This window comes from Pantanalinema rosaneae CENA516 (genome assembly GCF_050753385.1).
GTDB lineage: Bacteria > Cyanobacteriota > Cyanobacteriia > Leptolyngbyales > Leptolyngbyaceae > Pantanalinema > Pantanalinema rosaneae.
Genome location: NZ_JBLZFZ010000002.1, coordinates 57,672 through 115,342, shown reverse-complemented (window position 1 = coordinate 115,342; position 57,671 = coordinate 57,672). Strand labels below are relative to the sequence as shown.

The window sequence follows — 57,671 nt, the reverse complement described above, 5'->3', positions numbered from 1 at the left end:
AGCAAGCATTAGCCGCCTTAGAACAACCAACCTTACGCCAGAGTGGCTTGGCAAAAGTGACCAAACCCGTTGGGAGTAAGGTGCAACTCACCAACACTCGTCAACTGTTGGAGATTATGATTCCGCCACGCGGCTTTCACGCGGGACTGATCCCCATGATTGGCTTTGCCATTGCCTGGAATTCCTTTCTAGTCATGTGGTATGGCATCGCTTTTTCGACTTGGAGTTCTGGCGGCTGGTTTGCTGCCCTGTTTGCCATTTGTCATTTGGGGGTTGGTCTGGGTTTAATTTGGGGGATTTTCTTTACGCTGTTCGGCAAAACCAGATTGCGGATTACACCATTTGAGATTGTGCTAGCCTCTGAGGTCTTAGGCAGGCGGTGTTTCCCTTTTATTAAAGCCGATCGCAAAAATATTACGAAAATCGAACTGACCCGTCTGGTGTATAAACGAGACTCTGAGGGCAGTAGTGTTGCGGTGCCGCCACAGATTCATATTTGGGCAGGAACCAAGAAATTGTCGTTAGGCGGCAGCGATCGATTAACGCCTCCGGAACTAGACTGGTTGGCACAGGAGTTGAGCGGTTGGTTAAGGTTGCCAGTGACCAGTGATTAGTCATGACGATGGCTGTACCGTTTAGTCCATTTGGTACAGCCATTGCCTGCTCTACTCCGGTGGAGGATCTTCTAGACTGTTATCCTCCAAGTCAGGAAAGCTGGATAGAAACAGTGGCGGTGCTTGTTTTACCTTTGCTATCGCTAATGGTATAGGTAAAGCGATCGATGGATGAAGGTCTGGCAAGGCTCATCCGGTGCTGGTAGGTGAAGCTACCGTCAGCATTCAGAATCAGGCTACCACTTTGCGGATTACTGTAGCCGACGATCGTGAAGGTGTCACCATCGATCGCGGAATCATTCACCAACACGGGAATTGTGACTCTACCACCGAACCGACTCCAGGCACTATCATTGCGAGCAGTCGGCGCAATCTCCTCGTAGGCTCCGATATCAGGTCGGGCTGAACGAAACATACCCCGTTGATCAATCACAAGTCTATCATTGGGATTACCGGCATTCAACGCCGGACTGCCCGCCAGGAGGGCATGAGTCCAGGTTGAGCCACCATTGTTCTGTAAAACTCCCAGGCGCGGATCGATCGGGGAGTCTGTTGTACCGACCTGATCGCCATTCTGCCCATGACTGAATCCACGGGCATAGCTATTTTGACCAATTAAGTTATATCCTTCGCTGATAAACTGACCCATTAAGTCTGAGAATACTGCGTTACCGGCAACGATCGTGTTCTTGAGCCGGACAACTCCATTTTCGCCATACATATTGTAGATAGCACTATATAGAGGACTGCCGCTGATTCCAGATGTGCCAGTGATGGTGCTGGAGTCGATGCTTAAGGTGCCAGCATTAACGACACTGCCAAAAGTAGAAGGAGCCGTTTGGTTCTGGCTCACGGTCACGTTCTGCATCAGCATGGTACCGAGGTTGCCAATGACACCAAGTGCGCCATACCCAGAATTGTTGTAAATGGTGCTGTGCTTGAGAGTGAGATTAGCGTTGGCACTATTATGGATGACACCACCGATATAGGTCACTGATTGACTATCTCGAACCACACTATTAGAAACGGTTAAATTACCGTCGTTATGAATGCCAGATCCACCAATATCGCCACCATAATGCCAATAAGCATTGGCGATCGTCAGTCCATCGATTTCTACCGTAGTATCTCTAGCAATGGAGAAAACACGGAATCGATTGTTGCCACTGATGGTTAAAACATTTGCCCCAGAACCATTGATTGTCAGTGATTTGTTGATGGCTAGTTCACCTGAATTCAGTGTAATCGTGCCACTCAAATCGTTGGCAAAGTTGATGATGCCACCCTCGTTGATATAGCGAATGGCTTCTCGGAGCGATGCGTTCCCGGCACTGAAATTGCCATCATCTGCATCCAACAAGGTATCGACGGTGAATTGAGCAAAGGCGGCTTCATAAGCACCAATATCAGCCGGGGTACTGCGCTGAACACCACGCTGATCGGTTAAGAAAACTCCATAGCGATCGCCCGCATCAATGGCAAGACTATCGGCTTGAAGGGCATGAGTCCAGGTATAGCCACCGTTATCTCTTAAGGCACTGAGTCGGGGATTAATCCGATTGGTGCTAGTGCCCACTAACGGACTGGCGGTAAACCCTATACTGCCGGTGCGATCGCCAATCAAATTATCACCAGAGTCAGAGAAATTACCCGCAACATCTGGATGAATGCTGCCAACTCCAGAATTGTTTGGCGTGTCAACGTTACCTGCAATAATACTGCTCTTAACACTGACTGTACCTGCCGTGTTGAGGATACCGCCACCGTTCCCCAAACCATCATTGTCGCTGTCAGCAACGTTGAGGGTAATGGTACTGTTTTGCACAATCACAGAACCAGTGTTATTCCAGATTGCCCCACCATCTAAACCAGCCCGATTACCACTCAGGGTGCTACTAATCACCCATAAACGCCCGTGGTTATCAATTCCTCCCCCACTGGTAGCGGCGGTGTTGTTATGCAGGGTGCTGTTATTCAGGTTTAAGAACCCTTCATTAGTAATCGCCCCACCTACGGCTGCATTGCTCTGGCGAATGGTGCTATTAGTCAGAGTCAGATGACCTGTCGCTGTATTCAGAATGCTACCTGCCCGAAATGCCGAGCCATTGGCGATCGTCAGTCCCAAAAGTCTCACACTACTACTGGTTTCAAAAATGCGAGAGCGATTGTTACCGCTAATCGTGATTTGCCCTCCTCCGTCAATGATGGCTGGATTGGTAATGGCTAATTGTCTACCGCTCAGCGTAATCGTATGGGCTCCTGCCCCTAACGCGAAGTTGATCACATTCGGATCCCCGGCGGCGTTGGCAAGGGCGATCGCTTCCCGTAAGGTCAGGACACCATCATTGGGGTCTTCAGTGTCGGCGGTACTGGTGACTGTAAATGTAATTGGCGGAGGTGCTTGAGTAGAAATGGCCACATTGCTAATAACTGGATCTGAACTGCCAACCAGTCCCAGTGGTTGAGTCTGAAGTGCAGCTTGCAGATCACTGTTGACCAATGGTTGTAAGCCGGTACTCAGTCCTGTGGAGGCAGAAGTGAGGTAAGCAGTCTGAGCCAATAGACTAGAGGAGTGAATACAATTCATGGAAGTGAAATCCTTAGATATAGAAAGCAACGATATGGGGCAATGCCGATGCATCCTCTAACCCTTTCTGCGGGTCTAATGGTTGGTTTATGCAGTGATGGCTGCAACTTGCGCTTGTGTTTGTGCGATCCAGGCTTCCACGTTCCTAGCGTCAACGATTAGCTGAGTTCAGCAGCGCCTGTCCTCGTAGAAAGGTTTTCTTATTAGGAACTTTTCTAAGTTGCTCGTTAAACTAGCATCAGAGTTAATTTTGTTTCAGGCTATGAGCGATCGCGATAACAAATCATTCGAGTAGCCCTGGAACTTCTGGATCCTAGGATGTATGCCTCGCACAACCCTGCCCTGAGGTGTTGATAGTGTCGCATAGCCACTCAATATTTGCTTAATAATACTTAATATTAGCTTATTGAGAACTATTCTAAACTAATTTCGTTGCAGCTTATTGCTCTTATTTCTCAATAAGCTGTACCGTTCTTTAACCGATGAATCTATGCAGACTTACGACAACCCAACTGTGAAGTATGACTGGTGGGCGGGGAATGCCCGTTTCGCCAACTTATCTGGCTTATTTATCGCGGCCCATGTGGCTCAGGCAGCCCTGATTACCTTTTGGGCAGGGGCGTTTACGTTGTATGAAATTTCCTGGTTTGACCCGACACGATCGATGGGTGAACAAGGGTTGATCCTGTTGCCCCATCTAGCGACCTTAGGGTTTGGGATTGGTCAAGGTGGGCAAGTTGTTAGTACCTATCCCTTCTTTGTGATTGGTGCAATTCACCTAATTGCTTCGGCAGTATTTGCGGCAGGGGCATTATTCCACACCTTTAGAGCCCCAGAAGATTTAAAAGCGGCATCCGGGCAAGCCAAGAAATTCCATTTTGCCTGGAGTGACTCCAAGCAGCTTGGGTTAATTCTGGGACATCATTTGCTATTTTTAGGAATTGGAGCCTTCTTACTGGTTGCGAAAGCGATGTACTGGGGTGGGCTCTATGATGCTGCCAGTCAAACCGTTCGGGTGGTTACAGAGCCAACGCTGAATCCAGCCATTATTTACGGCTATCAAACTCACTTTGCCAGTATTGATAACCTGGAAGATTTAGTCGGTGGTCACATCTATGTAGGAGTCATGCTGATTGCTGGCGGCATCTGGCATATTCTTGTACCTCCATTGAACTGGACTAAAAAGGTCTTGATCTTTTCGGGCGAAGCAATTCTGTCCTACTCGTTAGCTGGAATTGCTCTAGCAGGATTTGTTGCTGCCTACTTCTGTGCCGTCAATCCGTTGGCATATCCCATTGAATTCTATGGAGCCCCGCTAGAAATCAAGCTGGGAATTACCCCCTATTTTACGGATACGGTTCAGTTACCGTTAGGAGCGCATACTCCTCGTGCCTGGTTAGCGAATACTCACTTCTTCCTGGCGTTCTTTTTCCTGCAAGGGCATCTGTGGCATGCGTTACGGGCGATCGGGGTTGATTTCCGTCGTGCCGAGCGGGCACTCAGTTCAGCAGAAGTTTAATTGTAGTGTTGTGGAGTGAAGCGGTAATGGGGGGATGGGATAGTCAGTGAGGTGGTGGGGCAGAAACCAGGAAAAGCGCTGATTCCAGGTTGACCGCGTGGCTTCTTCACGGATTGCTCTCGTCCACTCTCCTCCCCATCTATTGCTTTACTTCCACATTGCAGTGAGAAAAAACAATTGTAATGCCTATAGCTGCAAACGGATAATCAGTCGTAAATTAGGAAATTAGAAAATTAGGAAATATTGAATGTCTCATTCTATCGATGCCCTTTGGTTGAATGTTAGTCTTCCTTTACAAGGATTCGATCGCCCATTACTCAAGCACTTAGCACAACACACGGCGATCGCTCAGTGGGAATATACTCAAACTCTGGATGAACCAACATCATTAGATACAGCGTTAGAGTTATTACATGATTATTTAAATCGCTACGATCGCCCAATTCATCTACTGGGACATAGCACCGGCGGCTTGTTGGGGCTACTCTATGCCCGCCAATATCCGGAGCGAGTGCGATCGCTGACCTTACTTTCCGTAGGAGTGCATCCGGCAGTTGATTGGCAAACGCTGTACTATGCTCAACGCCGCTTACTTCCTCTGGATCAGCAGACTATTTTACGACAAATAGTGTATGGCTTATTGAGTTACCCACCCAAGGATATCACCGAAAAAGTGATCAAGCTATTAGAGCAAGACCTCTATCAATCACTTTCGCCCCACAGTTTGCTGCGATCGGTGAGTCTGCTACCTGTGCCTGTTGATGTGCCACTGCTGGTCTGTGGGAGTGTGGATGATGTCGTGATTGATCCGAATCAACTGAAAGGGTGGCAGGCGTATTTCAACCATGCCGCCTCTCGACTGTGGGTTTGTCCGGGCGGTCGCTACTTCTTTCACTATTTCTACCCCCAACCGGTGAGTGAGCAGATCGGACAGTTTTGGCAAACGATCGCCACTGATCGCCAACTGTTGACAAGTATTCTCAGCTAAGGTATTGTCCATGTCAATACAGTCAGTTTATTGGTTAAACCGCTTGGAATATGGCGATCGTGCTCTCTGACACAACGTGGACAAATTTGTGGCAAGAAAGTCGGCTACAAGCACGACAAATTGACCCCAAGGATGACACTGATTGCCTGTTTGAATGCCCTTCCCTGTTCGGGCGAGGCTATAAGCGGGATATTTTCTTGCGGAACGGGATTCAGTTAACCTTCCATCGCTATCAATTTCAGGACGATCTGGTGTTTTCGGGGATTCGTCCGGAAGAAACGGAGTGTCTGGAATGGGTATTTAACCTCTCGTCTACCTTTCGCTACTTGAATGACACCTACATTACAAACGGGCAGCATTACGTTGCGGGGCTATTTTTGCCCGGTGGTGTCAGTGAGGAATTGGCACGAGATGCGCGAGTGGAAGTAGATATTCATCTAGAACCAGAACAATTCTGTCGGTTAATTGATCATCATCTCGATATCCTGCCGACGGAGTTACTCAGAATGTTAGAGGGGGATGTCACGATTCCTCTATCCCCTGTCCGAACGATTACGCCAACGATGCAATTAGCGTTGCAGCAGATGCTGGATTGCCCGTATCAGGGGGTGATGAAGCAGATGTATTTGGAGAGTAAATCAATTGAAGTGTTGACCCTGTGGTTAGACCAGGCGCTGGCTAACGATGTCTCAATCAGGGCACTAAGCGATCGTCGGGCAGATCAATCAAGCCCAGCTTTACGGACAACCGATGTTGACCGCATTCATCAGGCGAAGGAAATTCTGTTACAGCAGTTTGAAAATCCTCCATCCTTGATGGCGTTAGCCCGACAGGTTGGACTGAATGACTGTACGCTCAAGCGAGGATTTAAACAGGTATTTGGCACAACGGTATTTGGCTATTTGCACCAGTACCGCATGGAACAGGCACGATCGCTGTTACTCAATAAGCAATGCTCAGTGACAGAGGTTGCGCGTCGGGTGGGTTACAACAATGCTTGTGCCTTCAGTACCGCATTCCGCAAAAAATTTGGGGTAAGTCCAAGATCCGTCCGCCAACAGTTGCTTTAGTGCCACGTCCGGCGATCGCGGATGGCGAAAGTTCCGTTTCACCAAACAAAAATTCCGTTTCACCAAAGTTTGGTAGCCCAACTCAGCTTACTATCGGATTCAGAGCAATTGAGAATTATTTTTAATTGTCTGGCTCAAGAGTTGGTGTGAAGGATAGGCTGATGAATTGGAAACTGATGCTTTGGTGGTTAGGTTTAACCTCGGTACTGGTGGCTCCAACCAGTTGGGCGACTGAATTTCAGGAACAGCGAGTAGCCGATTTTTGGAATGGCGATCGTCCGGCAACCAGTGTTAAAGAGTGGATTGCCCAAATTGAGGCAGAGACGATCAAGGTTACAGGGGTAAGGATTGAGCAAACTGCCACTGGGTTAGACATCATTCTGACCACGGCAGATAACACCCGATTGCCAATAGATACGACTAAGTTTCGGACAGCAGGAGATCGCTTCATTGCTGATATTCCCAATGTTGTTTTAGCTCTGCCAGCTACCGAGGAATTTAGCGCTGAAAATCCGACGGATGATATTGCCAGTGTGCAGGTGGTGCAGCAGGATGCTAGTACCATTCAGGTGATTGTGAGTGGAATGAATGCTCTACCGCAGTCTGAGGTGACGTTGAGAGCAGGAGAATTTGCCTACAGCCTCAACCCAGAACCAGAGGATGACCTGGAAGAAGAAATTTTCGCTACGGGAGAAGCCCCCGGTGGTTATCGGGTACCCAATACCAGCACTGGCAGCAGAACCGATACGCCAATTCGGGATCTACCCTTTTCCGTTCAAGTGGTACCCCAGGACTTGCTACAAGATCGGCAAGTAGAAAGCGTTAATGAAGCTCTGCGTACTGTGGCTGGAGTCACCCCTGATAACCCGTCTTCCTCCGCCTTTGAAGGTGTGACAATTCGGGGGTTTACCGGACGAAATATCATTCGGAATGGCTTACGGGATGACACCAACATTACCACCAGAATTGCCGTTCCCAACATTGAACAGATTGAAGTGCTAAAGGGTCCGGCAGGGGCACTGTTTAGCCAGGGTGGACCGGGGGGAACGGTCAACATCGTGACGAAAAAGCCCTTAGCCGAACCCCGTTATACGATCGAGGGGACGATCGGGAATTTTGATACCTATGATGGTTTTATCGACTTGACAGGACCGCTCAATTCATCTAAAACCTTGCTCTATCGCTTCATTGCTGGAGCATCTACCACAGGAACCTTTATTGACTTTTTCGATCGCCGCAATTATTTGATTGCCCCTACCCTGGCATGGCAAATTAGCCCTAACACCAGACTCACCTTTGAGGGCGAATATACAATTGGTCAACAACCAAATGCCCGTGGTTTACCCGCTCAGGGCACTGTTTTATCTAATGTTAATGGTCGATTGCCCCGCAACCGCTTTATTGGAGAGCCAGATGATGGTCTGGATAAGAACGATCGCTATGCGTTGCGATTAGGCTATACCCTGGAACATAACTTTAGCTCCAATTGGCAGTTACGCAATGCGTTTCGGGCAACCCTTAGTCGCACCCCACAAAACTCCTTGTTTCCGTCAGCACTTTTGGATGATGAACGAACCCTAGAACGGGGATTATTCAGTACCAAAGACCAGTCTCAGGATAACTATATGCTGGATACCAGCGTGGTTGGCACGTTTAAGACGGGCAGTGTTGGACATAAATTACTGTTTGGGATTGACCTCAACCGGGATGTGTATGCTGCCAGTAGCCGGGAATTTGTCCTAGACCCGATCGATCTGTTTGATCCGCAGTATCGGCGCTCTAACAAATTATTTGTGGCTGAGTATCCTAGAGAACCTTATATCACCAATTCTCTCGGCATTTATCTCCAAGATCAAATCGATTTTTCGCCTAACTGGAAACTCCTGCTGGGAGGTCGGTTTGACATTGTTAACCAAAAGATTGACTTTGATGATGGCTCTGAGTCATCGCAGCAAGATGAGGTTTTTAGCCCTCGCGTGGGTTTAGTCTATCAGCCCACCGATTTCCTCTCACTGTATGCCAGTTATAGCCGCTCTTTTCTGCAAAATCTTGGTACTGCGTTTGATAATCGATTGTTCAAACCTGAGCGCGGCACTCAATATGAAGTGGGTCTGAAAGCAGACTGGCTCGATCGTCGGCTTTCTACGACACTGGCGTTCTACCAAATTACCCGTTCTAACGTGCTGACGGCTGACCCTGCCAACCCGAACTTCTCGGTGCAGACCGGGGAACAAAGAAGTCGCGGCATTGAACTGGATATTGCGGGTGAAATTTTGCCGGGATGGAAAATTGCGGCGGGATATGCTTACACTAACACTAAAATCACCGAGGATAATGTTTTTGCTGTTGGTAATCAGATTAATAATGTACCCGAAAGTGCCGTGAGTTTGTGGACAACCTATGAAATTCAAACGGGTTCTTTAAGGGGATTAGGTTTTGGTCTGGGAATTTTTTATGTTGGGAAGCGTCAGGGGGATTTAGATAATTCGTTTGAAGTGCCAAGTTACACTCGCACTGATGCGACTCTGTTCTATCGTCGGGATAACTTGCGGATTGGCTTAAATGTAGAGAATCTATTTGATGTGCGCTACTTTGAGACGGCTGAAAGCTCTCTCCGGGTCTACTATGGTGCGCCCTTTACCATCAGAGGCACAATCTCATGGACATTTTAGTAGCGTAGTAGAAAACCATAACGATAATGATGTGGCATGACAATGATCCGTAAATCCTGGTGGCAACGCCTGCAACTATTTCTGGTCGGCACTCTAGTAGTTGGGTTGATCCAGAGTGGCTATGGAATCGCGAACCACCGATCGCAGGCTGTCACCCCGGAGATAGCACCATCGGCATGTCGAACGGTTCAGCATGAGTTGGGAGAAAGTTGCATTCCCCATCATCCTCAACGGATAGTCGTTATGGATCAAGAGAGTTTGGAACTGCTAGCGGCATTGGGAAGTAAACCGATCGCCGCCGCAACTTCCAATCGAGTAGCCAATAAAACAGCGATCTTGCAGGACAAGATTGGGGCGATCGCGGATTTAGGTAAGGAAGGGCAGCCCAATTTGGAAAGGATTGTGCAGTTAAAACCAGATTTAATTCTGGGGATGTTCATCGGTGCCCATAACTATGCACTCCTCTCGCAAATTGCCCCTACGGTTTCATTGGAATATTCGCAAACAGGCTGGAAAAAGACCTTACAGCAAATGGCAGACATCGTTGATCAACGCCAGAAAGCCGAAAAGCTGCTAACTGCATACCAACAGCGTGTCGAAGCGTTGCGTTCGCTGTTAGCTGCAAGGATGGGCGATCGCCAAATTTGTGTGATGCGGTTCTATACGGATGTTCACCTGACGCAATTTCTGAATCAAAATTCATTTGCCGTAAGTGTGCTGGAAGAGGTAGCTGGGTTAGCAATTCCCCCGATTCAACGGCAGCAACAGCAAGTGCCAAACTCAGATTGGGGGTATGTCAATATCAGTTTAGAGCGAATTGATTGGTTAGAAGCTGATGCCATGTTTATTGCCTTAGATCCAGGGGCAGAATCGAGTTTTCAACACTATGCCAGTAATCCGTTATGGCAAACGCTGAAGGTAGTGCAACAGGATCGGGTCTATATGGTGGATTCCGGGTATTGGATCTTTGGCAATATTCTATCTGCAAACGCTATTTTAGATGATTTATCCAAATATCTAAGTCAGAAACAGGATCACTCACAAACTAATAGCTTTACTTAATTCCATGCTATGAATTAACTACATTCAATCGTATCCTTAAACGTATGTCGAAATCAATTCTGTTTGTCTGTCAATCCTGTCATACAAGTGAGGCAAAAGCCCCCGATCGCCCCTCTGATGGGACAATTTTGCTGGAACAATTGCTGAATTTGCATCAAGCCTGGTCGCGGCGATCGGAGTTAGAGATTCAGCCAGTGGGCTGTTTATGGACCTGTGACCATCCCTGTGCAGTTGCCCTATCAGCGTCAAATAAATCGACCTATCTATTGGCAAAAGTTCCTGTGGCAGAAAACTCGCTCAGTGAAGTGGCTGTGGCAGTGCTGCATTTCAGCCAACTTTATCTGGATAGCCCGGACGGGACTATTCCCTGGAAGCAATTTCCTGAGGTACTACAAACTGAAATCGTAGCGCGGATTCCACCGATTCAGTCGAATCTCACTAACGAACCATAAATTAATCATCTGTGCGTATATTTCTGATCATCTGGTTTGGTCAACTCGTATCCACCATTGGTAGCTACATGACCGGCTTTGCCCTAACGTTGTGGGCATGGGAAGTCACAGGCTCCGCGACAGCGTTGGCACTCGTTGGCTTCTTTGGACAACTCCCTCGGATTCCCATGACTGTTATTGCTGGTCTGGTGGTCGATCGCTGGAATCGCAAACAATTGATGATGCTAGGCGATGGCATGACGGCTCTTACTACCCTGGGTATTGGTATCCTGTATGTCACCGATCATCTGCAAATTGGGCATCTTTATGCGGCGGCGGCGATCGCGGGTGGCTGTAGCCGAATTCAAAGTTTAGCCTATCAAACCTCGATCGCCCTGATGGTTCCCAAGCAGCAGTATACGCGGGCAAATAGTCTGGATGCGGCGGTTCATTACAGTTCTGTGATTTTAGGGCCTGCCCTGGCGGGAGTCTTGTTTCCTGTCATTGGTCTGTCCGGCATCCTGGTGATTGATATTCTGACCTTCGGAATTGCGATCGCAACGCTACTGACTGTTGCGATTCCCCAACCGCGATCGCAACCTCACCCCACGCTGATGATTGCCCCCACCTCTTGGATGGCGCAACTGAGCTATGGATTTCGGCAGGTATGGCAGCAACCGGGACTTAGAGGACTATTGGGAATTACTGCCCTGTTTTGGTTTGCCCATGACCTGGGTGAAGCGATTTATGATCCGATGATTTTGGCTCGCACTCAGGGTAGCGCTCAAGTATTAGCAACAACCGCCGCCGCTGCCGGAGTTGGGGGAGTAATTGGAGCTATCCTGCTCAGCGTTTGGGGCGGCCCCAAGTCTCGACTGAACGGTATGCTAGGGGGCTTCATTGGTGCGGGTTGCAGTAAAGCTGTCTTTGGCTGGGGGCGATCGCCATCGATTTGGGTGCCATCCCAATTCTGCTCATCGCTGAGCTTTCCCTTATTAGGGAGTTCAGAAACAGCGATCTGGATGGAGAAGATTCCACCCGAACAGCAGGGGCGAGTGTTTGCAGCAAATGCCTTCGTCATTCAAATGGTCAGCGCGATCGCGGCTCTGATGGCTGGTTTTTTAGCCGATCGGATATTTGAACCCCTGATGCAGGTTTACCCAGGCATTGCAACTCTGCTCAGTCCCCTGGTTGGCACAGGGGCAGGGGCAGGAATGGCGCTGCTTTATATCATCACCTCATTCAGCCTGGTGACGATCGGGGTGAGTGGCTATCTGCTCCCAGGGCTGCGGACGCTTGAAACTACGTCGTCTGCGACTAATGACTCCAGGGGCATTTCCTAAACGCCACCATCGGGGGTACAATCAGGACTAATTCTCATTAAGCTCTTCAAGCCAGCCCATGATTGCATGATGACCTCCATTCCATCCAGTCCCCTGAAATCGCTGAGGCAGTCCCGGTGGTTGGGTTTAATAGTAGTGACTATCGCCCTCCTGATTTGCCTGATCTATAGTATTACCCTTGGTGCCAGAGATATTCCACTGCGAATAATTCTCGAATCATTTACCACATTTGACGCGTCTTTTGATCACTTAGTCATTCAAACGGTGCGATTGCCACGATCGCTGATGGCAGTGGCAGTAGGAGCCGCCCTGGCGGTATCGGGCGCAGTGATGCAAGGGTTAACCCGGAATCCGTTGGCGGAAACTGGCATTTTAGGGATTGAAGCGGGGGGATCATTAGCGGTTGTTGTGACGTTGTTTTTGCTGGGTAGTTCGTCGCTCGGGGTCTATGCTGGGGCAGCGTTTCTAGGAGCCGCGATCGCGGCGGTGTCGGTGTATGCACTGGGCAGTTTAGGACGAGGAGGCGCTACACCCCTCAATCTGACGGTGGCTGGAGCCGCCATGACTGCATTTATTTCCTCGATCGTCACCTCAATTCTGATTGTGAGTCAACGTACCCTGGACGAAATTCGCTTCTGGCTAGCGGGTTCACTGTCGGGTCGAGATTTTGATTTGTTTCTCCAAGTTCTCCCGTTCCTGATCAGTGGGTTGCTATTAGCGTTTCTCTTGGGTCGGCAAATCACGACCTTGAGCTTAGGCGAAGATATTGCCAAGAGCTTAGGTCAACAAACCGCCTGGATTAAGATCCTGGCAGCCGCCAGTGTGGTGTTGTTGGCAGGTAGTTCAGTCGCGATCGCGGGGCCAATCGGCTTTATTGGACTGGTCGTTCCTCACATGGTGCGATTCTTCATTAAAACGGACTATCGCTGGATTTTACCCTACTCGGCAGTGCTGGGAGCCATCCTGCTCTTGGTTGCCGATATAGCGGCACGCGTGGTACTGAAACCCCAGGAATTGCCAGTGGGTGTGATGACGGCACTGGTAGGTGCGCCCGTCTTTGTCTACCTGACAAAATCGAAGGTGAAGCGATGAAACATGACTTATTTATTCGGTCTTCTATGCTTTCCTTCCAGGTGGATCGGCGCTTACCAACCCTATTGTTTGGGCTGATAGCCCTAAGTTTTTTTGCAATCGTTTTGAATGTGCAACAGGGGGAATACCCGATCGCGATCGGAGACATTATTAAGACCTTATTGGGGATTGATACCGGAAATCCTGACCATGCTTTTATCATTTACACCCTGCGCTTACCCAGAACTTTAGTTGCCTTTATGGTGGGGATGGCATTGGCGCTGTCGGGCACGATTTTCCAGGGACTCACCCGTAACCCCCTAGCCGATCCTAGCATCATCGGGATTAACGCCGGAGCGGGACTGGTGGCAGTTGCCGTGATTGTGCTATTTCCTGCTGCTCCCGTTTATATTTTACCGATAGCTGCCTTTAGTGGTGCTTTATTAATGTCAGCGTTAATTTATAGCTTGGCATGGAAAGGAGGAAGTTCACCCACATTACTGATTTTGTTAGGCATTGGCTTAGCTGCGATCGCAACCGCCTTTACCAGTTTAATGATTACCTTTGGCTCCATTTATGATGTCAGTCAAGCCTTAGTATGGTTAGCTGGCAGTGTTTATGGTCGTACCTGGGAGCAGTTCTTGGCGTTGCTACCCTGGATTGTCTTAGGGATTCCAATCGCATTGTTATCGTCTCGTCAAATTAATGTGCTGAACTTAGGCGATGATGTGGCAAAGGGATTAGGTAGTCGGGTGGAATGGCAACGGGCACTCCTGATTCTAGTAGCGGTGGCGCTTTCTGGATCCGCGATCGCAACCGCCGGAACGATCGCCTTTGTCGGATTAATTGCTCCCCATGCCGGACGACAGTTGATTGGCGCTAATCATCATAATTTGCTGCCTGTGACCACTCTGCTAGGCGGCTTACTGGTCACGCTGGCGGATCTGATTGGCAGAACGGTGTTTGCTCCGATTGAGCTACCCTGTGGCGTAGTGACAGCCGCGATCGGCGCTCCCTTTTTTCTCTACCTGCTCATTCGCAATCGCTCTAAATAAGCTGCAATATGGTCGCCCATCGAGTTTCTATCTGGCATCTTCTCTGGCAACTGATCCGGTATGCTCAACCCCTGTACTGGACAGATACCTTGCTCTGGTTGTTGATTGCCGGATTACCCGCTTTACCGGGATTGGTGATTCGCGAGTTTTTCAACACCTTGACCGATCAATCTGGGTTAACCCTGTCCTCCGGGGGGTGGATTGCCTTGTTTCTGGCGATCGGAGTAGCTCGAATCGTCGCCATTTTTACGGGTCGCATTACCAAAACCCAACATCGCTTTACCATGAGCGCATTAATTCGGCGCAATTTGTTAGCGACATTACTAGATCGCCCTGGCGCTGAACCCTTTGTGGTAGCGGGTCAGCCGGAACATACTTTGTCCCCCGGTGAAGTCATTAGTTTCTTTCGTGAGGATGCCACTCAGATTGAAGATAACGTAGTCGGAACCAATGAAATTTTAGGTGAAGGAATATTTGCCATTGGCTCACTACTACTGCTGTTCAGCGTGAATGCATCCATTACTCTATTTGTATTTCTCCCACTAGCCATTATTGCTACGCTGATTCATCGCATCGCCGATCGCATTAAACGCTACCGTCGTGCCAGTCGGCAGGCAACCCAACGTCTGACTGGTCTGATTGGCGAAATATTTACGGCAGTCCAGGCGATTCAAGTAGCTGGAGCGGAACCTAGCGTTTTGAAGCACTTTCGGCATTTATGCGATCGGCGGCGGCAATCGATCGTCCAGGATCAACTTTTAACTACTTTATTAGAATCAAGTTTTGAAAATTTAGTCAGTTTGGGTACAGGAGCCATTCTGTTTTTTGCGGCCCAATCAATGCGATCGCAGGTTGGCAACTTGACGGTGGGAGACTTTGCTCTATTTGTTTATTACCTGTCCTACGTCACCTATTTCCTCAGCTTTTTAGGCGGCTTTCTGGCGCTCTCCAAGCAAAGTGAAGTCTCTTTTGAGCGTATGCAAGGGCTATTGGGTTGCGATGCGCCTGCGATCGTGGCACACCATCCGTTGCATTTGCCAACCCTGACCGGACGAACACCTCCATTGCCGCCACTACCTCAGGCTCAACCAGTTGAACCACTGGAGGAACTCGTTGCCCTCAACCTAACCTATCACTATCCTGGCAGCGATCGCGGGATTACCGATGTCTCACTGCGGCTGAAGCGGGGTAGCGTAACCGTGATTACAGGTGCCATCGGTGCAGGTAAAACGACCCTATTGCAAGGATTGATGGGACTTTTACCCTTACAAAGCGGTGAAATTTACTGGAACGGGCAACGCATTGAGCATCCGGCACAATTTTTCATCCCGCCCCGTAGTGCTTATACACCGCAAGTTCCCCAACTTTTTAGTCACACCCTGCGTGAAAATATTTTGCTTGGCATAGACAGGGATGAGCCGGAGTTGCAACACGCGATCGCCCTTGCCACTTTTGATCAAGACCTGGCAGCTATGCCGGATGGTCTAGAAACCCTGATTGGTTCTAAAGGCATGCGGCTGTCCGGTGGGCAACTCCAGCGGGTTGCGGCAGCGCGGATGTTCATTCGCCAACCCGAACTCCTGATCTTTGATGATCTTTCCAGTGCTCTCGACACCACGACTGAACAAACCCTGTGGTCACGCCTGTTTGCCCTCTCTACTTCTCGCACCTGGAATCCTACGTTCCTGGTTGTCTCTCACCGTCCTACCGTATTGCAACAGGCCGATCGCATCATCCTACTTAACCACGGCAAAGTGGAACTGGAGGGTACTTTTGCTGACCTCCCTGCCGCTTATAAACGATGAGTAAGGTGCAGATCCCCTGGCTTGACAGATTTTTCCTGTAGATGAGAAGCTTTTGCAATATTGTACATGACTTATTTGAGATAGCGACAATTTAGGTAATGCGATCGCCATGACCATCATTCTTTCAGCACAAGACTGCGATGACCTGTGGGAGGAGAGTAAACAAACTGGTACTGTACTCCAATCCTTTGATGGGTTAATCACAACCTGGCAGGGAACTGTTCCGCTTATGGGTGCCGTACAGGATTGGTCAATTTGCTTAAATGATGGTTTGATGATGCGGATGTATGACTATCATCTGGTGAATGACCTGCGATTGACTGAACACTACGGCGAAGGCAATTGGTCAACATTGAGCTTTTTTGTGTCTGGAAATGTGCGAACCACGATTAAGGGATTGACGGATGGGGTCGATGAATTGGCAGGACGCACGTACTTAAGCAGTTGCCCTGATACATTTGAGGCTGAAGACTGGGCGGGCGGTCAGCATCTCCAGCGGTTACATATCAGTTTTCAGCCCAGCTACTTTCTCAGCCACTTTCCTCCCGATCAGATAGAAACACTACCTCGGGTTGTTCGGGATGCGATCGCTAAAACCATTCAGCCTTACTACCATCAGGGCAGCATGACACCTGCCATGCAAACAATTGTGCATCAAATTTTGCAGTGTCCCTATCAAGGAGCGATGAAACGGCTCTACCTTGAAGGCAAAGCTCTAGAATTGATGACGCTTCAGTTTTGCCAATTTCAAGATCAACAACCGAGGGCATCGGTCAGCATTTTATTAAAATCAGATGATATCGATCGCATTCATCAAGCAAAGAACATTTTGATTGCAAACTTGACCAATCCACCCTCATTGCTAGAGCTAGCCCGTCGAGTTGCCATTAATGATCATAAGTTGAAGCAAGGATTTCATCAGGTCTTTGGAACTACGGTCTTCGGTTATCTCCATGACTACCGCATGGAACAAGCTCGGCACTTGCTAGAGACTAGTGAGTTGAGTATTGCTGAGGTGACGCAGCAAATTGGGTTTATCGATCGTAGCCACTTCGCGGCAGCATTTCGTAAGAAATTTGGCTTAAATCCTAGTGAATATATGCGCCGACATCGTAGAAGTGTTAGAGCAGTTTAAGAATAAGAACTCCGTCTAACCATCTAAAAACTCCATCTAGCCACCAAAGGTAGGCTTTAGCAGGCTAAGTTTACCAGTATATTCTTAAGAAGAATTCTCAATTAGGAGTTGAGAATTACTGAAGAACGCTTGACTAAAATTGGTGTGGAGTGGCAATGAATATTCGGGATCTTCCAGCGTCGGTACAACTGGTTCTGATGGCAATATGCATAGGCAATCTCAGTGCTGGCTGGGCATTACCGGGAGGGGCGCAGGAGCGTCCTGCTACTACGGTCAAAGAGTGGATTGCCCAAATTGAATCGGCAGCTATCCAGGTGACAGGCGTGAAGTTGAACCGTACCAGTAATGGGCTAGAAATTGAGCTAGAAACCGCCGAGGGTAGACCTTTACAAGTTGATACCACCCAATTTCGGGCAGAAGAAGATAGCTTGATTGCCGATATTCCTAATGCGGTATTGGCACTCCCAGATGCAACGGAGTTTAATGCTGACAATCCCACAGCCAACATTGAGACGGTTCGTGTCGTTCAACAGGACGTTAGCAGCATTCGGATTCAGGTGACTGGGAATAACGCGTTGCCCACAGAAGAGGTCACTCTCAGAGCCGGAGAGCTTACCTATAGCTTGAACCCAGAACCGGATGACGATTTAGAAGAGGAGGTTGTCGCAACCGGTCAGCGAGATGGTTATCGTTTTCCCAACACCTCTACTGCAACCCGTACCAACACACCACTGCGTGATATTCCCCAATCGATCCAAATTGTGCCGCAAGAGGTGCTTCAGGATCAGCAGGTGAATACTTTAAGTGAAGCTGTCCGAAATGTCAGTAGTGTTACTTCCGGAGGTTCTGCCTTTGGTACCTATGATCAGCTCGTCTTACGGGGCTTTCTGGGGAGTAACGCAGGTAACTATCGCCGTAATGGTCTAGAAATTCCTAACATTATTGGGTTTGCTTTAAATGCCAACACCGATCGAGTCGAAGTGTTGAAGGGCCCAGCTTCCGTATTATTTGGGGATCTAACTCCCGGTGGTATTGTCAATTTGGTGACCAAGCAACCACTATCCGAACCCTATGCTCAAGTAGAGGCAAATATTGGTAGCTATAATTTTTATCGAGGGGCGATCGATCTATCTGGTCCATTAAACTCTGATCAATCGATTTTGTACCGCTTAAATATTGCCTATGAAGATGCCAACAGTTTTCGAGATTTTATCAATAACCGTACCTTTTTTATTGCACCAGTCATTAGCTGGGAAATTTCCGATCGCACTCGCTGGACGGTGGAACTGGAGTATCGCCGAGACGATCGCATTACTGACGTTGGTTTATCAATTCCAAATGTTCCGTTTAATCGAATTCGGCGCTTTCCCCTAGATCGATTACTGAATGAACCAGGGGATGAGTTTGAATCCCGTTATCTCTCACTCCTCTCTACATTGGCACACCAGTTTAGTAATGACTGGCAAATTCGCAAAATTTTTAATTTCGTCAGTGCAAGTCGTAATTTCGTTCAGTACACCAACCCAGACTTTTTAAGACCAGATGGACGGACGTTAGAGCGATCGCAGACAGCCCAAGAGCAGGATGTCACTTACTACTTTGGTCAAGTAGATGTCGTCGGTAAATTTGCCACGGGTTCTGTCGGGCATGAATTAGTGTTTGGCGTTGATTATTTTTATCGACAGTCACCGTTTGTTAACTTGAATGGACAAGCTAGCACACTGCTCGATGTCATTGATCCAGTTTATGGTGACAACACAGATGCTTTCACCGTGAGTGGTTCTTTTATTAATCCAGAACGCCGTCTAGGCATCTTTCTACAGGACACGATCGCCTTAACCAGTAATCTCAAACTTCTGTTAGGAGGTCGTTATAACAATGCCCTATTGCAACAAACAAATCGCCTGACGGATCAGTTGGTGCGAGATCAGACAGTAGAAAATTTCAGCCCACGCCTGGGAATTGTTTACCAACCGGCGGATTGGTTATCACTCTATGCTAGCTATAGCCGCTCATTTGAAATTAATTCTGGGGCTGACATTAACGGTAATCCCTTTGACCCAACCTTTGGGACTCAGTATGAAATTGGAGCAAAAACTGAATTCCTAGATGGGGCACTAGGAGCAACGCTAGCTCTCTTTAAAATCAAACGCAGCAATGTTCTCACGGCTGACCCAGCCAATCCCCGCTTTAGTGTGCAAACTGGAGAACAAGAGAGCCAGGGGATTGAGTTAGATATCACCGGAAGAATTACACCCAATTGGAGTATCATTGCTTCCTACAGTTACTTGGATGCTGAAATTACCGAAGATAATCGCTTCCCAGTGGGCAATCGCTTGCCGACGGCATCTCCTCACCGCTTGAGCCTCTGGACAAAGTATGAATTTGATGGCAGTTTGAATGGATTAAGTTTGGGAGCCGGGATCTTTTATGTGGGTAAACGCTGGGATAGTTTGAACAATACCTATCAGTTACCCAGTTATCTGACCGTTGATCTATTTACAGCTTACCGATTTAACTCCAATCTCACAGTCCAACTGAATGTCAAAAATTTGTTCAACGAGAAATACTATGATGGGGTATTTGGCTCGGTTCATCCAGGTGCTCCTCGGACTGTAACAGGGAGTATTTTTTATCGGTTTTAAGATATGCACTGCGATCGCTGGGTCAAATTCTGTCTTTGTTTGCTCTGTAGTCTCTGTGTAATGGTGGCTTGTCAGTTTCATCCATTGGATGACAGCTTCTTACCTGAGCCGGTGACGACTCAATCAGGGCAGTGTCAGGTTGTGCAGCACAGCATGGGCGAAACCTGTGTGCCTCTGCATCCCCAGCGAATCGTAACTCTGGATGGATTTGGGCTGGATACGGTGTTGGCTTTAGGCATACAACCTGTAGGGGCAGCGAATCCCTTCTCACCCTATCTCGACGATCGCCTGGTGGGGGTATCCCTCCTGGGTAGACCGCAACAGCCCTCGATCGAAAAGATTCTGTTGCTCAAACCTGACCTAATTTTGGCATTCTCCTGGTATCACCAGGCCCTCTATTCCCAACTCTCCCAGATTGCTCCCACCGTTGTTTACGACTTCAATCATGGACGAGACGTGCGAGAGATTGTCCGGTTGATTGGGCAGACATTAGGTAAATCGGCAATAGCTACTACAATTCTGGCGAACTATGACCAGCGCTTGGCAGCCTTTAGAGCCAAAATTGGCGATCGTCTACAACAAACCACCGTTTCTTTAATCCGACTACATCAACTCGGGATTGGCATGATGCAGCGGGGTTCCTTCCCTGGCAATATTCTAGAAGAAGCGGGCATTGCTCGGCCTGCCAACCAGCAATATTATGATATTCATAAGGAAGACGGTGTATGGCGACATGTGCAAATCAATATCAGCCATGAACATCTTCCTGATGTGGATGCTGATGTACTACTAGTATTTGGTGATAGTGGGAATGCCAATGCTCAGCAGCGGCTGACAGCACTGAAAAAGGATCCATTATGGTCTCAGTTAAATGTCGTGCAGCAGAATCGAGTTTATGAAGTACCAGCATACTGGGGCTGTTGTGGGCTGATTGCGGCAAATCGGGTTGTGGATGACCTGTTTAAGTATCTCCTTGGAGAATGATTTATGATGTCAAAGCATTGTTTGTTTATCTGCAAATCCTGCAACTCAACTCACTCTGAAGATGTCGATTACGAAAAATCCGATGGGGTTTCTCTCCTCAATCAAGTGAAGACCCTGCATCAGGAACAGTCAGGCTCCAACGAGTTAAATGTGCAAGCTGTCGGTTGTTTATGGACGTGTGACCATCCTTGCGCGATCGCTTTTTCCGCTCCCCACAAAGCCACCTATCTCTTTACCAAGGTTCCCACCACTGCCGCCAGCGCCCTACTCCAATTTGGCGAACTCTACCGCACCAGCAAAACCGGTGATATTCCCTGGAAGCAATTTCCTGAACTACTGCAATCGCTCCAGGTTGCCAAAATTCCCTCCCTGCCTCAAGCTGAAACAGAACCGACTGAACAGCCAGAACAATAAGGGTGTGATCAGGGTGACAGAAGGAAGAAAGTACAGCTGTGAACTAGCTTGAATCAAAAAAGCGGTATGATAGCTAAGAATTATTTTCAATAGCTGGAGATTCAGCAATCATGGCGATCGCCCTCTCTCAAGCGGAATACTGGGCACTATTCAGTGAAGAAACTAATAAAGCCAATACAATTGACCTGAAACCAGACTCATTTGAGATCGTTCAACAATTCCCACGCATATTAGGGAATGGCTCTTTGTGCGAAATTTCTTTACGGGAAGGATTGGACTTAGCGATCGCTGACTACTCTCCCCGTGATCATCTGATTTTGCATTGTCCAGAACGCGAGCATTCTTTGGAATACAGCTTTTTTCTATCAGGTAAATTTAAAGATCAATTGCGGCAGGTGGCAGCCGGTCAATATGTCCTATATGGCAGTGGCATTGCTCCGGTTGAGTGGTCGGAATGGTTGGCGACCGAACGGGTTTTGGAAGTCAATGTCCATATTGATCCAGCCCTATTTATTGGCTTATGGAACCAGGCATCAACTGGATTACACCCAGAGTTACAACATCTTTTGCAACCCGATACGTACCCATATTGTTGCCGCCTTGGTACAACTACTACAGCAATGCAAAATATTCTACAACAAATCTTGAAATGTCCATTTGTTGGAATTACAAAACGCATCTATCTTGAAAGTAAGGTGTGGGAGCTGATGGCGTTGTTAATTGACCAGGAGTTTGAACAAGGTCTGAAGCCTGCTGGAGTGCCTGCGTTAAAGCGAGATGATGTCGATCGCATTTATTTTGCCAGAGACATTCTGTTGCGACAGTTTGATAATCCTCCTTCATTGTTAGAGTTAGCGCGGCAGGTCGGACTGAATGACTGTACCCTTAAACGAGGTTTCCGTCAGGTATTTGGTAATACTGCCTTTGGCTATCTGCATGAGTATCGGCTGGAACAGGCTCGGAAATTACTAGAAGAAGGTCGGTTAAATGTGTCTGAGGTTGCCCGCCGGATTGGTTTTGTCAATCGCAGCTATTTTGCCTCAGCCTTTCGCAAAAAGTTTGGGGTAACGCCGAAGGAGTATCTGGTTCGGCATAGAAATTCCGCCTAGCGTTCAAAAAATTCCGTTCAGGAGTCGGAACGATCGCCCATTTGACACCATTTCTCTGTATCTTCTTGAGAGTAATTCTTAATTGAGTTCTCTATTTCTATTGGTGTGGGGAAGATGATCGGAAGCAAGTCGCGGCAGATGGGAAACGTCCAGTGTTACGCCTGGATGATGATTCTAGCGGGAAGTATAGTAGGCGGCTTGGCATTGCCGGGGTGGGCAGAGTCTGGGGAAGTAGAGCATGGAGCCGCTAAAGGCATAGCTCGACTGAACGATCGCAACCGCCCTGTCACTACAGTGAAAGAATGGTTGGCGCAAATCGAAGCCGAAACTGTTCAGGTGACAGAAGTGAATGTGAATCGGGTTGAAACTGGACTCGAAATTGTTCTTCAGACGGCGGCAGGAAGATCTCTACAAATTGATGCCAACCAGTTTCGGGTTGAAGGAACTTCGCTGATCGCGGATATTCCCAATGCGGTGTTGGCATTGCCGGATGGGCAGGAGTTCAGTGCTGAGAACCCGACAGAGGACATTGCGGCGGTACGCGTTACCCAGGAAGCTAGTAGTATTCGGGTCAGCGTCACAGGCAACAATGCCCTACCCACCTCAGAAGTGATCCTGAGAACTGGAGAGTTTGCCTACACCTTGAACCCGGAAGCGCCAGATACAGACGTACCGGAAGAAGAGGTTGTGGCGACCGGCGATCGCGATCAGGGCTATAATCCGTCGAACGCTAGCACCGCCACCGGGACAGATACCCCAATCCGAGATATTCCGCTTTCGATTCAAACCGTGCCTCAGCAGGTAATTGAAGATCGGAATGTTACAACTTTAGAAAATGCTTTAGAAACCGTTGGCGGGGTTGCACCTTCCGGGGGCAGAGGCACAAGCGCATTTGGGCCTGGGCTACTGATTCGGGGATTTGATGCCAGTCCGAGTGTGTTTCGAGATGGTATTAGTTACTTTTCGCTCTCGCCGCTCAGCACCAACGATGTTGAACGCATTGATGTGTTGAAAGGACCAGCATCGGTGTTATTTGGTCAGGGAGAACCCGGCGGGATCATCAACCTGGTGACGAAGAAACCCCTACGGGATCCTTTATACTCCGTTTCATTTAGCGCTGGAAACTTTAACACCTATCGTGGGGCGATCGATTTCTCGGGGCCCTTAAATGATGACAAAACGGTGCGCTATCGCTTAAATGTTTCCTATGAAAACTATGGGGGTTTCCGCGATTTTGTCAATGGAGAACGATTAATCGTCTCACCGATCCTGACCTGGGATATGAGTCCAAATACCTCCCTCAGTTTCTATGGTCAATATTCGCGTAACCGGGAAACAATCGATGAAGGAATTGTGGCAATTGGCGATCGCGTAGCCAATCTACCCCGCGATCGCTTTTTGAACGAAAAATTTGGTGAGTTTGAGCAGGATCAGTTTAATTTTGGCTATCGGCTTGACCATCGATTTAGTGACAATTGGGCACTTCGCCATGCCCTGCAATATACCCAATACAAACCGGAACGGTTGGTGCCATCTCTAGGTGGTTTAGATGAGGAAACAGGGGACGCGGAACGGTATGAATACTATGCGGCGGGAACCTATAAACGGTTTTTCACCAATGCCGAAGTGCTGGGTAAATTTAATACTGGTTCTATCAAACATCAACTATTGTTTGGCACAGAATATCGTCGTGGTGTGGAAGAGCCGCGCTTTCAGTTCACGAACTCTTACCCATCAATTAACATCTTTAACCCGGTTTATACACGGGAGCGCTTCAGAATTGAACCGGAGTTTTTCCGGGATGATAATATTGATACGATCGGGGTCTACATCCAAGATCAAATTGAGCTATTGCCTAACCTGAAGGTATTGGCAGGGGTGCGTTATGATTACGTCGATCAATTTCGTACCACTCGGTTTGTCGGTGAATCCCGCGAAGAATATGAGTTGAGGGATAGTAAGTTCACACCCCGATTTGGCATTGTCTATCAACCGATCGCACCCATTTCACTCTATGCCTCTTACACCACCTCGTTTAAACCGTCGTTTGGAGCCAGTCGCAATGATGATGGTTCTACATTTAAACCAGAAACAGGACGGCAGTTTGAGGTGGGGGTGAAAGCCGATCTCTCCGATCGTCTGAGCCTGACTTTAGCGGCATTCGACATTCGCAAACAGAATGTGACAACCCCCGATCCAGAGAATCCAGCTTTTTCGCTACAAACTGGAGAAGTGACCAGTCGCGGCTTTGAGGTGAATCTTGGCGGGGAAATCCTCCCAGGTTGGAACATGGTCGCTGGTTATACCTATCTAGATGCCTTTGTCAGCGAAGATACGACGGATATTGTGGGCAACAAGTTAGCCAATGTTCCTGCCAATCAATTCAGCCTGTGGACAACCTATGAAATTCAACGGGGTAGCCTGCGGGGCTTGGGCTTTGGACTAGGATTTTTCTATGTCGATCAACGGGAGGGCGATTTAGACAATACCTTTACCCTACCCAGCTATTTTCGTACCGATGCCGCTTTATACTATCGCCGCGATAATTGGCGGGCACAGTTGAATATTCAAAATCTATTTGGCATTGAATACTTCACCTCTGCTTCCTATGGCTATCGGTTGAATGTCAATCCAGGTGCGCCTTTCTCGATCGTGGGAACTATTTCCGTCGATTTCTAGGCATAGTTGCCAGATTCCCCCTTACCCCCTTAATATTTTTGATCTGCCACTCGCTCCCCGATCGCATGATGAGACACTGCTGGCGCTGGTTAATATTGACGACACTGATGGTATTTACCTGCTGGCAGACGATCGCCTGCCGTCCAGTGCCTCATGCAGTCACGCCAGCCAGTTCAGCCGATTGTCGTTTAGTCGAACATGCGGCGGGTACAACCTGTGTGCCTCTTAGCATTCAGCGCTTGGTCACGTTAGATTCAATGTCGTTTGAATATGCGCTCTCCCTGGGATTACAACCTATTGCTGCGCCTTTATCTCAGCAAATTCCCGCATATCTGCGCGATCGCGTGGTTGGAGTGGAAAATATTGGCGATGGGGGAGTTCCCAATTTAGAACGCGTTCTGGCACTCAAACCCGATCTAATTATTGGGCTGGACTTTAATCAGAATATCTATGCCCAAGCATCCCAGATTGCCCCAACATTGTTGCTTCAGTTTGACCATAGCGGGTTGTGGAAAGAGTTCTTACACCGCTTTAGTCTGGCTCTCGATCGGAAAGCGATCGGGCAACAGGTAATGGAGCATTACAACCGGCGTTTGCAAACCTTACAACGCACTTTGAAGGCAGCAGTTGCATCAGATCAACGCTTACCCTTTCCCCCTCAGGTATCGGTGGTGCGGATCTATCCAGACACCATTAATCTCTATTTCCGTGAATCATTCTGCGGCACGATCTTAGAAGATGCTGGGTTAGCTCGCCCTGAAGCCCAACGGCTCTCGGGTGCAGAAGCGAAACGTCAATTTGGTAACGAAATTCAAGCCTCCATTAGTATGGAACAGGTGGATCAAGCCGATGGGGATGTCATGTTTGTCTGGACATCGGAGGATACGGCGGCGGCGAACGCATCGGCGCAGGAGAAATTAGCTAAGTTACAGTCAGCGCCTTTGTGGCAACAGTTAAATGCCATCAAACGCGATCGAATCTATTTTGTACCTCGTCACTGGCTTGGTGCGGGGCCACTTGCCGCCGATGCGGTCATTGACGATTTGTTTAAATACCTGGGGAAACAAGCCTGAATCTGTCCCCATGCTCCGACTCAGTCTACCCGTCACTTCCGCGATCGCCCATCGGCTCCACCAGCAAAAATTCCGTTTAGGAGCCAAAAAACTCCCGCTAGGAGCCAAAATCAGCTTTCGTAACCGATAAAGTTTACGATAATCTGCTGAACGGCTTTAGTGGTCTGCATCAATGCCAATTCCCTTACAGCAGTATCGATCGCTTCTGGCAAACTATCTGCAACCGCAACGGGGGCGTGTCATTGGATTGGCGATCGCGCTATTGAGTAGCATTGCCTTACAAATCATCAATCCCCAAATCCTGGGTTACTTCATCGACACCGCCGTTGCCGGGGGGGCGCAACATACCCTCCTGCTATCCGCACTCACATTTACCGCGATCGCACTGTTAACTCAAGTGTTTGCGGTTGCTGCCACCTATCTGGGAGAAACGGTCGCCTGGACTGCCACGAATGCGCTACGGATTGATCTAGCTGCCCATTGTTTACAGCTTGATTTATCTTTTCATAAAGCCCATACACCGGGGGAATTGCTAGAGCGAGTTGATGGCGATGTGAATGCGCTCTCTCGATTTTTCTCTCAACTTGTGATTCATGTTTTAGGGAATAGCCTTCTTTTAGTCGGCATTCTCGTTGTGCTCTGGTTTGAGAACCAATTCGCTGGGCTGTGTCTAACGGTGTTTGCTGTAGTAGCGTTGGCACTCTTGCTAGGTCTGCGATCGCTCGCGATCTCGCCCTGGGCGAAATACCGTCAGATTAGTGCTGAATTTTATGGCACATTAGGCGAACATATTGTTGGACGCGAGGATATTCGCGCCAATGGGGCTGTGGGGTATGTGATGCACCGCTTCTTTGCCCTGTTACAGCAGTGGTTGCCAGTTTACCAACAGGCGAGATTTGCCAGTACCGTATTATGGTTTAGCAGTGTGGGGTTATTTACCATTGGCAATGCGATCGCCCTTGCCCTCTCTGCCTATCTCTGGAATCAAAAGACCATTACGATCGGCGCGGCCTACCTGATCTTTCACTACACCAATCTACTCTCGCAACCGATCGAGCGCATTCGGGAAGAGTTGGAACAACTGCAACAGGTGGAAGCCAGTATTCAGCGGATTCGTGATCTATTGGCTGTTCAGTCTACGGTAGATGATCGGGGGGATTGCTCCTTGCCGACAGGGGCATTATCGGTCTGTTTTAACCAGGTGAGGTTTAGTTATGAGAGCAACGCCAGTTCCCCTGCGGTTCTCCCTTTATCCACGCTTCAGGACATTTCCTTCCACCTGCCGGCTGGCCGTGTCTTAGGTCTACTAGGGCGGACAGGAAGTGGCAAAAGTACGATCGCTCGCTTGCTCCTGCGGCTATACGACGTGCAATCGGGCGAAATTCAGTTAGGGAACTGTACGATCGCTCAGACGCGCCTAGCGGAACTACGACAACGGGTTGGCTTAGTCACCCAGGATGTCCAGTTATTTCAAGCTAGTGTGCGGGATAACCTGACCTTTTTTAATCCACACATCTCTGATCCTGTCATTCTGGCAACCCTGGAGGATTTGGGCTTAGGGCAATGGTTGAAATCGCTGCCTGACGGGCTTCATACCCAATTAGGAGCTGATAGTAGTGGGCTTTCTGCCGGACAGGCACAGTTACTGGCATTAGTGCGTGTATTTCTCAAAAACCCAGGTCTGGTTATTCTGGATGAAGCCTCCTCCCGACTCGACCCCCAAACGGAAGCTCTTCTTGATCGGGCGATTGATAAGTTACTGACGCATCGCACCGGTATCATCATTGCCCATCGCTTACAAAGTGTGCAACGTGCCGATCAAATCTTGATCTTAGAGCAGGGAAAGGTGGTGGAATATGGCGATCGCTTGAATTTAATGCATCAACCTGATTCGCGCTTTGCCCAAATGCTTCACAAAGCAGCAGAAATCTGATTAAGATGAGAACTTAACCTACTATTGACAAATTCTCTCATGTCTATTTCTCCCGCGCTCACGACCCGCCATTTAACCCTGGCTTACGAAAACACGACGATCGTCCGGGATCTGACATTAGCCATTCCGGCAGGGCAGATTACGGTGTTAGTTGGTGCGAATGGTTGTGGGAAATCGACATTGTTGCGAGGCTTGGCGAGGCTGCTGAAACCTACCCAGGGAGCGGTTTATTTAGATGGAAAATCGATCGCGCAACACTCGACAAAAGCGGTAGCTCAACAACTGGGACTTTTACCACAAAGCCCGGTTGCCCCGGAAGGATTAACGGTTAAGGATCTCGTTTCTCAAGGTCGCTATCCGTATCAAAATTGGCTCCAGCAGTGGTCATCTCAGGACGAACGCTATGTTCAGCAGGCATTAGAAATTACTGATTTAGTAGAACTGGGCGATCGACCGCTTGATACCCTGTCCGGTGGACAACGTCAACGAGCCTGGATTGCCATGACCCTCGCCCAAAACACCCAAATTTTGTTATTAGATGAACCAACTACCTTTTTAGATCTGGCGCATCAAATTGAGGTATTGGACTTACTGTATGACTTGAATCAGCAACAGGGTCGCACGATCGTCATGGTATTGCACGATTTAAACCATGCCTGCCGCTATGCGGATTATTTAGTCGCTATCCACCGAGGGCAGGTGTTTGCCGCCGGTGAACCCAGATCTGTAATTACAGAGGACACCGTACAGGCTGTATTTAACCTACAATGTCAAATCTATCCTGACCCCATATCAGGTACACCGATGTGCATTCCAATTAGCACAAAAACTAAACTCAAGTTGAACCAATGTCAGTAATCGTGTCAGAGGTTTGAAGCAACATCTAATACCTGAAAGATGCCAGCCACCCTGAACTCCTTCTAGCAGGTCAATCTGTTCCCCAGGCAGTTCAACGAAACCCTTTACCCCAAAGAAAATCTCATGTGCTAGGCTGCAATCCTGTGCTTAAGTGATAGGATAATGAGCCGTTTTTTCTCTCGATTCTCTCAGGCAACAAAATTCTCTACGATCGCTATCATTAGCTTGGCAACGTTACTCCTGCTTTGGTTAAATTTGCCTGGTTTGACGCAGGAAACCCTGGAAGAAAAAGTGTTTAACCAGGTGTGGCAAACAGTCAATGAAAATTTCTATGATCCCAATTTTAATGGGGTTAACTGGGTAGCGATGCGAGAGCAGTATAGACCTCAAGCGATCGCCGTTCGTGGTTCGCAACAGTTGGCAACCGTAGTGAACCAAATGCTAGCTGAATTGCAGACCTCCCATACTCACTTTTATACTCCCAATGAGACAGCCTATTATCAACTATTGGGAATTTTTCAACCTGCGATCAAAGATTTACCCGCCGCCGCGAAAGCCCTATTTCCCAATGGCAAATATGAGTACACTGGGATTGGCATTTTCACTCAACTCAGAAATAGCAAAACCTTTGTCAGTGCTATTTTAGAGGGCAGTCCAGCCGCGATCGCGGGTTTAAGGGTCGGTGACGAATTGCTGGGAGTCGATGGTCAACCCTATCAAGCAATTGCATCCTTTACCGGCAAAGCTGGACAGAAGGTGACCCTATCCATTCAACGCACGTCTGATCCCAATAGCCGTCAAGCGATTACGGTCACTCCTGAAAAATTGGATGCGACAACGTTGTTTAAGGATGCTCAACGAGCCAGCACTCAGGTAATTCAGCAGCAAGGTAAGCGCCTGGGCTATATTCACATTTGGTCGAATGCGGCTGACTTGCACCAGCAGCAAATGATCGAAGATTTGACCTTCGGCAAACTCGCGAATACCGATGGTTTAGTGTTGGATCTGCGAGATGGTTGGGGTGGTGGTTCGATCGCGTATCTCAACTTCTTTACGGGTGAGAGTCCCAGTGTTACCAGCATTCGTCGAGATGGTCGTTCATTCTTGACCCACTATCGCTGGAACAAACCCGTTGTGCTATTGATGAATCAGGGTAGTCGCAGCAGTAAGGAGATCATTGCCTTCGGGTTTCGCCAGGCTAACCTTGGGGCATTAGTAGGCACGACGACGGCGGGTGCAGTGGTGGCAGGACGGGGATTTGTCATGCAGGATGGGAGTTTGCTGTATGTGGCTGTCGCCGATGTCTTGGTGAATGGCAATCAACGATTGGAAGGCAAGGGAGTGGCTCCTGATGTGCCTGTGACGTTGCCGTTGGAATATGCTGCCGGAGTTGATCCGCAAAAGCAACAGGCGATCGCGACCTTGATTACAGCGATTGAACAACAACATCAGTCATCATCGACTGGCAAGTAGTTCGTTGTAATATTGCGATCGTTGATTGGGTAAATACATCGTTGGTTGAACCATTTGTTGCTGCAACTGGAACGATCGCGTAATGTTAATCCGACTGAGAAAATCGAGATCATGGGAAATGACCCACAGGGCTCCCTCGTATTCATTCAATGCCTCCACCAGTTGATCGACGGTAGCCATATCTAGATTGTTGGTAGGTTCATCCAGAATCACTAAATCGAGTTCTGAAATGCTGATTATGGCGATCGCTAACCTCGCCAATTCACCCCCACTCAACCCGGACGCTGGTTTATAGACATCATCACGAAAAAACAGAAAGTGACCTAACTGTTGTCGTAAGAGTTGATAGTTCAGAGTTGGATTGGCTTGACGCAGGTTCTCCAACACTGTTTGGCTGCGATCGATCAAGTCATAACTCTGATCCAGATAAACTGTCCGCATCCCTGCCCGTTGGACTTCCCCACCTTGCAAATCGGCTGAGGTTGATGTTAGCCCTAGTATGGCTTTCACCAGGCAGGATTTCCCTGAACCATTGATGCCTGCTACAGCTATCCGATCGCCACTGGCAATGTGCAGATGAATGTCTTTCAGGAGTAAGCGATCGCCCACCCAAAGCTGAGCGTGGTTGATTTCAATTAAGTTTCGATGCTTTTTACTTTTTTCCTCCAAGCGAATCCTCGTAGCTTTATGAGTTCTGAGTTTCGTTTCAGTGACCTTTTGCGTTGCTGCCGCGATCGCCTGGTCATGTTTGAGCTTCTGAGATCCGGCTGTGGCTTCTGCTTGTCGCTGTAGACCACCTGCCACAATCCGTGGCATCCCTCCATTCAATCCTTTTTGCCGACCATTGCGACGAGATTGGGCTGCCCGTTCCTGCTCCTGCAATGCCGAGGCTTTTGCCCGTTTGAGATCTTTCTGAGCCGTGGTATGCGATCGCACTTGTGCCGCCTGTTCAAGCTGCTTTTGCTCACGATAGAGTGAAAAGTTGCCACCATATATCCGTAGTCCTGTTGGAGTCAGTTCCCAGGTAGTCTGTGCCACCTGATCCAAAAAGAATGGTTTATGTGAAACGATGACAAATGCCCCCTCAAACTGACAGAGACAGTGACGCAGTTGTTCTAACGATCGATAGTCCAGGTGATTTGTGGGCTCATCGAGCAATAGGAGATCGGGCGATCGCGATAAACCAAGGGCGAGGAATAACTTGGTCAATTCTCCCCCGCTCACTGTTTGCATGGGTAAGGATAGGTCTAAGGTGGTACTGAACTGGGCTTCAAGGATTTGCTCAACTTCCCACCACTCGTGAGAATGGGCACTCAGAAAGTCGAGGATGGACTCAGCTTTAATCGAATTCCGAATGGTACTAATTTGTGGCAAATAGTAGATTGACCCGCTATGGGTCACTGATCCTTGAGTAGGTTGGAGCTGACCGGCCAGAAGCTTAAGTAATGTGGATTTGCCAACCCCATTGTCACCAACTAAAGCAATGCGATCGTTGGCTGAGAGACTGATCTGAATGCCTGGAAATAGGGTACGGGTAGCATTCAACTCATAGCTCAAGTTCTCAGCAATTAAGTAGGGCTGTCGCGGGTATAACACCTGCTACCTCCTTGCAGATAGGATGACACCATTAGGCTGATCAAACAACAATGGCGATGATATAAATTCGATCGTGAAAAACTTTGAAATGCCAGAATAACGCCATCTGCTAGTTTGTCGCTAGCACTCAGCACAAATCTATTGTGTCTGAAACCAGGTTAATCGCTGGGCTGACTGGCTAGAAAATGCTACTTCATTGTTTTGGCGATTGAAGAGTTCTGATTACAATAGCGCAAATTCAGCTACAGTGTCTAGCGATCGCGTTCCGGAATCATCAAAACTAATTTGTTCCTGACTGGCATGGGATCAAACTGTTGAAGAGAGCCGCTTTTTAAGCCTACCAATCTTCAAATCAACGGCGACCAAACAGCGTAACCGGCGATGGATTAAGCTAAGAATATCGGTGCATCCTGTCTCTGGCTGCGATCGGCGATCGTCAATTTTTGCCTGCAATAAATCATGTACCTGACGCTGACGGCGTTTCATCTGTGCCCAGGGAGACCAGCCGCCCCAGTTGATCGCCATCCATTAACATCAGCGAATTTTTGCCGATCAACGGGGCAGCTAAATGATGACCGCAACCCACATCAAACTTAGAGTCTTGCGTAAAGATTTCTTGAATCGCCTGGGGATTGCCTACAATCACATACGACCCTAGACCGCTCAGGGTGATTGGAAGAGATTAATCACGCCTACCCCCTCTAATCTCCCAGCAACTTTCACCCACTCCCCACTCCCTACTCCCTCTCTCCCCCACAGCCAGAACACCTGTATTTTCAAACCACCTTTGCACTGATTAAATCCATAATTTGTTCAATCAACTCTTCTGGAGTCACTGGTTTGGCAAGGTGGCGTTGGAATCCGGCAGCTAGAGCCTGTTGTTGATCCATTTCACTGGCATAGGCAGTCAACGCGATCGCCAGAATCGATTTTTGGGTTTCAGCTTCTAAAGCTCGTACCTGGCGTAATAACGTGTAGCCATCCATCTCTGGCATACCAATATCACTCAGCAGCAGATCAAATTTAGATTGTGTGATCTGTTGCAGGGCCGCTTGCGCCGAATCAACCGCCGTGACGATCGCTCCATATTGTTCCAACGCATAGGCAAAAAAGTTGCGACTGTCCGGGTCATCATCAACGACTAAAATTTGTAATTCTGACAACGGTAAAATGGGAGCCGCATCAGCCGTTGCGATCGCAATTGATTCCAGGGGCGACTTGGGTAGTTCCTCAATCAGTGGCAATCTCACAGTAAAGGTAGCACCCCGTTCTTCGCCTAAGCTCTCTGCCCAAACCGTTCCACCATGCAGTTCGACTAAATACCGCACGATCGCTAAGCCTAATCCCAAGCCACCAAACTTGCGAGTCGTGGTGCTGTCTGCCTGCCGAAAATAATCAAACACATGGGGCAAAAAATCTGGGTTAATGCCTTTGCCATTGTCGCTAACGATCAGTTGCACATGGGCATCAACTCGTTCTAACTGCACATCCACCCGCCGTCCTTCTGGGGTAAATTTGACAGCATTTGAGAGCAGATTCCAAACAATTTGCTGCAACCGAGCCGCATCCCCTAAGACCCGCCCGATCGTGGAATCAAGCTTTGTATGAATTTGAATCGATTTGGCTTCAGCCGCCAGCCGCACTGTTTCTAATGCTGCCATCGTGGTTGTCGCTAAATCAACCGGAACCATTGTCAAACTCAGTTTGCCCCGCATAATCCGCGAGACATCGAGTAAATCCTCAATCAATTGCGCTTGCAGACTGGCGTTGCGTTCGATCGTTTCCAACGCTTTTTTCAGAGCAGTTTCATCAAAATGGCGACTTTGTAAAAGCTTTGCCCACCCCAGAATCGGATTCAGTGGCGATCGCAATTCATGGGACAATACCGCTAAAAATTCATCTTTAATCCGATTGGCGGCTTCTGCCTGTTCACGGGCAGCTTGCTCTAACGCCAATAGCTTTTCTCGTTCTGCCTCGGCATGCTTACGCTCGGTAATGTCGCGCACCGTCGCCGAAATCCCGACCAATCGCTCATCTCGACTTTTGATCGGAGACACAGTAATCGAAACATCGATCGACTGCCCATCTTGGCGAAAACAAACCGTCTCTAAATTGGTAATACTGTCACCATTGCGAATCGTATCGAGGATTTGGAGTGATTCGCCGGGTCGGTTGGGAGAGGTCAGGAAGGAGATCGACTGCCCTCGAATTTCAGCCGCCGTATACCCAAAAATCTTTTCGGCTCCGGTATTCCAACTGACGATCGTGCCGTATAAGGTAAAGCCAATAATCGCATCCTGAGACGACTCTACGATCGCGGACAAAAGTAAGCGGTTTTCTTCTGCCCGTCGCCGATCGGTAATGTCGTTAAGAATATAAACTGCACCTACGAAAATATTATGTTCATTCAATACTGGCTCGATCGTCAGATTATACCAGCGATCACGAGTTTGAATTTCTAAACTCTCCCGCCTTTGGGTAGCTCGTACCTGCTCAAATGGGGTATTGTTTGTGCCTAAATGAGTTGCCATCACCTGCTGATGGGGTTCTCCCAGGATCACATCCATCGATCGATCAAACAACTTCAGTAACGCCTGATTACAGCGTAAAAAGCACCCATTTTGATCTAAAAATCCCATGCCATCACTGATGGAATCGAAGGTGGTTTGCCATTGTCTAGCTGCCGCTAACGCCGCGTCCTCAGCTTGACGAATTCGCAGCAGCGATCGAATCGTCGCCAATAACTCGATCGCCGCCACCGGTTGGGCTAAATAGGCATCCGCCCCACTATCCAAACCGTGAGCTTTATCCTGGCTCTCGACAAACGACGCAGATAACATTAACACTGGAACTGACGTTGTGGCAGGATTGGCTTTGATTTGCCGACAAACTTCAAACCCGTTCGTATCGGATAATTGAACATCTAAGATGACTAAATCGGGTAATTGTTCCGCAATTAACTGTAATCCAGCGGTGCCAGTCGCGGCTCCGATCACGTCAAATCCCACATTTTGCAGCATTCTCTGGACAACGTAGCGGTTCGTATCATTGTCATCAACATGCAGGATTTTGACTGAAGGTGCGTCAGCCATGCCCATCTCCTTCAGTTTTCAATGCCAAGCCTGCTTTCACCAAAGCCTCTTGCAGTTTTATCATTGTCGTATTGTCAGGAGAACTATCTTTAGAGATAATTGCTACCACTTGCTGAGCTAAAACCTGACGATCGTGGGTATTGAGGGAATGCGATGTATGAATAATGACGGGAATATGCTGCGTCTCTGGATGACTTCTCAGCCGTTCTAGCACCTCGATGCCGTTCAAATCGGGCATGACTAAATCTAAAATAATCGCCTGGGGTTGCGCTTGCTGGGCTAACATTAAGCCCTCGTTGCCATTCCCTGCTTCTAAAATTTTCAGGGATGTTGTGAAGAACTGTTGCTTTACCAGATAGCGAGCGACTAAATCATCGTCAATCAGAAGCAGCGTTTGTTGCTGGTGCGGGTTGATCAGGGTATTCAGTTGATTCAACAACGTCAATCGATCGACGGGCTTGACCAGAAAGGCATCGGCTCCCAAGGCTTTGGCTTGCTTCTCGTTATCAATCACAGTTACCACCAGAATCGGAATCGATCGCGTGGCGGCATTTTCTTTCATTTGCGCCAGAAATGACCAGGTATTTTCCCCTTCCAGGAGTACATCTAGCACGATCGCTAGCGGCTGAATTTGTTCCAGGGTTTGCCGCGCCTGTTCCAGGGTTCGAGCCGCAATCAGTTGATAGTTCGATCCAGCCAGATATTTCTCATAGGTAAACACGGTTTCGGACTGATCTTCAATCACTAAGATCGGCGATCGCTGCGGATCAAGATTGAGGGGTAGGGGCGCGATCGGCAGTTGCTCGCCCACTCCGGCATACACGATCGGAATCACGACTGAAAACGTAGACCCCGCTCCCGGTGTACTGGTGAGGTGGATCGTTCCCCCCAATAATTCAGCCAATTTGCGAGAGAGTGGCAATCCTAACCCCGTCCCTTTGACCCGCTTTTGTAAGTGGGATTCCACCTGCACAAAGTCCTCAAAAATCCGCTCTTGATGTTCGGGAGCAATGCCAATTCCTGTATCCGCCACGGACAACACAATCCGATCCTCACTTTGAGCGGCTGAAACTCGCACCTCTCCCTGTTCCGTATATTTCAAGGCATTGGAAATGAAGTTTCGGAGGATTTGCGCTACCTTCCCTTCATCGGTGCAGAGTTGAGGTAGATTGGGGGGTTCTTCAATCAGCAGGTTAACCGCCGTATTATGCATTAACAGGGGACGCAACATGCCCCGCAGGGTGGCAAACAGTTCGCTAACTTCAAACGTGGTGGGATAAACTACAATTTTCCCAGCTTCTACTTTGGCTAAATCCAGCAGGTCATTGACGAGTTCTGCCAACCCTTCCGCCGCCTTGCGAATAAAGGTGACTTGTTTTTCCTGTTCTCCGGTTAACTCACCATCCAGGCGATCGAGCAACAGGCGAGTCAACGACATAATGGAGTTGAGGGGGGTGCGGAATTCGTGACTCATATTTGAGAGAAACCGCGTTTTCAGTTCATTTGCCCGTTTCAAAGAATCGGCTTTTTCATCCAATTCCGCATATAACGCCACCACTCCCCGATTCGTATCTTCCAGTTCCCGATTCAATTGGGTTAACTGTTCCTCCCGTTGCCGCAGCGCCTCTAAGGCTTGCAATAGTTCCTGATTTTGCTGTTGAATTTCTTCATAGGGGTTTTGCGGCGATCGTTGAGCTAACTCCGTAGCAATGTGGTCAATGCGATCGGGAGTCAACGGGGCAAGGCGACGGGGCAGATATTTGCCCATTAACACGCTGGTTCCATGCCCCAGGGACGATTCAATTTGAAATTGATCCATTAATCGCCGTGAGCCGAGAATGCCTGCGCCCATGCTAGTAGAGGAATCATACCGCCCATCCAAAATGTCTGGCAGATTGGCAATGCCTGCCCCTTTATCCTGAATACTAATCAACAAAATTTGGGGCGATTTACCTTCTACTCGAAACTCCACCCGACCACTTTTAGCATATTGAAACGCATTCCGGGCAATTTCTGAAACCGCCGTAGCAATTCGGACTTGATCTTGGGTATCAAACCCAATTAATTCGGCAATTTGACGTGCCCGTTGGCGGGTTAGCACCACATCCTGTTCATAGCAAATTTCCAGGGTTAATAACGGGGCTCGCATGGCTAATTCACCTCCCGCGCCACTAGAACTGTGACATCATCGCGTCCTCGATTAAAGTCACGGTACAACACTCCCGCAATTAAGCTGGGATGTTTATGGCACAACCCCGGATAGCGATCTAAGCGCCATTGGGTTCGCAAGCCATCGGAATGCATAATCAGCAGGTTGCCACTCGACCAGGAATAGTGAAACGCCTGGATCTTGCGTAATTCATGACCAATTGTGCCGTTATGGGAAACCATGCTGGTACTCTGTTCCGCCATACAGAGACAGCCAGCAATATTGCCAATACCGGCATAAGTCACGGTCTGCTGAGGCAAATCCACTGCCGCGATCGCGATCGCCGCTCCTCGGGTCGTGCGGAGGGCAGCATGCGCCGTTTTTAGAATATCGACCGGATGACAATGAGCCTGTTCGTGAAAAATCCGCACTGCTTCTAAGGAGGCTTGAGCGGCTAAGGACCCATGACCTAACCCATCTGCTACTAAAATCAGATCTCGATCGCCCAGGGAACAACTTGTCCAAACATCCCCCGCAATCTCTTCGCCCGACTTGGGTAAACACACCGCTCCGATCTCTAAGCGTCCCGGAGATCGGGGAATCTGGGAGCCTGCCCAAAGCTGACACAGAATTGCGGTTCCTTGGTCGGGTACTGAATAAATCTCAAACCGATCCGACAGCCGTTGCATGGCTCCTAACCCATTCCCAGGAGTCCCCGCCGTCGAAAAGCCATCTTGCAGACACAGACCAATATCCTGAATCCCAGGACCGCGATCGAGGGCAAGCAATTGCAGACCCAGAATCCCCTGTTGCTCTAAGGGACAGAGTAACAACTGCCCATCATGGGCATGATTTGCCAAATTATTCGCCACTTCCGTGACCACTAACCCGACCTTTCCCTGTTCCACCTCATTGAAACCCAGACGGTGACTCAGGGCGATCGCTTTACGCCGGGCATCCCCGGTTTGGCTCGAATCCCCGATCTCCAGGGCAATTGGTTCGGTCATACCGGGTTCACTTCCATTTGATAATTGTCACAACTGTCCCTTCTCCGACTCTAGACACAATATCGAACTCATTGACTAACCGCTTGGTGCCGCTCAACCCCATGCCTAGCCCACTGCCCGTGGTGTAGCCATCCTTCAGCGCCAGTTCCAGGTCGGGGATGCCTGGTCCTTGATCGGTAAAGGTGAGGCGTACTCCACGCCGATCGCCAGCATCCACTATTTCGATCGTCACCGTTCCCCCTCCACCATAATCCAATGTGTTCCGGGCAAGTTCACTGGCGGCAGTCACTAACTTGGTTTGATCCACTAAACTAAACTTCAGATCTACCGCACATTGACGCACCGCTTGCCGCACCAGGACAACGTCAGCGGAGGACTGAATCCCCATCACTTCATGTCTCTCCATACAGATCTGTACGCTCCCCTGGCAGAATGGGTAATCCCATCCCAGATCGATCGGGACTGAGGGTTAAGTTGAGCAGTGCCATGCCCTTTTCTACGTTTAAAGCTGTCCGAATGCCGGTGAGGGATAACCCTAATTCGACTAATGTAATCGCGACAGCAGGTTGCATTCCCACAACTACCGTTTGGGCATCTAACACCTGCGCCATTTTGGCAATATTGCCTAAGATTCTGCCAATGAATGAGTCAACAATTTCCAGGGCTGAAATATCAATTAATACTCCCCGAGCATTCACCTGGCTGATGCGATTGGTTAAGTCATCCTGCAAGGTCATCGCCAACCGATCGTGCATATCGACCTGGATCGTGACCAGCAGAAATTCACCCATTTGGAGAATTGGAATCCGTTCCATAATCCCTCTACTGGTTAGATCTAAGGTTGAGTTCGCACAATTTTTACTCCCACCCGTTGCATGGCTAACCCAAAGGCATCTGCCAGACTGGATTTAGTAATCACATTCGCCAGATCGACCCCTAAATAAACGATCGTTTGGGCAATTTGGGGACGAATACCGCTGATGATGCAATCCGCCCCCATGAGACGAGCCGCCGTAATGGTTTTAAGTAAATGCTGTGCTGTTAACGTGTCCACCGTTGGCACTCCTGTAATGTCGATAATGGCAACTTCTGAACCCGTTTCCACGATCTTCTGGAGCAAGGATTCCATCACGACCTGAGTGCGGGCACTATCAAGAGTGCCAATAATGGGGAGCGCTAAAATCCCGTCCCATAACTTGACAACCGGAGTCGATAACTCCATAAGTTCCTCCTGTTGCCGCCGGATAATGTCTTCCCGAGTTTTTTGGTAAACCTCTGTGGTAAATAAGCCTAATTTGTCCAACAGCGTCGTAGCGATCCAAATGTTATCGACCAGGGATTGCCCATCCTGGACAAACTCCCGCCGCATTTGCTCGAACAATGGCTGCTTAAACGAGAACACGAAACTCGCTGTCTCCGATGGACTAAAGCCTTTCTGCGATCGACTGCGAGAGATCGCTGTTAGCAAATTTCGCATGTCTTGCCAAGCAGATCCCTGGATATCCAAAACCTGATTCTGGCGCACTGCTTCTCGAAACAGGCTAAGAAACTCCCGACATTCTTCCCGTAGCTCTGCCTCCTTCAGTAACCCCCGCCGATTACTGGTTACCGTAATTTCTTGCAGCCATGCCGCTAGTAGATCTGCTTCACACTGCTGAAGGATTTCGGGAATTTTGCTAGTGCTGCCCATTTTTGTACTCGCACAGAAATTTAAGTCGGATGGATTTAGAAGATCAGGCTTTAAGGAAACTAGCTAGTCATAAGAACAACGAGTGTTAACCGATCGTGCTAAATGGAGTACTTAGACTTGATACATTTCTACCTAAAGGCAGTCAACTAACACCGTAAACCGAGGTAGCTTCTTAAAGGCTTCACATTCTTGATTATTATAAGAGGAAAGTGGGTCAAAGCAAATACGTGTCACAATTATAGAAGGTGTCACATCATCTATCCAATGAATAGTCCTTTAGTACCGCAAAAACGTGAGATTTATACTTTGCAGGTGGGAGCCAAAGGACGAGTCGTGATTCCAGCCAGCTTACGCAAGCAACTGGATCTGCGAGAGGGCGATAACCTGGTTATGCGGCTAGAATCCGACGGTAGCTTACGCCTGGTCAGTTTACGCACCCAACTTAAACAGATGCGCGGCATGTTGAAATCCACCTCTCCAGCATGCAGCCTGGTCACAGAACTAATGCAGGAACGGCAAGAGGAAGCACAACGTGAGTAAGGTCGTGTTAGATGCCTCTGCCCTATTGGTCTATTTATGTGACGAGGTAGGGGCTGAGATGGTTGAGGAAGCTCTGAGCCAGGGTGCGTATATTAGTGCCTTAAATTGGGCTGAGGTGCTATCTAAGGTGACAGGATTGGGCGAAAATCCGGCGATGATTGCTACCCGATTAGAAAACCAGGGATTATTTAGTCAAGGTTTAACGATCGTACCGCTCACTGAAATCGATGCCCTGACGATCTCGCAAATTTATGCTCTAACCAAAGGAACTCAATTAGGGCTTGGTGAGCGCGCCTGTTTAGGGTTAGCTCAACGGTTAGCCTTACCTGTGTTAACAACAGATCGTTCCTGGAGCAATTTAAATTTAAATATAGAAATTTGTTTAATTGGCTAGTAGAGGGTAGCTCTGGCGATGCATCCTGTGATTCAGCAACGCCCAAACATCTTAGAGGATGTTTTAAAAGTATCAAAACGATTGCACTAGCCCCCTAAATCCCCCTTTCTAGAATGCCGTCAGGCTATATTCTGGGGGACTTTGAATCCGGTTCCCCCCAGAATTGGGGGATTAGGGAGGCAGTTCAGGTAACGATTGTGACTTTTCAAACGCCCTCTTAGCCCAATGCTTGATCTGGATTAATCCAGGAAATGTCTGAGCAAAATATTACCCCGATCGGGGTTTAGCATTCGGCAGATCATCTCTGCCCAATCAGAAAGACTGTTGACCGAACGCCAAACCCTGACAATTTATGGAGATAAATTCTTTTGGAAATGACCTCCAGTAGATGCGGTTTTCTAGCGCAATGGGTTACTGGGCATTAGGTTGGGCTGGAGCCACTCGCGCGTTCACCGTCACATTTTTAACGCCATAAATTTCTCTGGCTAACGGTTCAATTCGCTCCAGTTGGGGTTGGGTGGGCACCGTTCCCGCCACCGTTACTGCTCCATCTTCTGCCTCAACCGTCAATTGGCTTGCCGGTAGGTTAGCTTCCAATTTACTCCGAACTTCGCTTTGCAGATCACTGTCTGTGCGATCGGGAGTTGCTCCTGCTATTTCATTCCGTTCTTCACGGGCACGAATATCTGAATCAAGTTGATTTCGGCGAACCTGGCTGGTGCTCTCTTCCTGAATTTCCTGAGCGGTTTCAGCATCAGGGGCCTGAGCAGTTTCGTTGACATTATCGGGAGCCCCGCTACTGGTTCTGGCAGTATCACAAGCCGCTACACCAACCAATAGCAAACTACTTACCAAAAGGGTTGTAATCTTGTTCATCATCTTAGTTCCTTTAAAACACAACTTCATAAATGAGGTGAGCAGGAGTTAGTAATCATCACCACTCACCTCAGAGCTACTGACTAACGTCGAGTTTCATCCCGACGATCGATAATCGTGATATCGGGAGTGGGATGGTCAATGTGATCCGCGCGATCGCGATGAGCCGACTCAACATCGGGTGCGGTATGACGGAGGTTGCCCACATCCTGAGTACGATGGGTAGTATCAACATCGGTCGCGTCAAAGATGCCCCATTCATGGATGTGATGACGACGCAAAATCGGCTCCGCTTGATTGGTTTCTGCATCAGTCCCATCAATCATGACCAAGTAATCCCCTTTGGTCAGTCGATCGTTGTAGACCTTCGCCCGATCCTCGGGGATGCCTAAACCAACCAGGGCACCAGCCACACCACCGGTTACCGCGCCGATCGCGCCACCGGATAGAGCGGTTGCTAACGCGGTAGCAGCAGCGCCCCCTAGCAATACGGGACCCACTCCGGGAATCGCTAAAGTGCCCAGACCGACCAGTAGACCACCCAGACCGCCGATCGCACCACCTGTTACGGCTCCGGCTCTCGCCCCTTCATCGGCTTTGTTGCCTTGACCTTGACCAGACTGCATTTCCACACCAGCAATGCGATCGTTCGCATCACTCTGCTTGGCAATTAGCGATACCCGATCCATCGGGAAACTAGCATTCCGCAATTCAGTTAATGCGGCTTCGGCATCGCGGCGATGGGAGAATACGCCGATCGCGCGTTTGTGCTGATAGCCACTGGCAGGACGGGACGTTGCTGTTGTTGTCGTTCGGGTGGTAGAGGTAGTGGCAGGCATAGTTGACGCACTCACACGATCGCGGTCTGAGACCACTGTGCCGGTTGAGGTAGTGCTGCCAACCTGCGTCGGATCATAAAATCGCCAATCCTGAATCCCTCGGTGTTGCAGAATTGATTCCGCCCGCCGCAATTCAGCTTCAGTCCCATTCACGATCACAAGATAATCTCCGCGATCGAGGCGACTGTGGTAAAGCTGCGCCTGATCGCCTGGAATGCCAAACCGCATTGCTTCAAAGCGATCGCGCAGATCAATATCAGAGAAGCGATCGCGCCGTTGGAAATGATTGGCAATTAAAGAAATTTGGCTTAAGGGAAATCCACTGTTTCTCAGATCATCCACGGCAAATTCGGCATCGCGCAAGTGGGGAAAACTACCTACAGCATAACGCCGACCAAAGGTAGAGCCAGTGACTTCCCGCGTTGTTGGAGCCGCTACGGCTGTCGTTGTTCCATGAGAGCGATTTATCGTACTGGCAGGAGCATCATACACTCCATATTCCTCAATGCCGCCTCGGTGCAGGATGGCTTCTGCCCGCTTAATATCGGCATCGTTACCATCGACAATGACAAGATATTCACCCCGAGCGACGCGATCGTTATAGACCTTAGCTCGTTCTTCCGGAATCCCCAGACCAATTAATGCACCGACGAGTCCACCCGCAACAGCCCCGATCGCGCCACCTGCCAATGTGGTAGCCAAAGCAGTCGCTGTAGCACCCGCCAACATGATGGGACCGACACCGGGAATTGCCAATGTCCCTAGACCCACTAATAAGCCGGTAATTCCGCCTAATGCACCGCCGGAAACCGCCCCGATCGTAGCACCATCATCTGCCTTGTTGCCCTGCCGATCGCGGACATCTGCCCCGGCGATTTGATCCGCCTGATCCCGATCGCGCGTAATGACAGACACCCGATCCATGGGAAAGCCAGAATCTCTCAACTCATGCAGTGCCCGTTCGGCTGCCGGACGACTTGGAAACACACCGACTGAACGCCGATGATGACCTGTAATTGGATTGGTTTGAACCATATTTTTACCTCTCTAAACACTCTGCCATCCCATCCTGGGAAAGCATGGCAAGGCTGCCTCAAAGCACAGCCCTGCCCTAACTCCGTCAATCGATCAGGTGATTGGCTTAGGAACGATCCCGCCGAGCCTGGTTAGACCGATCCACAACTGGACGACCCTGAGTATCCATGTCCAGTTCTTCGCGCCGGATTTCTTCTTCCGCATTGACCGTATCGCGATCGACTACTTTCCGCACGTTTACCTGTTCGCGCACAAACGCTTCTTTATGAACATCGGGAGTTTCTTCGTACACTTCCATCCGAACAACATCGCCTTCATTGAAAGCAGCTTCACCCGGAGCCACGCGATCGGCGTTGGTAGGAGCAGTACGTTCAATCACGACTTTCTCTTTTTCTAAGGGGATTTCTACATGGGCTCGTTCGGTTTCTACCCGTTTGCCCACAACAACCTCACCCGTCTTTTGCCGATGTTTATTCGCAATCAGACGTTCTTCGTACAACCGTAGATTTTGATGATCCTGCTCGTTCAAATTGTATAGGGCAGTATCCCGATCGTAGCGGTAGCTATTGCGATCGTAAGCTCCGGTTGCCATTGGTTGACTCATGCCCCGACCTGTCGCCATCGAACGGTAGGAATTCCGCACCCGTTCTTCATAGTCGTAATCAACCGCATTCTCGTTGGTAAACTCGGGCAGTGCTTCCACTTGCTCACGCGTTAGCCCATTCACAAACACCCGCTCGGCATTGTAATCAATGCGGGATTGCCCGATCGGGAGCAATACTTTCTTACCAAAAATCCAGGCTCCAGTGTTGATGACCAGATAACGAAATCGTCCTTCTTCATCAACCAGCAAATCATCTACAGAACCAATCTTGTCATTACCACTGTAGAGGCTGTAACCAACTAAATCTCGATTATCAAAATGGCGGCGATAGTCTGGATCAAAATTTTTGATGCGATAAAATGCCATGAAATGATCCTCCTAGACTTACAGAAAACACAGACTGACAAAACACTAAAATTGAGTTAAGCTTTCGATACTTCCTCACACTAAAAAAATTTCACAAATGCCAACAGGAAACACAGCATTCATGGTATTTAGTGATTACTTTCACACTAACAAGCCTAATTTACTTATTCCTCTACCTACTGTCGTAGTTCGGAACTAATCATTTGAATAGATCGAATCAATTTCTAACCTTATGTTTAGCAATTTATAGCAAAACCCCAACGCTGGAAGGCTGTAATCGCAGACTCCTCACAGAATTGGGGTTAGAGGATGTTTTAAAAGTATCAAAACGATTGCACTAGCCCCCTAAATCCCCCAATTCTGGGGGACTTTGAATCCGGTTCCCCCCAGAATTGGGGGGTTAGGGGGGCAGTTCAGATAACGATTGTGACTTTTCAAACGCCCTCTTAGGGGTGTTTTAGAATCCTTTAATCCTTAAAACGCATTAACGACGATTCCCCATCCATTTCGCTGCGATCGCACCTAGGGCAGCGCCAATCAAGGGATTGCTCAGGAACTTGAGGATAGCAGGTTGATCTGCCATCACATTCCGGAAGATATCCGGGTGATTATGATAGGCATAGGCAGCCAACTTACTGACATCATCTGCCGACATGCGACTGGCATGATGGGTCGATAGTCCCAATTGGCGTTCTAAGTCACGATCGCTCATGCCTCGTTCCTTGAATTCCTTGAAGAACTCCCTCGCCACATCATCGCGCTCATTCGGTTTAATTTGAGCAACGGCTTTTTGCAGTTCTGGTTCCATCTGGCTAGAGGGAATACGATCGGGATGGAAGGAACGCCCAAATAATTGCCGACGTTCTTCCCGAGTCGATCGCTGAGCAAAATCATCAAAGTTTTCGTAATTATTGGCAGCCGGAAAATCATCGATCGAGTCGGTATTCCCCCGCGCCAGATCATTCATAATCTCACGCTTGTATTGATCGCTACTAGACATGAAAAAATTCTCCTGATTTCAAACTTAAATGCATGAACAAAGGGTTGAGAGCAAACGTCCTCAACCTACTGATATTCAATTTGCCGAGTCGTATCGTTATACTTCGCGGTCAGAATCAACTTCTTGTCAGGGGCATACATTAACACCGTTAAATCCCGCTTAGGCGCGTTTTGATGGAAGCCTTGAACTAAGGATTGTGCCAGTGGTCGCACTTCATTCGGACGAACTTTGGGAGAAATCACTGCCCCTAATTTATCGTCTCCCCGCACATAAGCGTCCTGAATTAAACCGCGACTGGTTTGCACCACCCAATTACCGAATTCCTGACCACTCCGAGTATTACCCCGTTCTACCTGACCATACCCGATCGGGGAATTACTTCCAGGTAAGGCAAGCGGTTCTCTGGCTTGTGTCGCTGTCCCACAGGCACTCGTGGTAACTAACACAAGCACTAGCGATAAAGCAATGACTATTTGCCGAAATTGCTTGATTAACCTCACAATAAACCTCCTATTAAACTGGATTAATCATCAGACTTTAGCGTTCAGATCAAGACTCGAAACCATCAACCCAGACACAATCAAATAGAGTTAGCTCCATACTGAGTTCAGCAATGGAAAACTAGCAGAAACGAAATCCTTGCTTCTAGCCTTCTCCTTGTACGATAAAAGCCTGACAAAGGATTTCCCTCTAACCTAAGCGATACAATTGGCTGTATCCTATGCAACATTTTGGTAATAGAGACGAAGCCCTTGGGCGATCGACCCTGCAAGCATTGCCTGGATTTTTGTCTAAATGCCTGTCAACGAATTATCAAAAGATAACGATCGATCGTATCCAACTTAACGAAGCTACCCTGCGATAGAGACATTGCGGTTTAACTCGGTCTACTGTAAAGGGATCAAAGCATTCTCATATTTAACAAATTCAGTTATCCATAAGAGCAGGAATTTAGTGATGAATTCAGACGAATTAATGCAACGCTATATTGCTGGAGAACGCGATTTTAGTGCGATCGAGTTAAACGAAGCCAGTTTGGCAGGGGCTGATCTGAGTGGTGCCGTTCTGGCAGGGGCGTTTTTAGGAGGGGCGAACTTGCGGCAGGCAAACCTGAGCAATACAGACCTGAGTGGTGCCGATTTGAATGGAGCCGATTTAACCCAAGCCGATTTGAGCGGAGCCAACTTAAGTGATGCCATTCTGGATGGCGCAGTGCTGGAAGGTGCTATTTTAAATCATGCTGATCTGAGTCAAGCGGATTTAAAGATTGCGAATCTGGCACAGGCAACCCTCAGTAGTGCCGAACTGTATCAAGCGGATTTAAGTGGAGCCAATTTAGAGTCTGCTGACCTGAGTGGGGCAGATTTATCTATTTCCGACTTGCAGAAAGCCAACTTAAGCGATGCAGCTTTGGAGCAAGCTAACTTAAGTGGGGCAAATTTAGAGGGCAGCAATTTGCAAGGAACGATTTTGGAAGGTGGCGATAGTTCTTTGGCAACCTAAGCTACCGTATGTACACAAGTAATCAAATCTAGCCAAAGCTCTGACGATCCGCCCCCACCCCCTAATTCTGAGGGAGCCGAACTATGCAAAGTCCCCCAGAACTGGGGAGTTTAGGGGACCTAGAGCACACAAACGTAGCCTCTGGATTGATTGGTATATTGCACAATAGCCCATCAGGAGCAGGGTTAGGGATGGGGTTAAACGATGTCTAGCTCTGTGCCAATTCGTCCTAAGGCTGCCATTGCCTTGGTTTTCACCTGAAGGTTGGTATCAGTCGCCAACGTATTCAGCATCGTGATAATTTGATCCAAATGTTGCCCCTGCCGTTTGATCGCTAATTCACCTAACACAGAAGCTAACGCCGATCGCATCACACTATCAGGGTGATCAAGATATTGGGTCAGTTGATCCAGCGACTCCATCGATTCGGCCTGATCCAACTGAGCAATTTCGGCTAAAACATCCTGAGGTGAGTGAGAGGGCTCCTCCGATGCAGCAGGTTCGCCAGCAACCAAATTATTCATCGCTACAGACGGCATTGTCGTTTCTGCTGGGTTAACGACTTCAGAGAGAGGCAGGGAGGTGGCTAAAGTGACCTCCAATTCCGGAGGCAGTTCCGATGGCGTTACGGACGGACGAAATTCTGGAGCTAACGCTCGATCCGGCGATCGCTGCGCCTTTAAGGCGGCGGGTAGATTAACATCACTGACAGTATTCGAGAATCCCTGAGACGACGATCGACGCGCTCTCCGATGGTGTTCAATCTCTGTCCGGCGTTGCCAAACTCGATAGGCAGACCACACGGCTGTATAGAACGCTGCCAGTAACCAAATCGTCAATACTACCGTCATACTGTTAACTCCCTAAACCCGGTGAAGCGATACCTTATTGCAGATCAATTCAGGGTTTCATAACATCTGTCTAGATAAGGAGTCTCAGAGCGGATCACCAGGATTCCCGGTATTCACTAGCAAATTTAAGCAAAAATCCGTCTAAAGACAGAGAATTCGCTTGAGAATTTGTTTTGCATTGATTGAAAAAGTGCTACGATAATTGAAGTTGGAGATAAGAGTCGGTTGCAGTGTTTGTTTCTAGTATTGACGGATTTTTCACGTTGTTCTTGGCAGGCTTCTCTCCGAAATCTCACTCTCTACATTTTCTTGATTTTGGAGATCATTGAATGTCGATTTACATTGGTAACCTGTCCTATCAGGTATCTGAAGCGGACGTAACTGCCGTTTTCGCAGAGTATGGGACTGTGAAGCGGGTTCAGCTACCTACCGATCGGGAAACGGGTCGTATGCGCGGCTTTGGTTTCGTCGAAATGAGTTCGGATGCTGAAGAGGATGCTGCCATTGAAGCCCTGGATGGGGCAGAGTGGATGGGTCGTGATCTGAAAGTGAACAAAGCTAAGCCCCGCGAAAACCGTAGCTCCTTTGGGGGTGGCGGCGGTCAGCGTCGGGATGGTTTCTCGCGCAACAATTTCTCGCGCAGCTATTAGTTCGCTTCAGTGATCCAAATAAATAGTTCAAGTTTCATGCGTTTAGCATAAAAGAAATTTGGCTTTTACTAGCTCAGGCTGTTACAGTCTGGGCTTTTTTATGATTCTGATTCTGGGTATCCCAATCCCCGGTCTGCTTTAATTTCCGCTGCTTAACGGATGCGATCGCGTAAATAGGTATGAATCGCGCGATCGAGCGTCGGTAACAACATCCCTCGCTCACTACTCAGCACACCATAGGCAGGACGAGGTGCAACCCAATTCATCTGCTGGGTCGAACGGGCGGCAATCCGACTGGCACAAAACCCCGCTAACATGGCAACCTGTCGGGCTAACTCTGCCCAGGAAATTGCGCCATTATTGGCTAAATGCCAGATCCCACGTTCCCCATCAATCAGCAAATCCAGGGTGGCGTTGACTGGAGTATAGTCATGCACATTGAGCTAGCCGCACAATCTATCGGCATCAACCGGAATGGACTACCGGGGTCACTGAAACAGGGGACGTAGGCGAATGCCGATCGTCGTGCCGAGTAGAGCAAAAATAATCCAAATCCAGCCATGCACACTAGTTGAGGCAATGCCACCGAAAAAGGCACTGACATTACAACCGTAGGCAAGAAAAGCACCATACCCCATGATCAATCCCCCCAGTAACGTACTGCCAATAAGAGCCGGAGTAAATTGCCCTTTGGGGATCAAACGACCCACGAATGCAGCTGCCAACACTGCACCTAAAATAATGCCAATATTCATCACCGAACTCACATCAGCCAATACGCCCTGACTCAGTACCTTTTGACTCGCTTCACTGCTCCAAAATGGACTGGAGGTAGAATTCCATCCTAACCAGGTGGCAATTTGAGCTGTCCATAAGGCAAATCCCCAGGTAATTCGCCAGGGTTGACCAGATAGTAGGAGGGTGAAGCAGTTCAAAATGGCAAGAGTGATGGCACCAGCAACCAAAGACCAAGAGCCACGCAGAGGTTGAGGAATGAAAAGTTGGGAGTTAGAAGCAGAGTTGAGGGCGGAGGACGGAGGGTTCAGGGTTCGGTCTATCCCTTGTCCTGTGCCCTCTGGCAGTCCTGCTGCTGCCTGTCTACCACTTTCTGCTTTTCCTCGACTCCACCAACGCAGTAGGAAAAAACCTATCCCAAACAGCACCAGTTGTACGATCGTGGCGGGAAGCCAACCGATTTCATGCCCCAAGACGATCGGTGAGGTGGCGGGAAGCCCTGCCCACAGTTGGCGGGTGAGACTGGCAGCAAACGCACCAATACAAAACGTTAATAGCGTTAGCAGCATGGTTAAACTGCCACTGCCAATGGTGTATAGTGTGCCACAACCGCAAGCTCCCCCCAGTTGCATACCAATGCCAAACAACAGTGCCCCTATTGCGCCCTGCATACCCACAGGCGCAACTGCGCCCCGAACCGATTGGCCCCAAACGGTTTGGCTGGCTAGAATCGGGGCAAACAGAATGGTGGCAATTGCCAGCATCAACAGTTGGGCATATAGTCCCCGCACTTCGCGTTGCATCAACAATTTGCGGTAAGCGGAGGCAAAGCCAAAGCTGGAATAGTAGAGTGTGACTCCGAACAAGCCGCCAATGATAAAGAGGAGGCTGTGTTTCCACCCATATTGGCTGAGGACGATCGCACCGGCGGTGAGAAGGCACAGGGCGATCGCGACCATCAACCGCTGAGGTCGCAACCGTTGGGGCAGAGCATTGATAGGGGTTAAAGGTTCTGAAATACCGTCCATAGTCCCATTATTTCCATCGCAATCGACCAGAGATTAAGAGCCGACGCTCCTCTCCTACCATCCAGCAAGCAATTTATGGTGTCTAAACGCTATTTCGGTTTAGAAGGTTTGGGCGGCTCAGGAGGTGGATCACAACTGGCTACACTGGGTTGATCGACCCTAATCAAGCTGAGTAGGAATAATGTTCCTACAGACAATAGCAAGGCTAGAAACAGCGATCGTATGATTTTCATCAGTATTCCTAACGCCCATCCGATGTGAGTACCTTCTCAGGCCCAGTCGCCACAGGTAAAGTTGTTGTACTGTACTCCGTCCAAGAGCCTTCGTAGATTCGTACTTTAGGATAATTCAAGAGATGCTTTAGCACCGTGTATTGGAGGGTGGCTTCCCTGCCGGTACTGCATGTCACAATAATGTCATCGGTTGGTTTGATGCCCCGTTCTGCCAGCAATTGACGAATTGCATCCAATGACTTGAGTTTGTGGGGGTTCTTCAAGTTTTCCTGAGGATTATTGGCTTCAGTAAAGGTGGGCCAGGGAATATTTCGGGCACCGGGAATATGACCATTGCGAATCCAGATATCTTTTTCACCCCGGAAAAGCTCAGGCGGACGAGGATCAATAAAAACAACACCCGGTTTACCAATCAACTGTTCGACTTCTTGCAACGAGACGCGAATGGCTGGGTTATCCTTCACAACAAACGTCCCAGGGGTATAACGAGGAAATACTTTAGTTGTTGCTTGTCCCGCTGCTTTATAGCCAGCAAAACCACCGTCTAAAACGTAAATATTTTTCACACCGGAACGTTCCAGCAAATAGGCTACCATCGTTGCGCCTAATACATCATTACCATTGGAGTAAACCAACACACGATTGTCGTTGGACACACCTGCCTTTGAGAAAATGCTCCCAAGTTTATTCGTATCCCAATATTGCACAGGCAATACACCATTGGGTCCCCGAAAAGCTGTGTCGGCAATGTTCACTGCATTGGGCAAATGGTCTGAAATATATTCCAGGGGGGCGGTGCGAACATCCAACACCCGCAAACTTGGGTCTTTAACATGGGCGGCAACCCAGTCTGGTGATACGAATTGCACAGTTGATTTAGGAGCAGCGGCAACTGAGGGAAACACCAGGGTAGAAACCAATACTAAACTTGCCACCAGAGATGCAAGCAAAACAAAAACCTGAGCCGGTTTACGGCTCCATCGCGATCGCACAGTCATGGGACTACTCCGACTCAAAAATACGGTTTGTTGATCGATAAAGCGTAGATTAAGACATGAACTTATGCTGCCATAGACAATGGAGAAACACAAGCAATTCATCATGCTAAGACGCTATCTAACGCTTGAAATCATCCGAGGTAATGGACAAGCACCATTGAATCAATGAATTTAGGGTTGGTGAATCCAACGATAATAAGCAACTCGCAAACTTGTATCGAGACAATAGCCGATCGCGCCAATGATCAAAATAACTGCCATCAATTCTGAGTAAGCAAGCCGATCACGGGTGTCAAGAATGTAATACCCCAAGCCAGCACTCACGCCTAACATTTCCGCAGGCACCAGCACAATCCAGATCATCCCAATCGCCAGCCGCACCCCAGTTAACAGGTGGGGAATAATCGCCGGGATGATCACACGACTAATTGTTTCCACTCGGGTAGCACAGAGACTTTTCGAGAGGAGGAGCCAACGGCGATCGACCCCGACTACTCCGGCTGATGTATTCAGAATTAATGGCCAAACCGCCGCGATCGTCAGCAAAAAATAAACGGGTAAATCCCCAATACCCAACACCATGATGGCAATCGGCATCCAGGACAAAGGTGAGATCATGCGGATAAATTGGAACAGGGCAGAAGTTGCCTGCTCCAGGGGATGGGATAACCCTAGGAGAATCCCTAACGGTACCCCCAGAGCGATCGCCGCCAGTAACCCCACGAACACCCGCCGCAGGCTATCCATAACGTGCGGTACAATTGCCCCACTGGCGACCAGGTGGAACAGGGCAACCACTGTACGTTCTGGGGAAAAATCAACTCGCATCGGGTCAGTGTACCAGAGGGATGTTGTCAACAGCCACCAGATCAGCAGACCAACAGCTAATCCCCACAGTGGCAGGGGATGTTTGAGGGAACGAGTATGTGAGGAGGGCAAGGTTTGGGTCATGTCGCTTGTTCGAGAAGTTGGCTCATCAGTGATGCGGATGGTTAGACAATCAAGGTTTCTTGGCGGGAAAGGTCAGGCTGTAAACCAAACACCTGGGGTCCACCCACCTGTTGTAAAGCCACTTTGACAAACGAATCATCAACCAAATCGGTGGCCACGGCGGCGGGTTGGAGAGCATTCAAGAAACCCGTTTCCCCTTCTACTTGAGTGTCCTTCAGCAGGCGCACCAGTTGTTCGGTGTAAGACGGAAAGGGATAGGGTTGAAAATCAATCCGGTGAATGTTCCAATCGGGATGCTCAATGGCTTTCTGATTGCCGTAAAACTCGGTGTCATAAAACGTCAGTGCCCGTTGCAAAACTGGGAGGGGATGGGGCGTATACTTACCGCCATCTTTGGAAAGAATTTGAGCCACTTCCGGACGATGATCTCGCATCCAGGATTGGGCCTGAACTAAGGCGTTGACAACCCGTTGCGTCCATTCTTGGCGTTGGGTAATGTCATCTTCATGCATAAACACAACACAACAGGCATGATCTTTCCAAACATCCCCAGTAAAGCGGAGAATTCGCCCCGTTTTCTTAGTTTCTGCGGCGGCATTAAACGGTTCTGCCACAATATACCCACCAATATTTTTATTGGCTAAAGCTGATACCATATCCGGTGGCGGTAGCACGACCAAATTGACTTCATTGGCAGCCACAACGGCATCTTTGGGGCGACGCACCACTTGTAACCCTGCCTGCTTCAGCACCTGTTGCAGCACCACGTTATGAATGGAATACCAGAAAGGAACCGCGATCGTTTTGCCGCCCAGATCTTGGGGTGTTTCTACTTCCGGTAACACCGTCAGCGCCGAACCATTCGTATGATTCCAGGCGACTACCTTGGCTGGGAACTGGCGACCATACCGAATCCAAACCGTGACGGGCATGAGCACATGGATGACGTTTACCTGACGGGCTAAAAATGCCTCTACAATCTGTGCCCAGGAGCGGAATAACCGGGGTTGCTCAACCGTTAAACCCTCTGACTCATACAGTTTGCGAGAGTGCGCCACCAGCAGTGGAGCGGCATCGGTAATGGGCAGGTAGCCGATTTTAACAGGTTGGTCATTCGTCAGCGTTGGTTGACGGGTGGCAACGGATGACACACTCGTAGAGTCAGTTGAGACTGTAGGTTTTTGCGACTGGCAGCCCCCGATCGCCGCAGTTGTGGTGAGAGAAGTGGCAAACAGGCTGGAGAGTTTGAGGAAGTCCCGCCGATTCATGCCGCAGCAGAGGCAGTTGTAAGAATGAATGAGAGGTTTGTTCATGGTAGGGAGGCAAGTTCGGTGAAAACTTCGAGTCTTAGTTCAGCCAAGCGGTGAGCGGTCTGAAATCGAGGTTTAGGCTGTGGGATCTGCCACTCGCGATGAATTCTGCCAGGGCGACGGCTCATCAACACCACGCGATCGCCTAGGAGTAATGCCTCATCAATGTCATGGGTGACGAGTAACACCGGACTGTGATGACGGTTAATCACCTCCAGCAATAGCTTCTGCATCTCTAGCCGAGTGATGGCATCCAGGGCGCTGAAAGGTTCATCCAGCAGGAGCAGTTTGGGTTGGCGAGCCAGCGATCGCGCCAGGGCAACGCGTTGCGCCATCCCACCCGATAACTGATGGGGATAGGAGCGTTCGCAGCCCTGCAAGTGCACACTGGCGATCGCCTCACTAATCCGCGATCGAATTTCTGCCCATGATAGGTGTGCCATTTGCCGCAGTTGCAAACCGAAGGCGATATTTTGCCAGACCGTTAACCAGGGAAGTAAAGCGGCCTGTTGAAACATCAGTCCGATGTCAGGATGGGGCGTATGCAGGCGATTGCCCTGTAAGTAGATCCCACCCTGAGTAGCGGGTTGTAACCCAGCAATAGTCAGCAATAACGACGATTTGCCACAGCCACTGGCTCCAAGCAGACAAACGATTTCTCGTTGATGGATCTGCAAGTTAATGTCTGTAAAGGCAGTGAAGGTTTCCTGGCGGGTGGAGTAGTCTTTCTGTAATTGCTGCACCCACAAAACCACCTCTTCAGATGCATGGGTATCTGTGGATGCCGCGATTGCGGCAGAAGATTGGGTCATATTGCGTTACCTGCCGAGGCATGACGATGTAACTCCGTCTCCAGTTGCACCAGGCTAGGGGTGAGTACAGGCAGGAAAGAAACCTCTCGCAAGCGGCGTGCCGTTCCACTGGGTTTGAGATAGGCGGCTCCACCTTTGGCTTCCAGTTCTAGTTGCACAACCTCTACAGCCAGGCGTGTTAAGGTCACTCTCAATTCAAATAGTTGCCGTATTTGAGCAATGCCGAAATCAGTGATATTCGTTGTGCTAAGACTCTGCAATTCTGTCTCTAAGTGACGCAACTGAGTTGAGTTGATCTGCCAGCGAGAACTCAGTGCAACTTCGTTGTTAGGATTGAGGCTTTGCCCTGTTTCTTGCAGCGATCGACGGGCGATGCCCCAGGCTAACCCACACTGCATCAGCAAAAATGCCGGACGAATTTTGGGTAAGAAGGTGGTCGCATGATCGCTGATGATCCATTCATGGGGTAATTGCACCGAGTCAAACTGGAGGGTGCTTGTCCAGGAAGCCTGCAATCCCAATAGTTGTAAGTCTTCACCGCGTGTCAGACCCTTGGCACTGGCTGGTACTGCCACCACCAGTGACTGCCCGTTAACGGTTTGAGCCGCGATCGCCACCACAAACTTGTCTGGTTGCAAATTGGATACCCAGGGCAAAAACCCATTTAATTGCACTGTGTCAGCATTGAGGCTAGCCTGAATCCGCAGTTGCTCAATGCCTGCCAGATGTTTCATCGCATTCGATAACCCCGTCACCCCCGACCACTCTGCCCGTAACACAAGCGGCAAAATCTCGGCTTGCAACCAGGAATTATCACTGGCGACCACATACTCAATCAAGGTGCGCTGGCACCAAAACACAAACCCGCTGGTGAGGCATTGTTCAGAAACCATGGCGATCCCCTGAACAACATCCCAAAGTTGCCCACCGACACCCCCCAGGGACGTAGCCACCCCCAGACCTAAATAACCCGATGCGGCTAATTGCGCCAGCGATTCCCCAACATGACAATTCCCTCCCCCATCATTTAACTGTCTGGCTGTTTCTGCCAGGGAGATGGGCAACGCTGTATCTTGACTGATCATAGTGGGTTCCTCAATGCAGATTCCGAATGGGTGTCAGTTGATCGATCGGGGCACCAACCACTTCCCGCGCCTGTTTGACCGTTGAGGCATCCGGACTATCGTAGAAGCACAGACATTTGCTCAGGTCTTCACAGACATAGGTGCGCTCGAATTGCACCTCTGGCACCTGGGCATACAGAGGCGATTTTTCGGCTTTGCGTTGCAAATAAGCTTCCATCGTCAGACCGTCCGGTAAATTCCACTCCACCAGGTAATTCGCTTTGCCTTTCCGCGCTTTGACCGTTTCCAGATCTTGACCGAGCAGGCGGACGGCTTTGATCAACGCCACCGTTAACCCACCAGCAGCAAAACTTTGTTGAGCGATCGTGTCATCCCTGGCATCAATCACCACAAATAAACGCTGTAAACTTTCACCCACCTGGGCTTCGATTAGCTCTGCTTGCACTTCAATGGCGGCGGCGGCAATGGCATCCAGGGCTTGCTGAATTTGCTCCGGTTGGAGTGGCTGCAATGCACCTTCAATCAGATACAGCGTCATGATTGCCTCCTTGAAACAATCTACGGTTTATCAGTAGGAATACCGTAATAACTCTGAAGTGATGATACAAGTAGAGAATGGAAAAATCAACTCCAGACTTCAGCACTGCAAGGGGCATTAGGTAGTCATGAATACGACGGCGATCGTGGCAGCATTTGTCCCTCTCGATCGAGATGCAACCTGGTGATGAGCGTTATACTGACGGCATCAACAGTGCCGGGATCCGCCAGTGAAGATGCACTCCCAGGAACTTACGAAGCCCGATGGGCGCAAATTAACGCTCTATAGCCGATGTCCGATCGCGGCAGGCATCCTTGCTCCCAGTCCCAGTCATGAGCCAGTGCAAGCCAATCCCCATTTACGCTGGCATCCCTTACGGGGTGAATGGGTTGCCTATGCCAGCCATCGGCAGGGACGCACCTTCATGCCGCCACCGGAATATAATCCCCTAGCGCCCACGACTAATCCAGATGTGCCAACCGAGTTGCCATCGGGCGAGTATGACATTGCCGTATTTGATAACCGCTTTCCCTCAATGGCAGTTCAGGCAACTGCTGCCCCTAGTTTGATTGTCGATACCTTACCGGCAAATGGAGCTTGTGAAGTGGTGGTGTTTACCCAAGATCCGCAGACTTCCCTGGGGGCATTACCGCTCGATCACCTGGAGTTATTGATGCAAGTTTGGGCAGACCGGACGCGATCGCTGGGCAATATGCCGCAGATTCAATATGTGTTGCCGTTTGAAAATAAAGGGGTAGAAGTTGGTGTAACGTTACATCACCCGCATGGACAGATTTATGCCTATCCCTTTGTGCCGCCTGTCCCGGCGCGGATGCAATCCCAGCAACAAACCTATTACCAGCACCATCAACGTGGCTTATTAACGGATCTGATTCAACAGGAAATTGTGGCTGACCAACGGATTATTTATCAAGATGATCATGCGATCGCCTTTGTCCCCGTCTGTGCTCGCTATCCCTATGAAGTTTGGCTGGCTCCGATTCAACCCGTCGCCACCTTCCTGGAGTTAACCCCAGAGCAGCGCCAAAGTTTAGCCGCCGCGTTAAAAACCGTCACCTTAAAATATGATGGCTTGTGGCAGCGCTCCTTCCCTTACTTGATGGCATGGTATCAAGCACCGATCGATGGTCAACCCCACCCGGAATGGCATCTCCATGCGGAGTTTTATCCACCCTACCGCACCGCAGATAAACTGAAATATTTAGCGGGTACAGAACTGGCGGCGGGTATGTTTGCCAACGATGCCCT

49 protein-coding genes (2 of these 49 cut by a window edge) are annotated in these 57,671 nt (G+C 49.1%); 26 read left to right on the top strand and 23 right to left on the bottom strand.

Annotated features, from left to right (window positions below):
- Positions 1–614, top strand: the 3' end of a protein-coding gene (locus ACN4EK_RS01500) for a serine/threonine protein kinase (protein ID WP_431655574.1). The gene continues 778 nt to the left of window position 1, outside the view; 614 of the gene's 1,392 nt are visible here — the last part of the coding sequence; its start codon lies off the left edge, out of view; the stop codon is at positions 612–614.
- Positions 615–705: 91 nt separating this feature from the next.
- Here ACN4EK_RS01500 and ACN4EK_RS01495 read toward each other — a convergent pair whose 3' ends face one another.
- On the bottom strand, positions 706–3,201 hold the full coding sequence (locus ACN4EK_RS01495; RefSeq protein WP_431655573.1) for a choice-of-anchor Q domain-containing protein: 2,496 nt from the start codon (positions 3,199–3,201) through the stop codon (positions 706–708).
- A gap of 490 nt (positions 3,202–3,691) precedes the next feature.
- Between ACN4EK_RS01495 and ACN4EK_RS01490 the strand changes: the two genes are divergently transcribed.
- The 20 genes from ACN4EK_RS01490 (at position 3,692) to ACN4EK_RS01395 (ending at position 30,520) form a co-directional block, all read left to right on the top strand.
- Positions 3,692–4,720 (top strand): chlorophyll a/b binding light-harvesting protein, encoded by a 1,029-nt coding sequence (locus ACN4EK_RS01490; protein WP_431655572.1) that lies wholly within the window; start codon positions 3,692–3,694, stop codon positions 4,718–4,720.
- A gap of 247 nt (positions 4,721–4,967) precedes the next feature.
- Positions 4,968–5,708: an alpha/beta fold hydrolase gene (locus ACN4EK_RS01485; protein WP_431655571.1), complete on the top strand. Its 741-nt coding sequence runs from the start codon at positions 4,968–4,970 to the stop codon at positions 5,706–5,708.
- Positions 5,709–5,758: 50 nt separating this feature from the next.
- Positions 5,759–6,778, top strand: a complete 1,020-nt coding sequence (locus ACN4EK_RS01480) for a helix-turn-helix transcriptional regulator (RefSeq protein ID WP_431655570.1) — start codon at positions 5,759–5,761, stop codon at positions 6,776–6,778.
- Between the two features lie 161 nt (positions 6,779–6,939).
- Positions 6,940–9,450 (top strand): TonB-dependent siderophore receptor, encoded by a 2,511-nt coding sequence (locus tag ACN4EK_RS01475; protein WP_431655569.1) that lies wholly within the window; start codon positions 6,940–6,942, stop codon positions 9,448–9,450.
- A 36-nt stretch (positions 9,451–9,486) separates the two neighbouring features.
- Positions 9,487–10,512 (top strand): iron-siderophore ABC transporter substrate-binding protein, encoded by a 1,026-nt coding sequence (locus ACN4EK_RS01470; RefSeq protein ID WP_431655568.1) that lies wholly within the window; start codon positions 9,487–9,489, stop codon positions 10,510–10,512.
- Positions 10,513–10,556: 44 nt separating this feature from the next.
- Positions 10,557–10,964: a DUF1636 domain-containing protein gene (locus tag ACN4EK_RS01465; RefSeq protein ID WP_431655566.1), complete on the top strand. Its 408-nt coding sequence runs from the start codon at positions 10,557–10,559 to the stop codon at positions 10,962–10,964.
- A gap of 11 nt (positions 10,965–10,975) precedes the next feature.
- Positions 10,976–12,286 (top strand): MFS transporter, encoded by a 1,311-nt coding sequence (locus ACN4EK_RS01460; RefSeq protein WP_431655565.1) that lies wholly within the window; start codon positions 10,976–10,978, stop codon positions 12,284–12,286.
- A 135-nt stretch (positions 12,287–12,421) separates the two neighbouring features.
- Complete coding sequence (locus ACN4EK_RS01455; RefSeq protein WP_431655564.1) at positions 12,422–13,378, top strand: FecCD family ABC transporter permease; 957 nt, start codon at positions 12,422–12,424, stop codon at positions 13,376–13,378.
- Positions 13,375–14,412, top strand: a complete 1,038-nt coding sequence (locus ACN4EK_RS01450; RefSeq protein WP_431655563.1) for a FecCD family ABC transporter permease — start codon at positions 13,375–13,377, stop codon at positions 14,410–14,412. The genes ACN4EK_RS01455 and ACN4EK_RS01450 overlap by 4 nt, the downstream gene beginning before the upstream one ends.
- 8 nt (positions 14,413–14,420) lie before the next feature.
- Positions 14,421–16,217 carry an ABC transporter ATP-binding protein gene (locus ACN4EK_RS01445; protein ID WP_431655562.1) on the top strand — a complete coding sequence of 599 codons (1,797 nt, stop codon included), beginning with the start codon at positions 14,421–14,423 and terminating at the stop codon, positions 16,215–16,217.
- Between the two features lie 109 nt (positions 16,218–16,326).
- A complete protein-coding gene (locus ACN4EK_RS01440) occupies positions 16,327–17,352 on the top strand; it encodes a helix-turn-helix domain-containing protein (RefSeq protein ID WP_431655561.1) in 1,026 nt (341 codons plus the stop codon).
- A 155-nt stretch (positions 17,353–17,507) separates the two neighbouring features.
- Positions 17,508–19,997, top strand: a complete 2,490-nt coding sequence (locus tag ACN4EK_RS01435) for a TonB-dependent siderophore receptor (RefSeq protein ID WP_431655560.1) — start codon at positions 17,508–17,510, stop codon at positions 19,995–19,997.
- Positions 19,998–20,108: 111 nt separating this feature from the next.
- The gene (locus tag ACN4EK_RS01430) at positions 20,109–20,981 is read left to right on the top strand and encodes an ABC transporter substrate-binding protein (RefSeq protein WP_431655559.1); all 873 of its coding nucleotides are present in this window, start codon (positions 20,109–20,111) and stop codon (positions 20,979–20,981) included.
- Between the two features lie 3 nt (positions 20,982–20,984).
- The gene (locus tag ACN4EK_RS01425; RefSeq protein WP_431655558.1) at positions 20,985–21,395 is read left to right on the top strand and encodes a DUF1636 family protein; all 411 of its coding nucleotides are present in this window, start codon (positions 20,985–20,987) and stop codon (positions 21,393–21,395) included.
- A gap of 110 nt (positions 21,396–21,505) precedes the next feature.
- Positions 21,506–22,504: a helix-turn-helix transcriptional regulator gene (locus ACN4EK_RS01420; protein ID WP_431655557.1), complete on the top strand. Its 999-nt coding sequence runs from the start codon at positions 21,506–21,508 to the stop codon at positions 22,502–22,504.
- Between the two features lie 114 nt (positions 22,505–22,618).
- Positions 22,619–25,183 (top strand): TonB-dependent siderophore receptor, encoded by a 2,565-nt coding sequence (locus ACN4EK_RS01415; RefSeq protein ID WP_431655556.1) that lies wholly within the window; start codon positions 22,619–22,621, stop codon positions 25,181–25,183.
- A 107-nt stretch (positions 25,184–25,290) separates the two neighbouring features.
- Entirely contained in the window at positions 25,291–26,256 is a 966-nt protein-coding gene (locus ACN4EK_RS01410) for an ABC transporter substrate-binding protein (protein WP_431655555.1), read from the top strand.
- A 172-nt stretch (positions 26,257–26,428) separates the two neighbouring features.
- Positions 26,429–28,189: an ABC transporter ATP-binding protein gene (locus ACN4EK_RS01405; RefSeq protein ID WP_431655554.1), complete on the top strand. Its 1,761-nt coding sequence runs from the start codon at positions 26,429–26,431 to the stop codon at positions 28,187–28,189.
- Positions 28,190–28,228: 39 nt separating this feature from the next.
- A complete protein-coding gene (locus ACN4EK_RS01400) occupies positions 28,229–29,047 on the top strand; it encodes an ABC transporter ATP-binding protein (protein ID WP_431655552.1) in 819 nt (272 codons plus the stop codon).
- A gap of 162 nt (positions 29,048–29,209) precedes the next feature.
- Entirely contained in the window at positions 29,210–30,520 is a 1,311-nt protein-coding gene (locus ACN4EK_RS01395; protein WP_431655550.1) for a S41 family peptidase, read from the top strand.
- Here ACN4EK_RS01395 and abc-f read toward each other — a convergent pair.
- The 8 genes from abc-f to ACN4EK_RS01355 all read right to left on the bottom strand — a co-directional run bounded on the left by abc-f (position 30,503) and on the right by ACN4EK_RS01355 (position 40,054).
- A complete protein-coding gene (abc-f, locus tag ACN4EK_RS01390) occupies positions 30,503–32,116 on the bottom strand; it encodes a ribosomal protection-like ABC-F family protein (protein WP_431655548.1) in 1,614 nt (537 codons plus the stop codon). The two genes, ACN4EK_RS01395 and abc-f, sit on opposite strands and share 18 nt — an antisense overlap.
- 306 nt (positions 32,117–32,422) lie before the next feature.
- Positions 32,423–32,641, bottom strand: a complete 219-nt coding sequence (locus ACN4EK_RS01385) for a hypothetical protein (protein WP_431655547.1) — start codon at positions 32,639–32,641, stop codon at positions 32,423–32,425.
- A 251-nt stretch (positions 32,642–32,892) separates the two neighbouring features.
- Complete coding sequence (locus tag ACN4EK_RS01380) at positions 32,893–35,208, bottom strand: hybrid sensor histidine kinase/response regulator (RefSeq protein ID WP_431655545.1); 2,316 nt, start codon at positions 35,206–35,208, stop codon at positions 32,893–32,895.
- Positions 35,201–37,357 carry an ATP-binding protein gene (locus ACN4EK_RS01375; protein WP_431655544.1) on the bottom strand — a complete coding sequence of 719 codons (2,157 nt, stop codon included), beginning with the start codon at positions 37,355–37,357 and terminating at the stop codon, positions 35,201–35,203. The genes ACN4EK_RS01380 and ACN4EK_RS01375 overlap by 8 nt, the downstream gene beginning before the upstream one ends.
- 2 nt (positions 37,358–37,359) lie before the next feature.
- Entirely contained in the window at positions 37,360–38,364 is a 1,005-nt protein-coding gene (locus ACN4EK_RS01370) for a SpoIIE family protein phosphatase (protein WP_431655543.1), read from the bottom strand.
- A gap of 7 nt (positions 38,365–38,371) precedes the next feature.
- The gene (locus ACN4EK_RS01365; RefSeq protein ID WP_431655542.1) at positions 38,372–38,770 is read right to left on the bottom strand and encodes an anti-sigma regulatory factor; all 399 of its coding nucleotides are present in this window, start codon (positions 38,768–38,770) and stop codon (positions 38,372–38,374) included.
- On the bottom strand, positions 38,757–39,179 hold the full coding sequence (locus ACN4EK_RS01360) for an STAS domain-containing protein (RefSeq protein ID WP_431655541.1): 423 nt from the start codon (positions 39,177–39,179) through the stop codon (positions 38,757–38,759). The genes ACN4EK_RS01365 and ACN4EK_RS01360 overlap by 14 nt, the downstream gene beginning before the upstream one ends.
- A gap of 20 nt (positions 39,180–39,199) precedes the next feature.
- Positions 39,200–40,054: an STAS domain-containing protein gene (locus tag ACN4EK_RS01355; protein ID WP_431655540.1), complete on the bottom strand. Its 855-nt coding sequence runs from the start codon at positions 40,052–40,054 to the stop codon at positions 39,200–39,202.
- Between the two features lie 264 nt (positions 40,055–40,318).
- On the opposite strand from ACN4EK_RS01355, the gene ACN4EK_RS01350 reads away from it, so the two are divergent.
- Positions 40,319–40,594, top strand: a complete 276-nt coding sequence (locus ACN4EK_RS01350) for an AbrB/MazE/SpoVT family DNA-binding domain-containing protein (RefSeq protein WP_431655539.1) — start codon at positions 40,319–40,321, stop codon at positions 40,592–40,594.
- Positions 40,587–40,988 carry a PIN domain-containing protein gene (locus tag ACN4EK_RS01345; protein WP_431655537.1) on the top strand — a complete coding sequence of 134 codons (402 nt, stop codon included), beginning with the start codon at positions 40,587–40,589 and terminating at the stop codon, positions 40,986–40,988. Before ACN4EK_RS01350 ends, ACN4EK_RS01345 begins: the two co-directional genes overlap by 8 nt.
- 411 nt (positions 40,989–41,399) lie before the next feature.
- Here ACN4EK_RS01345 and ACN4EK_RS01340 read toward each other — a convergent pair whose 3' ends face one another.
- The 5 genes from ACN4EK_RS01340 to ACN4EK_RS01320 form a co-directional block, all read right to left on the bottom strand.
- Entirely contained in the window at positions 41,400–41,867 is a 468-nt protein-coding gene (locus ACN4EK_RS01340) for a BON domain-containing protein (protein ID WP_431655536.1), read from the bottom strand.
- An 80-nt stretch (positions 41,868–41,947) separates the two neighbouring features.
- A complete protein-coding gene (locus ACN4EK_RS01335) occupies positions 41,948–43,738 on the bottom strand; it encodes a general stress protein (RefSeq protein ID WP_431655535.1) in 1,791 nt (596 codons plus the stop codon).
- Between the two features lie 106 nt (positions 43,739–43,844).
- Positions 43,845–44,708, bottom strand: a complete 864-nt coding sequence (locus tag ACN4EK_RS01330) for a DUF2382 domain-containing protein (RefSeq protein ID WP_431655534.1) — start codon at positions 44,706–44,708, stop codon at positions 43,845–43,847.
- Positions 44,709–45,192: 484 nt separating this feature from the next.
- Positions 45,193–45,708 (bottom strand): hypothetical protein, encoded by a 516-nt coding sequence (locus ACN4EK_RS01325; protein ID WP_431655533.1) that lies wholly within the window; start codon positions 45,706–45,708, stop codon positions 45,193–45,195.
- Between the two features lie 65 nt (positions 45,709–45,773).
- The gene (locus ACN4EK_RS01320) at positions 45,774–46,208 is read right to left on the bottom strand and encodes a hypothetical protein (protein ID WP_431655532.1); all 435 of its coding nucleotides are present in this window, start codon (positions 46,206–46,208) and stop codon (positions 45,774–45,776) included.
- A 457-nt stretch (positions 46,209–46,665) separates the two neighbouring features.
- Here ACN4EK_RS01320 and ACN4EK_RS01315 point away from each other — a divergent pair, with 457 nt between their 5' ends.
- The gene (locus tag ACN4EK_RS01315) at positions 46,666–47,211 is read left to right on the top strand and encodes a pentapeptide repeat-containing protein (RefSeq protein WP_431655531.1); all 546 of its coding nucleotides are present in this window, start codon (positions 46,666–46,668) and stop codon (positions 47,209–47,211) included.
- Positions 47,212–47,408: 197 nt separating this feature from the next.
- Here the strand turns inward: ACN4EK_RS01315 and ACN4EK_RS01310 are convergent, their stop codons facing one another.
- Positions 47,409–48,062 carry a hypothetical protein gene (locus tag ACN4EK_RS01310; protein WP_431655530.1) on the bottom strand — a complete coding sequence of 218 codons (654 nt, stop codon included), beginning with the start codon at positions 48,060–48,062 and terminating at the stop codon, positions 47,409–47,411.
- Positions 48,063–48,391: 329 nt separating this feature from the next.
- Here ACN4EK_RS01310 and ACN4EK_RS01305 point away from each other — a divergent pair, with 329 nt between their 5' ends.
- Entirely contained in the window at positions 48,392–48,712 is a 321-nt protein-coding gene (locus tag ACN4EK_RS01305) for an RNA recognition motif domain-containing protein (protein WP_431655529.1), read from the top strand.
- A gap of 152 nt (positions 48,713–48,864) precedes the next feature.
- Here ACN4EK_RS01305 and ACN4EK_RS01300 read toward each other — a convergent pair whose 3' ends face one another.
- From ACN4EK_RS01300 to ACN4EK_RS01265, 8 genes are all read right to left on the bottom strand, one after another.
- Entirely contained in the window at positions 48,865–49,149 is a 285-nt protein-coding gene (locus ACN4EK_RS01300) for a sugar nucleotide-binding protein (protein WP_431655528.1), read from the bottom strand.
- Between the two features lie 51 nt (positions 49,150–49,200).
- A complete protein-coding gene (locus tag ACN4EK_RS01295) occupies positions 49,201–50,475 on the bottom strand; it encodes a YeeE/YedE family protein (protein WP_431655526.1) in 1,275 nt (424 codons plus the stop codon).
- A 241-nt stretch (positions 50,476–50,716) separates the two neighbouring features.
- The gene (locus tag ACN4EK_RS01290; RefSeq protein ID WP_431655525.1) at positions 50,717–51,706 is read right to left on the bottom strand and encodes a sulfurtransferase; all 990 of its coding nucleotides are present in this window, start codon (positions 51,704–51,706) and stop codon (positions 50,717–50,719) included.
- 171 nt (positions 51,707–51,877) lie between these two features.
- On the bottom strand, positions 51,878–52,657 hold the full coding sequence (locus ACN4EK_RS01285; protein ID WP_431655524.1) for an ABC transporter permease: 780 nt from the start codon (positions 52,655–52,657) through the stop codon (positions 51,878–51,880).
- A 41-nt stretch (positions 52,658–52,698) separates the two neighbouring features.
- Positions 52,699–53,970: an ABC transporter substrate-binding protein gene (locus ACN4EK_RS01280; RefSeq protein WP_431655523.1), complete on the bottom strand. Its 1,272-nt coding sequence runs from the start codon at positions 53,968–53,970 to the stop codon at positions 52,699–52,701.
- Positions 53,967–54,779, bottom strand: coding sequence for an ABC transporter ATP-binding protein (locus ACN4EK_RS01275; RefSeq protein WP_431655522.1), 813 nt, complete (start codon positions 54,777–54,779; stop codon positions 53,967–53,969). Before ACN4EK_RS01275 ends, ACN4EK_RS01280 begins: the two co-directional genes overlap by 4 nt.
- Entirely contained in the window at positions 54,776–55,864 is a 1,089-nt protein-coding gene (locus ACN4EK_RS01270) for a hypothetical protein (RefSeq protein WP_431655521.1), read from the bottom strand. The genes ACN4EK_RS01275 and ACN4EK_RS01270 overlap by 4 nt, the downstream gene beginning before the upstream one ends.
- Before the next feature lie 10 nt (positions 55,865–55,874).
- The gene (locus tag ACN4EK_RS01265) at positions 55,875–56,402 is read right to left on the bottom strand and encodes a DUF4242 domain-containing protein (protein ID WP_431655519.1); all 528 of its coding nucleotides are present in this window, start codon (positions 56,400–56,402) and stop codon (positions 55,875–55,877) included.
- Between the two features lie 235 nt (positions 56,403–56,637).
- On the opposite strand from ACN4EK_RS01265, the gene galT reads away from it, so the two are divergent.
- Positions 56,638–57,671, top strand: partial view of a galactose-1-phosphate uridylyltransferase gene (gene galT / locus ACN4EK_RS01260; RefSeq protein ID WP_431655733.1) — the 5' portion only. It continues 67 nt past the right edge of the window; 1,034 of the gene's 1,101 nt are visible here — the first part of the coding sequence; its start codon is at positions 56,638–56,640; its stop codon lies off the right edge, out of view.

Bases quoted from the DNA above. Each gene is read 5' to 3' on its own strand.
- ACN4EK_RS01290 (WP_431655525.1), bottom strand. From the start codon at position 51,706: ATGACTGTGCGATCGCGATGGAGCCGTAAACCGGCTCAGGTTTTTGTT.
- ACN4EK_RS01415 (WP_431655556.1), top strand. From the start codon at position 22,619: ATGATCGGAAGCAAGTCGCGGCAGATGGGAAACGTCCAGTGTTACGCC.
- ACN4EK_RS01475 (WP_431655569.1), top strand. From the start codon at position 6,940: ATGAATTGGAAACTGATGCTTTGGTGGTTAGGTTTAACCTCGGTACTG.
- ACN4EK_RS01420 (WP_431655557.1), top strand. From the start codon at position 21,506: ATGGCGATCGCCCTCTCTCAAGCGGAATACTGGGCACTATTCAGTGAA.
- ACN4EK_RS01480 (WP_431655570.1), top strand. From the start codon at position 5,759: ATGGCGATCGTGCTCTCTGACACAACGTGGACAAATTTGTGGCAAGAA.
- ACN4EK_RS01270 (WP_431655521.1), bottom strand. From the start codon at position 55,864: ATGATCAGTCAAGATACAGCGTTGCCCATCTCCCTGGCAGAAACAGCC.
- ACN4EK_RS01465 (WP_431655566.1), top strand. From the start codon at position 10,557: ATGTCGAAATCAATTCTGTTTGTCTGTCAATCCTGTCATACAAGTGAG.
- ACN4EK_RS01375 (WP_431655544.1), bottom strand. From the start codon at position 37,357: ATGCGAGCCCCGTTATTAACCCTGGAAATTTGCTATGAACAGGATGTG.
- ACN4EK_RS01330 (WP_431655534.1), bottom strand. From the start codon at position 44,708: ATGGCATTTTATCGCATCAAAAATTTTGATCCAGACTATCGCCGCCAT.
- ACN4EK_RS01285 (WP_431655524.1), bottom strand. From the start codon at position 52,657: ATGACCCAAACCTTGCCCTCCTCACATACTCGTTCCCTCAAACATCCC.
- ACN4EK_RS01275 (WP_431655522.1), bottom strand. From the start codon at position 54,779: ATGACCCAATCTTCTGCCGCAATCGCGGCATCCACAGATACCCATGCA.
- ACN4EK_RS01385 (WP_431655547.1), bottom strand. From the start codon at position 32,641: ATGGCGATCAACTGGGGCGGCTGGTCTCCCTGGGCACAGATGAAACGC.
- ACN4EK_RS01305 (WP_431655529.1), top strand. From the start codon at position 48,392: ATGTCGATTTACATTGGTAACCTGTCCTATCAGGTATCTGAAGCGGAC.
- ACN4EK_RS01445 (WP_431655562.1), top strand. From the start codon at position 14,421: ATGGTCGCCCATCGAGTTTCTATCTGGCATCTTCTCTGGCAACTGATC.
- ACN4EK_RS01395 (WP_431655550.1), top strand. From the start codon at position 29,210: ATGAGCCGTTTTTTCTCTCGATTCTCTCAGGCAACAAAATTCTCTACG.
- ACN4EK_RS01380 (WP_431655545.1), bottom strand. From the start codon at position 35,208: ATGGCTGACGCACCTTCAGTCAAAATCCTGCATGTTGATGACAATGAT.
- ACN4EK_RS01340 (WP_431655536.1), bottom strand. From the start codon at position 41,867: ATGATGAACAAGATTACAACCCTTTTGGTAAGTAGTTTGCTATTGGTT.
- ACN4EK_RS01350 (WP_431655539.1), top strand. From the start codon at position 40,319: ATGAATAGTCCTTTAGTACCGCAAAAACGTGAGATTTATACTTTGCAG.
- ACN4EK_RS01280 (WP_431655523.1), bottom strand. From the start codon at position 53,970: ATGAACAAACCTCTCATTCATTCTTACAACTGCCTCTGCTGCGGCATG.
- ACN4EK_RS01470 (WP_431655568.1), top strand. From the start codon at position 9,487: ATGACAATGATCCGTAAATCCTGGTGGCAACGCCTGCAACTATTTCTG.
- ACN4EK_RS01360 (WP_431655541.1), bottom strand. From the start codon at position 39,179: ATGGAACGGATTCCAATTCTCCAAATGGGTGAATTTCTGCTGGTCACG.
- ACN4EK_RS01425 (WP_431655558.1), top strand. From the start codon at position 20,985: ATGATGTCAAAGCATTGTTTGTTTATCTGCAAATCCTGCAACTCAACT.
- ACN4EK_RS01315 (WP_431655531.1), top strand. From the start codon at position 46,666: ATGAATTCAGACGAATTAATGCAACGCTATATTGCTGGAGAACGCGAT.
- ACN4EK_RS01325 (WP_431655533.1), bottom strand. From the start codon at position 45,708: ATGTCTAGTAGCGATCAATACAAGCGTGAGATTATGAATGATCTGGCG.
- ACN4EK_RS01440 (WP_431655561.1), top strand. From the start codon at position 16,327: ATGACCATCATTCTTTCAGCACAAGACTGCGATGACCTGTGGGAGGAG.
- ACN4EK_RS01495 (WP_431655573.1), bottom strand. From the start codon at position 3,201: ATGAATTGTATTCACTCCTCTAGTCTATTGGCTCAGACTGCTTACCTC.
- ACN4EK_RS01310 (WP_431655530.1), bottom strand. From the start codon at position 48,062: ATGACGGTAGTATTGACGATTTGGTTACTGGCAGCGTTCTATACAGCC.
- ACN4EK_RS01485 (WP_431655571.1), top strand. From the start codon at position 4,968: ATGTCTCATTCTATCGATGCCCTTTGGTTGAATGTTAGTCTTCCTTTA.
- ACN4EK_RS01370 (WP_431655543.1), bottom strand. From the start codon at position 38,364: ATGACCGAACCAATTGCCCTGGAGATCGGGGATTCGAGCCAAACCGGG.
- ACN4EK_RS01405 (WP_431655554.1), top strand. From the start codon at position 26,429: ATGCCAATTCCCTTACAGCAGTATCGATCGCTTCTGGCAAACTATCTG.
- ACN4EK_RS01335 (WP_431655535.1), bottom strand. From the start codon at position 43,738: ATGGTTCAAACCAATCCAATTACAGGTCATCATCGGCGTTCAGTCGGT.
- ACN4EK_RS01265 (WP_431655519.1), bottom strand. From the start codon at position 56,402: ATGACGCTGTATCTGATTGAAGGTGCATTGCAGCCACTCCAACCGGAG.
- ACN4EK_RS01435 (WP_431655560.1), top strand. From the start codon at position 17,508: ATGAATATTCGGGATCTTCCAGCGTCGGTACAACTGGTTCTGATGGCA.
- ACN4EK_RS01490 (WP_431655572.1), top strand. From the start codon at position 3,692: ATGCAGACTTACGACAACCCAACTGTGAAGTATGACTGGTGGGCGGGG.
- ACN4EK_RS01410 (WP_431655555.1), top strand. From the start codon at position 25,291: ATGGTATTTACCTGCTGGCAGACGATCGCCTGCCGTCCAGTGCCTCAT.
- ACN4EK_RS01400 (WP_431655552.1), top strand. From the start codon at position 28,229: ATGTCTATTTCTCCCGCGCTCACGACCCGCCATTTAACCCTGGCTTAC.
- ACN4EK_RS01295 (WP_431655526.1), bottom strand. From the start codon at position 50,475: ATGGACGGTATTTCAGAACCTTTAACCCCTATCAATGCTCTGCCCCAA.
- ACN4EK_RS01355 (WP_431655540.1), bottom strand. From the start codon at position 40,054: ATGGGCAGCACTAGCAAAATTCCCGAAATCCTTCAGCAGTGTGAAGCA.
- ACN4EK_RS01450 (WP_431655563.1), top strand. From the start codon at position 13,375: ATGAAACATGACTTATTTATTCGGTCTTCTATGCTTTCCTTCCAGGTG.
- ACN4EK_RS01365 (WP_431655542.1), bottom strand. From the start codon at position 38,770: ATGGAGAGACATGAAGTGATGGGGATTCAGTCCTCCGCTGACGTTGTC.